43 protein-coding genes are annotated in these 51,396 nt (G+C 43.8%); 13 read left to right on the top strand and 30 right to left on the bottom strand.

Annotation, left to right across the window (positions count from 1 at the left end):
* Positions 1 to 463: 463 nt before the first annotated feature.
* Both ampE and ampD read right to left on the bottom strand, forming a co-directional pair.
* The gene (ampE, locus tag AB204_RS09260) at positions 464 to 1,351 is read right to left on the bottom strand and encodes a beta-lactamase regulator AmpE (RefSeq protein WP_047963097.1); all 888 of its coding nucleotides are present in this window, start codon (positions 1,349 to 1,351) and stop codon (positions 464 to 466) included.
* 5 nt (positions 1,352 to 1,356) lie between these two features.
* Positions 1,357 to 1,899, bottom strand: coding sequence for a 1,6-anhydro-N-acetylmuramyl-L-alanine amidase AmpD (ampD, locus tag AB204_RS09255; protein ID WP_047963096.1), 543 nt, complete (start codon positions 1,897 to 1,899; stop codon positions 1,357 to 1,359).
* A 318-nt stretch (positions 1,900 to 2,217) separates the two neighbouring features.
* Here ampD and ppdD point away from each other — a divergent pair, with 318 nt between their 5' ends.
* The 6 genes from ppdD to yacG all read left to right on the top strand — a co-directional run bounded on the left by ppdD (position 2,218) and on the right by yacG (position 7,338).
* Complete coding sequence (gene ppdD, locus AB204_RS09250) at positions 2,218 to 2,640, top strand: prepilin peptidase-dependent pilin (protein WP_047963095.1); 423 nt, start codon at positions 2,218 to 2,220, stop codon at positions 2,638 to 2,640.
* Positions 2,641 to 2,710: 70 nt separating this feature from the next.
* The gene (gene gspE, locus AB204_RS09245) at positions 2,711 to 4,273 is read left to right on the top strand and encodes a type II secretion system protein GspE (protein WP_047963094.1); all 1,563 of its coding nucleotides are present in this window, start codon (positions 2,711 to 2,713) and stop codon (positions 4,271 to 4,273) included.
* Entirely contained in the window at positions 4,270 to 5,469 is a 1,200-nt protein-coding gene (gene hofC / locus AB204_RS09240; RefSeq protein ID WP_047963093.1) for a protein transport protein HofC, read from the top strand. Before gspE ends, hofC begins: the two co-directional genes overlap by 4 nt.
* Positions 5,470 to 5,727: 258 nt before the next feature.
* The gene (gene coaE, locus AB204_RS09235) at positions 5,728 to 6,351 is read left to right on the top strand and encodes a dephospho-CoA kinase (protein ID WP_047963092.1); all 624 of its coding nucleotides are present in this window, start codon (positions 5,728 to 5,730) and stop codon (positions 6,349 to 6,351) included.
* Positions 6,344 to 7,102 (top strand): cell division protein ZapD, encoded by a 759-nt coding sequence (gene zapD / locus AB204_RS09230; RefSeq protein ID WP_047963091.1) that lies wholly within the window; start codon positions 6,344 to 6,346, stop codon positions 7,100 to 7,102. Before coaE ends, zapD begins: the two co-directional genes overlap by 8 nt.
* Positions 7,103 to 7,134: 32 nt before the next feature.
* On the top strand, positions 7,135 to 7,338 hold the full coding sequence (gene yacG / locus AB204_RS09225; protein WP_047963090.1) for a DNA gyrase inhibitor YacG: 204 nt from the start codon (positions 7,135 to 7,137) through the stop codon (positions 7,336 to 7,338).
* A gap of 211 nt (positions 7,339 to 7,549) precedes the next feature.
* Here yacG and mutT read toward each other — a convergent pair whose 3' ends face one another.
* On the bottom strand, positions 7,550 to 7,954 hold the full coding sequence (mutT, locus tag AB204_RS09220) for an 8-oxo-dGTP diphosphatase MutT (protein WP_047963089.1): 405 nt from the start codon (positions 7,952 to 7,954) through the stop codon (positions 7,550 to 7,552).
* Between the two features lie 240 nt (positions 7,955 to 8,194).
* On the opposite strand from mutT, the gene AB204_RS09215 reads away from it, so the two are divergent.
* A complete protein-coding gene (locus AB204_RS09215) occupies positions 8,195 to 9,802 on the top strand; it encodes an ATP-binding cassette domain-containing protein (RefSeq protein ID WP_047963088.1) in 1,608 nt (535 codons plus the stop codon).
* 92 nt (positions 9,803 to 9,894) lie between these two features.
* On the opposite strand, the gene secA is transcribed toward AB204_RS09215, so the two are convergent.
* Together secA and secM are read right to left on the bottom strand one after the other, a co-directional pair.
* Entirely contained in the window at positions 9,895 to 12,603 is a 2,709-nt protein-coding gene (gene secA / locus AB204_RS09210; RefSeq protein WP_047963087.1) for a preprotein translocase subunit SecA, read from the bottom strand.
* A gap of 93 nt (positions 12,604 to 12,696) precedes the next feature.
* Positions 12,697 to 13,251 carry a secA translation cis-regulator SecM gene (gene secM, locus AB204_RS09205; protein ID WP_047963086.1) on the bottom strand — a complete coding sequence of 185 codons (555 nt, stop codon included), beginning with the start codon at positions 13,249 to 13,251 and terminating at the stop codon, positions 12,697 to 12,699.
* 37 nt (positions 13,252 to 13,288) lie between these two features.
* On the opposite strand from secM, the gene AB204_RS09200 reads away from it, so the two are divergent.
* A complete protein-coding gene (locus tag AB204_RS09200) occupies positions 13,289 to 13,825 on the top strand; it encodes a DUF721 domain-containing protein (protein ID WP_047963085.1) in 537 nt (178 codons plus the stop codon).
* A 119-nt stretch (positions 13,826 to 13,944) separates the two neighbouring features.
* Here the strand turns inward: AB204_RS09200 and lpxC are convergent, their stop codons facing one another.
* From lpxC to leuO, 21 genes are all read right to left on the bottom strand, one after another.
* On the bottom strand, positions 13,945 to 14,862 hold the full coding sequence (gene lpxC / locus AB204_RS09195) for a UDP-3-O-acyl-N-acetylglucosamine deacetylase (RefSeq protein WP_047963084.1): 918 nt from the start codon (positions 14,860 to 14,862) through the stop codon (positions 13,945 to 13,947).
* 99 nt (positions 14,863 to 14,961) lie between these two features.
* Positions 14,962 to 16,125 carry a cell division protein FtsZ gene (ftsZ, locus tag AB204_RS09190; RefSeq protein ID WP_047963083.1) on the bottom strand — a complete coding sequence of 388 codons (1,164 nt, stop codon included), beginning with the start codon at positions 16,123 to 16,125 and terminating at the stop codon, positions 14,962 to 14,964.
* 66 nt (positions 16,126 to 16,191) lie between these two features.
* On the bottom strand, positions 16,192 to 17,448 hold the full coding sequence (gene ftsA / locus AB204_RS09185) for a cell division protein FtsA (protein WP_047963082.1): 1,257 nt from the start codon (positions 17,446 to 17,448) through the stop codon (positions 16,192 to 16,194).
* A 32-nt stretch (positions 17,449 to 17,480) separates the two neighbouring features.
* Positions 17,481 to 18,296 (bottom strand): cell division protein FtsQ, encoded by an 816-nt coding sequence (gene ftsQ, locus AB204_RS09180; protein WP_047963081.1) that lies wholly within the window; start codon positions 18,294 to 18,296, stop codon positions 17,481 to 17,483.
* A gap of 1 nt (position 18,297) precedes the next feature.
* On the bottom strand, positions 18,298 to 19,218 hold the full coding sequence (locus AB204_RS09175) for a D-alanine--D-alanine ligase (RefSeq protein WP_047963080.1): 921 nt from the start codon (positions 19,216 to 19,218) through the stop codon (positions 18,298 to 18,300).
* The gene (murC, locus tag AB204_RS09170; RefSeq protein WP_047963079.1) at positions 19,211 to 20,686 is read right to left on the bottom strand and encodes a UDP-N-acetylmuramate--L-alanine ligase; all 1,476 of its coding nucleotides are present in this window, start codon (positions 20,684 to 20,686) and stop codon (positions 19,211 to 19,213) included. Before murC ends, AB204_RS09175 begins: the two co-directional genes overlap by 8 nt.
* A 36-nt stretch (positions 20,687 to 20,722) precedes the next feature.
* Positions 20,723 to 21,808, bottom strand: coding sequence for an undecaprenyldiphospho-muramoylpentapeptide beta-N-acetylglucosaminyltransferase (murG, locus tag AB204_RS09165; RefSeq protein ID WP_047963078.1), 1,086 nt, complete (start codon positions 21,806 to 21,808; stop codon positions 20,723 to 20,725).
* A complete protein-coding gene (ftsW, locus tag AB204_RS09160) occupies positions 21,805 to 22,998 on the bottom strand; it encodes a cell division protein FtsW (protein ID WP_047963077.1) in 1,194 nt (397 codons plus the stop codon). Before ftsW ends, murG begins: the two co-directional genes overlap by 4 nt.
* Entirely contained in the window at positions 22,998 to 24,308 is a 1,311-nt protein-coding gene (gene murD / locus AB204_RS09155; protein WP_047963098.1) for a UDP-N-acetylmuramoyl-L-alanine--D-glutamate ligase, read from the bottom strand. Before murD ends, ftsW begins: the two co-directional genes overlap by 1 nt.
* Positions 24,309 to 24,325: 17 nt before the next feature.
* Entirely contained in the window at positions 24,326 to 25,408 is a 1,083-nt protein-coding gene (gene mraY / locus AB204_RS09150; protein WP_047963076.1) for a phospho-N-acetylmuramoyl-pentapeptide-transferase, read from the bottom strand.
* Positions 25,402 to 26,784 (bottom strand): UDP-N-acetylmuramoyl-tripeptide--D-alanyl-D-alanine ligase, encoded by a 1,383-nt coding sequence (gene murF / locus AB204_RS09145; RefSeq protein WP_047963075.1) that lies wholly within the window; start codon positions 26,782 to 26,784, stop codon positions 25,402 to 25,404. The genes mraY and murF overlap by 7 nt, the downstream gene beginning before the upstream one ends.
* Positions 26,781 to 28,268 carry a UDP-N-acetylmuramoyl-L-alanyl-D-glutamate--2,6-diaminopimelate ligase gene (murE, locus tag AB204_RS09140; RefSeq protein ID WP_047963074.1) on the bottom strand — a complete coding sequence of 496 codons (1,488 nt, stop codon included), beginning with the start codon at positions 28,266 to 28,268 and terminating at the stop codon, positions 26,781 to 26,783. The genes murF and murE overlap by 4 nt, the downstream gene beginning before the upstream one ends.
* A gap of 11 nt (positions 28,269 to 28,279) precedes the next feature.
* Entirely contained in the window at positions 28,280 to 30,037 is a 1,758-nt protein-coding gene (locus AB204_RS09135; RefSeq protein WP_047963073.1) for a peptidoglycan glycosyltransferase FtsI, read from the bottom strand.
* A 27-nt stretch (positions 30,038 to 30,064) separates the two neighbouring features.
* On the bottom strand, positions 30,065 to 30,385 hold the full coding sequence (gene ftsL / locus AB204_RS09130) for a cell division protein FtsL (RefSeq protein WP_084728554.1): 321 nt from the start codon (positions 30,383 to 30,385) through the stop codon (positions 30,065 to 30,067).
* Positions 30,382 to 31,326, bottom strand: coding sequence for a 16S rRNA (cytosine(1402)-N(4))-methyltransferase RsmH (rsmH, locus tag AB204_RS09125; RefSeq protein WP_047963071.1), 945 nt, complete (start codon positions 31,324 to 31,326; stop codon positions 30,382 to 30,384). The genes ftsL and rsmH overlap by 4 nt, the downstream gene beginning before the upstream one ends.
* 2 nt (positions 31,327 to 31,328) lie before the next feature.
* A complete protein-coding gene (mraZ, locus tag AB204_RS09120; protein ID WP_047963070.1) occupies positions 31,329 to 31,787 on the bottom strand; it encodes a division/cell wall cluster transcriptional repressor MraZ in 459 nt (152 codons plus the stop codon).
* Positions 31,788 to 32,434: 647 nt separating this feature from the next.
* A complete protein-coding gene (cra, locus tag AB204_RS09115) occupies positions 32,435 to 33,442 on the bottom strand; it encodes a catabolite repressor/activator (protein ID WP_047963069.1) in 1,008 nt (335 codons plus the stop codon).
* A gap of 88 nt (positions 33,443 to 33,530) precedes the next feature.
* Positions 33,531 to 34,022, bottom strand: a complete 492-nt coding sequence (gene ilvN, locus AB204_RS09110) for an acetolactate synthase small subunit (RefSeq protein ID WP_047963068.1) — start codon at positions 34,020 to 34,022, stop codon at positions 33,531 to 33,533.
* Positions 34,023 to 34,024: 2 nt separating this feature from the next.
* Positions 34,025 to 35,752, bottom strand: coding sequence for an acetolactate synthase 3 large subunit (gene ilvI / locus AB204_RS09105; RefSeq protein WP_047963067.1), 1,728 nt, complete (start codon positions 35,750 to 35,752; stop codon positions 34,025 to 34,027).
* Positions 35,753 to 35,995: 243 nt separating this feature from the next.
* Positions 35,996 to 37,825: an AMP-dependent synthetase/ligase gene (locus AB204_RS09100; protein ID WP_200898220.1), complete on the bottom strand. Its 1,830-nt coding sequence runs from the start codon at positions 37,823 to 37,825 to the stop codon at positions 35,996 to 35,998.
* A 250-nt stretch (positions 37,826 to 38,075) separates the two neighbouring features.
* Complete coding sequence (leuO, locus tag AB204_RS09095; RefSeq protein ID WP_047963065.1) at positions 38,076 to 39,023, bottom strand: transcriptional regulator LeuO; 948 nt, start codon at positions 39,021 to 39,023, stop codon at positions 38,076 to 38,078.
* A gap of 1,206 nt (positions 39,024 to 40,229) precedes the next feature.
* On the opposite strand from leuO, the gene leuA reads away from it, so the two are divergent.
* The 4 genes from leuA (at position 40,230) to mutH (ending at position 46,076) form a co-directional block, all read left to right on the top strand.
* The gene (leuA, locus tag AB204_RS09090; protein ID WP_047963064.1) at positions 40,230 to 41,834 is read left to right on the top strand and encodes a 2-isopropylmalate synthase; all 1,605 of its coding nucleotides are present in this window, start codon (positions 40,230 to 40,232) and stop codon (positions 41,832 to 41,834) included.
* Positions 41,835 to 41,836: 2 nt separating this feature from the next.
* A complete protein-coding gene (gene leuB / locus AB204_RS09085) occupies positions 41,837 to 42,976 on the top strand; it encodes a 3-isopropylmalate dehydrogenase (RefSeq protein WP_047963063.1) in 1,140 nt (379 codons plus the stop codon).
* A 170-nt stretch (positions 42,977 to 43,146) separates the two neighbouring features.
* Positions 43,147 to 44,808: an HTH-type transcriptional regulator SgrR gene (gene sgrR, locus AB204_RS09080; protein ID WP_047963062.1), complete on the top strand. Its 1,662-nt coding sequence runs from the start codon at positions 43,147 to 43,149 to the stop codon at positions 44,806 to 44,808.
* Between the two features lie 587 nt (positions 44,809 to 45,395).
* A complete protein-coding gene (gene mutH, locus AB204_RS09075) occupies positions 45,396 to 46,076 on the top strand; it encodes a DNA mismatch repair endonuclease MutH (RefSeq protein WP_152671521.1) in 681 nt (226 codons plus the stop codon).
* 313 nt (positions 46,077 to 46,389) lie between these two features.
* On the opposite strand, the gene AB204_RS09070 is transcribed toward mutH, so the two are convergent.
* The 4 genes from AB204_RS09070 to AB204_RS09055 form a co-directional block, all read right to left on the bottom strand.
* Entirely contained in the window at positions 46,390 to 46,788 is a 399-nt protein-coding gene (locus tag AB204_RS09070) for a hypothetical protein (RefSeq protein ID WP_047963060.1), read from the bottom strand.
* Positions 46,789 to 46,906: 118 nt separating this feature from the next.
* Complete coding sequence (gene def / locus AB204_RS09065; RefSeq protein ID WP_047963059.1) at positions 46,907 to 47,413, bottom strand: peptide deformylase; 507 nt, start codon at positions 47,411 to 47,413, stop codon at positions 46,907 to 46,909.
* A gap of 258 nt (positions 47,414 to 47,671) precedes the next feature.
* A complete protein-coding gene (locus AB204_RS09060) occupies positions 47,672 to 48,856 on the bottom strand; it encodes a trans-sulfuration enzyme family protein (RefSeq protein ID WP_047963058.1) in 1,185 nt (394 codons plus the stop codon).
* A 20-nt stretch (positions 48,857 to 48,876) separates the two neighbouring features.
* Positions 48,877 to 50,247, bottom strand: a complete 1,371-nt coding sequence (locus tag AB204_RS09055; protein ID WP_047963057.1) for a pyridoxal-phosphate dependent enzyme — start codon at positions 50,245 to 50,247, stop codon at positions 48,877 to 48,879.
* A 386-nt stretch (positions 50,248 to 50,633) separates the two neighbouring features.
* On the opposite strand from AB204_RS09055, the gene AB204_RS09050 reads away from it, so the two are divergent.
* The gene (locus tag AB204_RS09050; protein WP_047963056.1) at positions 50,634 to 51,101 is read left to right on the top strand and encodes a hypothetical protein; all 468 of its coding nucleotides are present in this window, start codon (positions 50,634 to 50,636) and stop codon (positions 51,099 to 51,101) included.
* Positions 51,102 to 51,396 lie beyond the last annotated feature (295 nt).

Here is a 51,396-nt window from a genome sequence, read left to right as displayed (position 1 = left end):
TTTTAAACGTAAGAAATAGTCAAACTGAAGCGTTATAGCATCAAAATAATTTGATAAAAATTCAATAAAAACGAATTAAAATTCAAGTTAAAAATAGTCAACGAACACTGGCTTACGTAAAAGTACATAAATCAATCAACATATCCAAAATAGAATGGATGACTTTAAAACCAATGAATCATTGGCCTACACTACATTTTTATCTACTACATTTTTATCTACTACATTTTTATCTACTACGCTTTTCCCTATAACATGTTTCCCTACAGCATTTCTTACGACAATATTTTGTACAACAACAGCCTTCACATAACTGTTGTAAGCTAGCGGAAATTATCAGTAAGTTATTAAGAAATATACCCAATAGATTTCAAGTTATAGCAATTTGGTAAGCAAACCTAACCAACGAATTAACAACTTGAAAAATAAAGGGTATATAGCTGTTCAATCAAATCATTTATGGTTAAATTAACGCGCCATAAATCGTTAACAATGCCACAATAATCACGATCGTGAACGTCGCTTTTTTAGCTAACGTGACAGCAGCAACTGGCGTTTCTACAGGGTTAAGGTGAGGTGCTTTACTGAGCGCAAATTGAGCCAGCTGGCTGACTACCTTATATTGCGATGTCCGAAAATCACTGAGCGATGCGATCCAAGCTGGTAAAGCTTTCTCGCCATGCCCCAACAAAGCATAAGCAATACCTGCCAAACGTGCCGGAAGCCAATCCAACCAGTGTAATATGCCATCAACCCCGGATTGCGCGCGCTGCACCGCCGTTGCATGTTGTGCTAACCATCTTTGGTAAGCTCTAAGGCAACCGTAACCCATCAAAATAGCAGGACCAAATTTTCCCCACACAATCAACCAAAAAATCGGTGCGAGATAATAACGGAAATTTATCCAGATTAAGGCATTCTGTATTTCACGCAATCGTTCATCCTTTGTGGTATCGGGCACGGTTGCAGTGTTAGATGATGTTGTATCTGGTGACGTTCCCTGAATCATCATCAAACGAGTAAGATGGATATTCTGTTGTTCGAGATCATCATGACGTACCGCCTGAAGATATCCACGATAGTCATGACGTAATCCCCCTGCGCCAATACATAACAAGCTGATGATAATACTCAATAAAATCGCTGGAATGCCAAAAGCAACAGAACTCGAAATATCAATAAGCTTCCAAGTTAATAAGGCAACCAGTAAGGTTATGACTAAACTGCCCCACAATGAATGTGATTTTATTCTGGCAAAAAGCGGGGATAAATAACGTTCTAACTGCCAATGGTCTCCCATTTTAAAAACACGTTCCCATGCCAGTATTAACAGTAGAATAAAGAGAGTCATCCAACTCACTCCTTCAATAGTTGTCGATAGTAATCCCAATAAAAATATGGCCCTGGATCAGTCTTTCTACCCGGAGCAATATCACTGTGTCCCACAATATTATTGTAGATATCAGGATATTGGCTGATAAGTAGCTCGGTGATTTCCGCCAGTTTAATATACTGAATTTCAGTAAATTCCTCGTAATCCGTGCCTTCCAATTCAATGCCTATCGAAAAATCATTGCATTTCTCACGGTCACAGTAGCAGGAAACACCTGCATGCCAAGCTCTTTTATTGAAAGGCACATATTGAACAACTTCCCCATCGCGTCGGATTAGGCAATGAGCAGAAACACGCAGGTGTTTGATCTCATCAAAAAAAGGATCATCATTTGGATTCAGTGTCCCCATAAATAATTGATCAATATAAGGGCCACCAAATTTTCCGGGAGGTAAGCTAATGTTATGAATAACCAGTAATGATGGAACTTCATCTTCTGGGCGCAGATCACAATGTGGAGAGATAACTTTTCTTGCAATATCAATCCACCCTTCATGCAGTTTCATTCTTTTACTTCTCCCTTAATAATTCACTATCACGCCATTCCAGCCAATTATTTTAATTCACAATTCATGTGACTACTTAAAGTGTAACAGCTTAACATGTCAACATCTTCAATTGACCAAGATCGATGACGTTTTTTATTTACGATCAAGTTCGAAAATTTTTTGCAAAAAAATGCAACACATTATTATTTTTTCAAACCAATTCCATAAATATAGCTAAAGCTATTTTATTTTCCTCTGTTTACTTCATGCTTACTCATATCTCATTTATCTGTAACCAAATTTGATAGCCTGCTCAAATAAGTATAAGGAAGAAAAATGAATCAACACGGATTTACATTAATAGAATTGATGGTTGTTATGGCAATTATATCTATCCTCGGCGCAATTGGTATTCCCAGTTATCAGGGATATATCCAGAAAGCAGCATTGACCGATATGCTGCAAGCTATTGTGCCTTATAAATCCGGCGTGGAGCTTTGTCGCTTTGAAACTGAAAATTATAGAGACTGCCATTCTGGTCAAGCGTCCATCCCATCAGGTCACAATAGTCGCTATGTCAGTACCATCACAGTAAAAGAGGGTGAAATAACGGTCGTAGGGCAACAAAATCTCAGCGGACTTAACGCCATTTTAAAACCAACTCAAGATGCAAAAACAGGTATCACACAATGGAATACTATTTGTGAGTCTAAAAATGAATCATTAAAACTAAAATGTCAGGAAACCTTAAAATTCTAAAAACACACTTTCAAATAACCATTTAAAAACAGGCGTGTTAAATAATTAACCTATCAAAGGAATATAATTAATGATAAATAAGGAAAATCTCTTAATGGAAAGAGAAGTGAAAGAATTATGTCAACGGCACCAATCCATTATGATAAAAAAAGATCCCCACACTATTACTATTGCCTGTAGTAAATCACCTAATGAGGATTTCGTCGCTGCATTGCGTTTTATTTCCGGCTTAATTGTTAATATAGACATCTGGCCAGAAGCAAAAATAGAATCACTGCTGATGCAGGAAAAACCCGTTATATCAGAAGAGCATCACTGTGCAGAAGATAATGAAGCGGAGTCTTATCGCATTGATAGTCTGGATAATCGCTATTCTAATCATCATATGGTGCAAACAAACAGCTTTCAGGATGAGAACATAGACACGCCTGTTATTCAATTAATCAATCAAACGATATTAACCTCAATCCAGAAAAGAGCTTCAGATATTCACTTTGAGCCTTCTCAACGTGGTTATCAAATACGCATCCGAGTTGATGGAATATTACATACCATGCATACTCCATCAGCTCAAATGAATACCAGCATTCCCGCTCGTTTAAAAATCATGGCAAAACTCAATATTGCTGAAAAACGCCAACCTCAGGATGGACAATTTGATTGGAGCGATAATACAAATAACGATAGTACAAATAACAATAGTACAAATAACTATGCAATACGCATATCAACACTACCAACCTTGCATGGGGAAAAAATAGTTCTGCGTATTTTAAATACCATACACCAGTTGTCCCTGGAACAACTGGGTATGCCTGAACCACAGTTACAATTGTTAAAACAGAAGATCCATTTACCACAAGGAATGATTTTGGTAACCGGCCCAACGGGGAGTGGAAAAACTGTCACACTCTATAGCTGCCTGCAATATTTAAACCAAGCCAAAAAGAATATCTGTAGTGTCGAAGATCCCGTTGAAATTCCATTGAACGGCATCAACCAAACACCTGTAAATAACAAGATTGGACTAGATTTTGCCAAAGTTCTCAGAGCATTATTACGCCAAGATCCCGATATCATCATGGTTGGTGAGATTCGTGATAATGAAACCGCCGAAATATCAATGAAAGCAGCGCAAACGGGACACTTGGTTTTATCAACACTGCATACCAACTCCACCATCGATACCTTATCCCGCCTGCAAAATTTGGGAATTTCTGGCTACACGACTGCGTCATGCGTGAAGTTGATTATTGCACAGCGACTGGTTCGTAAACTCTGCCCCCATTGCCGCCAGCAAGACATAACTCCCACCATCATACCTAACCTTATCAGTAAGGCAGAAACTCTCCCCTTATCTGAAAAGCAACTTGCCTCTATCAGAAAGTGGAATGCCGTTGGTTGTGACTACTGTTTTTCTGGTTATTACGGTAGGACAGCTATTTATGAATTTCTCGAAATAAAACCAGAACTCCAGCAAGCAATGATATCTGAACATACAAGTAATAACATTTTACATTTACTTGCCTCACAACAGGATTCAACTCTTTTTTCGGCAGGGTTGGAATTAGTGGAAAAAGGAATGACCACCCTTGAAGAGATTTATCAGATTACAGGCCATGAGGCAGTATGAAAATAGAATATATTTACCAATGGCAAGCGATTAACAATAACGGGAAAATCATCAAAGGAGAAAGCCTCGGTCACAGCAAAAAAAGCGTATTTCAACACTTAAGTTATCTCGATTTGCAGCCCTATTCGATTAAATGCAAAAAAGTCATTCATTACAGTGAAAAGGAAATAGCTTATCGCCTACATTTTATTCATCAGTTAAGCTCATTACTGGCTTCAGGCATTCCTCTACTTCGGGGATTAACTATCTTATTACAAGAGTGTAAACATGCACTTTGGCAATGTGTATTAACAGACATGATTCAGAAAATTAGCCAAGGTGAACCATTCTCCACAACACTGGAATATTATCCAAAATTATTTCCTCCCTTATTCAGCCAGATTATTGCTGTAGGAGAACAAACAGGCCAGCTTGAAAATTGCTGTCAATTAATCCTTCATCGGCTGGAACAGCAAGATACATTAAGGAAGAAAATTCAAAAGGCTTATCGTTACCCTTTGATTGTCGCTTGTGTGAGCATTCTCGTTATCATTCTGATGTTGGTTTTTGTCTTACCGGAATTCCGGCACGTTTATTCTTCATTTAATGCTACTTTGCCTTTGCTAACGCAGTGGGTTTTATCAAGTTCTGATTTTTTAATTCATCATGGAGTACTATTGCTAATGGTAATATTGATATCACTGATTAGTTATCTATGGTTACGCCATCACTTTCCCATCGTGCAAACAAAGGAAAAAATGTTCCTGCTGAAACTTCCCCTGTTTAAGCAACTCACGATTTACCAGCAAACCAATCAAGTATTCCATATTCTATTTATGACACAGAAAGCAGGGTTAACACTAACAACGGGGTTGGAATGCGCACTTAATGCCACTCATCACCCGGTTTTTATCACTGGCATAAAATACTTACATCGGCAAATCCAACAAGGGATTCCAATGAGCGATGCTTTAAAAAAAACAAAGTATTTTCCTTCTTTATGTCAACAGTTCGTCACTATAGGTGAAGAATCTGGGCAATTAGAGTTATTTTTATTTAATCTTGCACAATGGTATCAGGAAAAATCCATCAACCTTGCTGATAGTTTAGTTCAATTACTTGAACCTCTATTGATGCTGATAATGGCACTGATTGTTGGTTTATTATTACTGGCCATGTACCTGCCTATTTTCCAATTAGGCACAATATTATCTTAACAATATATTTACATATTGGATTTTTTTTCTCAGGAGCAAAAAGTAGAAGTATTGGCCAATGAATTTCAGGTTACAACGTGGTGTTAGAGAACGTATCCCAAGGGCCATAGTTAATATAGTGAATCATGTGGCTTGTAAAAAAGCGTATTTAACAATTCAACTTGGAAGGTGAGAGGGATATACGCGTTTGTTTATAGCTCATAAGCCTCCCTTGGGTTACAATTTAATTATGCTATCAGAAATATTTTAAGGGATAGAATGGCTTATATTGTTGCACTCACAGGTGGAATTGGTAGCGGTAAGACGACTATCTCTAATGTATTTTCATCCCTTGGTGTTCCTCTTGTTGATGCTGATATTATTGCCAGAGAAATCGTTGCTCCTGGCACTCCCGCATTACAGGCAATCACAGAACACTTTGGTCCCGACATATTATTAGCCGATAGTAGCCTCAACCGCGCACTGCTGCGCCAAAAAATTTTTGCGGCCCCGGAAGAAAAGCAGTGGATCAATGCGCTCTTGCATCCGCTGATACAAAAAGAAACACACAAACAACTGAACCAAGTTACTGCACCCTATGCTATTTGGGTAGTTCCCCTACTTATTGAAAATAATTTAACGCATTCAGCAGACCGTATTTTAATTGTTGATGTCCCCGAAGAAACACAGGTAACCCGAACTATGGCTCGTGATGGCGTGAGCCGTGAGCAGGTCGAGAAGATTCTGGCTGCACAAGCCAGCCGTCAGGCCAGACTGGAAAAGGCAGATGATGTCATCATTAACCACAACAACGAGCAAAATATTGCTTCCCGTGTGGCCGAACTACATCAACAGTATTTAAAACTAGCAAAATCAGTCAGACAGGAAAACCATAATGAGTGATGCAACCTCCGCTATTATTTTTGAACATCCACTCAATGAAAAAATGCGTTCATGGTTGAGGATTGAATCTTCACTGCAACAGTTGGAAAAACAACGCCATCTGGATTCTCAGGCGAGTAGCCTCGCGTTTTTCCGTACAATTGCCGAATTAATTGAGATTTTAGAACGTGGTGAAGTTCGCTCTGAATTATTGAAAGAACTCGATCGTCAGCAGGCAAAATTAAAACAGTGGCTCTGTGCTCCCAATGCTGATACTGCAATGATCCAAAATCTGGCAGGACAACTTAAGGGACGCAGTATTGCTTTGAATCAAGCCCCCAGACTGAGCCAATACATCAAAGAAGACCGCATTATCAGTATGGTACGCCAGCGTCTCAGTATCCCCGGAGGATGTTGTAGCTTTGATCTGCCGACATTGCATCTGTGGCTGCATTTACCCCAATCTGTCAGGGACGAATCCGTAAAAAACTGGTTAGATAGCCTTCGCCCATTACAACAAGCATTGGAAAGCATTTTAGGGCTCATACGCCATTCAGCAGCATTCACTCCTAAAAACAGTCATAATGGATTCTATCAGGGAAATGCTGATGAGGCAGACTTATTAAGATTAAAGCTAGACGTTGTGTTGGGCGAGTTAGTTTATCCACAAGTCTCTGGCTACAAGACACGTTTTGCCATCCGTTTCTTGCCTATGGATAGTGAACATGGCGCAGTGCCCGCCCATTTGTCATTTGAATTAGCCTGCTGTTAACATAGGATTCAAATTTAGCAGGAGAAAGTAAGATGTCTGAAGTATTGACTGTCGAATGCCCTACATGCGGCAACACGGTAATATGGGGGGAAATCAGCCCGTACCGCCCATTTTGCAGTAAACGTTGCCAACTAATCGATTTAGGCGAATGGGCTAGCGAAGAAAAGAAAATACCGAGCCAGAGCGACAGTTCAGAGAATGATAACTGGAGCGAAGATCCAAATCTGGATAAGTAATATCGCCTAACTTCGGTTATGACCGCTATTTCAGTTATGACCACGATTTCAGTTATGACCACTAATACAGCAGCGCCAGTGATATTTGGCGCTACTGTATAATGCCCGATTTCAAAGCCGGACGATCTAACAAATAACCAATTAATAAACTTCTAGCTAATAGAAGTTAATCAATGAAGAGTTAACCAATCAAAAGTTAACCAGTCAAAAGTTAATTCGAACCATCTTTCGTCAGTAAATCCACAATACTACGGTTTGCTGGGGGGAATTCATCAGCAATTAATTTTGATTGCAAAACCCAGCGAGAAGGTTGCCCTTCTTTACCAAATGGCTCATCTTTCCATTCATCGACCAGAAAAAAGTAGAGCGTGATTCTTCTGTCAGGGAAATCATGTGTGATGGTATCCATCATTTCACTATGAGTTGCCGTGATACCCACTTCTTCCTTTAACTCTCTAATTAACGCCTGCTCAGGCGTTTCTCCCTGTTCAAGTTTTCCTCCAGGAAACTCCCAAAATCCGCCCATATGTGAATCAGCACTGCGCTGCGTGATAAAAATCTCATCATTGCTATTTTTAATGATACCTGCTGCAATATGCAGATGTTTTTTTTCCATAATCGCTTTTCTTGCTGTTGATTATTTAACTTAGGTGATTATCCCTTGCAGACTACATTAAAATTAGCTTGAATCGCAAACTTGTATTTCATTCAATGTTTAGCCGATTTCCACCGATTTTTATTACCCATAATCTCACGACATAAAACCTATCATGTAAAAACAAATTGCAAACAGTGTAAGAAATTAGCCTACAAATAGATCCAAACGACTATTTTAAAGATTAAGGAAACACAGTTTATGCAAAATGATGTTCAATCATTAATCGAAGCAAGACACATCGCCTATCAGTTTTCCGGCGAAACAAAGCCTCTCTTTTCTGGCATTGATATGTTTTTGAATGCAGAGCAACATGCGTTAGTGGGGCGTAATGGCATTGGTAAATCCTGGCTGGCATCAATATTGGCAAAACAGACATCTCCCACAGAAGGTAATGTGAAACATTTCTGTGATGTGGGCTATTTGTCACAGGGATTAGCATCTTTTTCTGGTAACGCTGCCGATATGTTGGGATTGACCAATATAATGAATGCTAATGAGCGTGTTCTGGCAGGTGTTGGTGATGCCGCAGATTTTGATGTTATGGAAGGTCATTGGAATTGGCAATTTCAGACTGAATCTCTGCTTGCGGAAGGTGAACTCAATCCAAACATATTAAACCAGCCTTTTGCTTCCCTCAGCGGTGGTGAGCAAACACGGATCAGGCTATTAGCACTAAAAAGGCAAGGTGCTGGTTTTATGATTCTGGATGAGCCAAGTAACCACCTTGATCGGCAAGGGCGCCTTTGGTTGTCTCAATGGCTGGGAACTTTCAGCGGTGGTATTTTGCTGGTAACCCATGATACCCAACTTTTACAACATGTATCGATTGTTTATGAACTTGGTGGATTGGGGTTATCTCGTAGTATCGGTGGATGGGGAACTTGGCTGGAGAGTAAGGAGCAACTAAGGCTCGGTATTCAACGCGAAGTGGATCAAACTCAAAAAAATCTGAAACAAGTTTTGCGTGATAAGCAAAAAGACCGCGAAAAAACCAGTAAAAGGCAAAGCCAAGGCAAACAAAAACGAGAAAATGCCAACCAAGCCCAAATCCTCCTTGATCGTCAACTTGGACGCTCAGAAGCCACGCTGTCACGACAAGCAATACAACACAAAGAACGAATTCAAAGGAGTTCATCACTCGCTACAGACGCCAGAGCGAAACTGGAAATTATCGATCCATTATCAATTGTCGTTGCGACCCCACAAGCGGCTACTGCTCCGCTACTTTACTTACAAGATGTCATCTTACCTTTTGGTTCAGGATCTCCCATCAGCCTGACTATCAATAATGATGAACGTCTTGCTGTCGTTGGTAAAAATGGCAGTGGAAAATCAACCTTATTAAAAGTGATGGCAGGAGATTACTTGCCTAAACAGGGAACTTGCCGAATAACATCTTCGTATCGTTTAATGGATCAACATTTTTCGTTTCTCGATAAAACTCAATCTGCGCTGTATAACTTTCAACGACAGTCACCGGGTTGGACTGAAGATCGCTACCGTACTCGATTGGCACAATTACGTATTCGTGGTGAAGAAGCACTGAAGCCTGTCGGCTATCTGAGTGGAGGAGAACAACTTAAGGTCGCGCTGGCTTGCTTGTTCTGTGGGCCATATGCACCTGCCCTACTGTTATTAGATGAACCAGATAATCATCTGGATATTGAATCACGTGAATTACTTCAAAAAGCATTGCATGATTATACTGGAGCAATGGTACTTATTTCCCATGATGATAAATTCATTGAAAATGTAGGCAATATGCAAGAGTTGGTATTGAAGAGTGACGAAAAAGCTATGGTTTAATCATCAATATAATAAAACCCTCAACCCGATTGAGCGAGGGTTTGAGCTGTTTTGTGCTAATGGTTATGCACCATTAGCACAATTAGCTTTAATTATAAGCGACCGTGACAATGCTTATATTTTTTACCGGAACCACATGGGCATGGATCGTTGCGGCCAACTTTACGCTCTCCTGTTGCCATCTGAGCTTCAGCTTCTGACATCAATGCTCCCTGCTCGGTTTCATGGCTCAGGTGTTGCTGTCTTGCCAAACGTTCAGCTTCCTCACGACGCTGCTGCTCCAACGCTTCAACTTCTTCTGGCATTCTGACCTGAACTTTGCTCAATGTGCTGATCACTTCATATTTCAGTGATTCCAGCATATTGGAAAACATGGCAAAAGATTCACGCTTGTATTCTTGCTTTGGATCTTTCTGAGCATAACCGCGCAGGTGAATACCTTGGCGCAGGTAATCCATCGCTGCCAGATGTTCTTTCCACAATGTATCCAAAGTTTGCAGCATGATACCTTTCTCAAAATTACGCATCATTTCTGCACTGACAACTTCTTCTTTCTGTTTATAAACCTCAATCGCTTTCTCCAGAATGCGCTCACGTAGCGTCTCTTCATGCAATTCAGGTTCTTTATCCAGCCATTCTTTGATTGGCAGTTCCAGATCGAAATCGTTGACTAAACGCTCCTGCAATCCTTCAACATCCCACATTTCTTCCAGTGATTGTGGTGGAATATAAGCATCAATCGTGGTTTTGAAAACATCTTCACGAATGCTGGCAATAGTTTCACTAACATCACTCACATCAAGCAAGTCGTTACGTTGGGCATAAATCGCCCGACGCTGATCATTGGCAACATCATCATATTCCAGTAATTGCTTACGGATATCGAAGTTACGGCTCTCAACTTTACGTTGAGCGTTAGCAATTGCTTTAGTCACCCATGGGTGTTCAATTGCTTCCCCTGGCTGCATCCCGAGTTTACGCATCATGCCGGTAACGCGATCAGAAGCAAAAATACGCATCAAGGAGTCTTCCATTGACAGATAGAAACGCGAAGAACCTGCGTCTCCCTGACGACCCGCACGACCACGTAACTGGTTATCAATACGGCGGGATTCATGACGCTCTGTACCGACAATATGTAAACCACCCGCAGCTAATACCGCATCATGGCGCTCTTGCCACGCAGCTTTGATTTTTTCGATTTCTGCTTCAGTTGGATTTTCCAGTTTGGAAATTTCTGTCTGCCAGCTTCCGCCTAACATGATATCGGTACCACGCCCCGCCATGTTAGTCGCAATGGTCACCGTGCTGGCCTGACCTGCCTGAGCAATAATGTCAGCTTCCATTGCATGGAATTTTGCGTTCAAGACGTTATGAACAATACCGGCTTTAGTTAATGCGTTAGAAACAAGCTCTGATTTCTCAATCGAAATGGTTCCCACCAAAACTGGTTGACCACGGCTTGTACGTTCTTTGATATCTTCAATGATCGCCTCAATTTTTTCTGCTTCTGTCATGTAAACCAGATCAGGTAAATCTTGACGGATCATTGGACGGTTTGTTGGAATGACGATGGTATCTAATTTATAAATAGAGCTAAATTCAAAAGCTTCTGTATCGGCAGTACCCGTCATCCCTGCCAATTTATCATATATACGGAAATAGTTCTGGAATGTGATCGAAGCCAGTGTCTGGTTTTCATTCTGAATTTCAACATGTTCTTTGGCTTCCACCGCCTGATGAAGACCATCAGACCAACGACGACCTTGCATGGTACGCCCGGTATGTTCATCAACAATGATGACTTCACCATCTTTGACAATATAGTCTACATCACGGGTAAACAACGCATGGGCGCGCAGGGCAGCCGTCACATGGTGCATCAGCATAATGTTGGTCGGAGAATACAAGGACTCACCTTCCTCCATCAATTTGGCTTCCACCAATAATTCTTCAACCAGTACCAGACCACGTTCTGTCAAATTGACTTGGCGTGTTTTTTCATCAACAGAGAAATGCCCTTCACCTTGGAAGGTATCTGAATCCTCTTTTTCTTGACGGATCAGTTTCGGGATCAGCTTATCCACTTTGATATAAAGTTCAGAGCTATCCTCCGCAGGCCCAGAAATAATCAATGGGGTACGAGCTTCATCGATCAGAATGGAGTCCACCTCATCCACCAATGCATAGTGCAACTTACGTTGGACTCGCTCTTCTGGGCTGAACGCCATGTTGTCGCGCAAATAGTCGAAACCATACTCATTGTTGGTGCCGTAAGTAATGTCAGCGGCATAAGCTTCACGTTTTGCTGGCGCTGGCATACCAGGCAAGTTAATGCCCACTGTCAGGCCAAGAAATTCAAACAGAGGACGATTGTTTTCAGCGTCACGCTGTGCCAGATAATCGTTCACGGTGACAACATGGACACCTCGTCCGCTTAAGGCGTTAAGATAAGCCGGCAATGTTGCGGTCAGTGTCTTACCTTCACCAGTACGCATCTCTGCTATGCAGCGTTCATTCAATACCATCCCGCCCAGCAACTGAGCATCAAAGTGACGCATACCAAATACACGTTTACTGGCTTCACGCACAGTCGCAAAAGCTTCCGGCAGAATTTTATCCAGTGACTCTCCTTCTTTCAAACGAGCGCGAAATTGCTCTGTTTTCGCTTTCAGTTCTTCATCAGAGAGTTTTTCAAAATCCGGCTCCATACGGTTGATTACATCAACCACTTTGCGTAAGCGACGCAAAGTGCGATCATTACGGCTACCAAAAATTTTCGTTAGTAATTTAATCAGCATAATTAGTACATCTCAGATAAGGCTACTTCTTCTGTAACCAATCAATCATTTCCTAAAAACTGTCTTAATTAAAAGAAAAACAAGACAGAAACATTAAAGCAAAGATAATGGATTGGATATCGGCCCTGCTCTGATACCCTGAGTTTTGGCTACCCAGAGTGCTGGAGTATAGGTATCAGGATGCACAATTTTCGCCATTACAACATCTGAGATAGACTCATCAAATGGCATTGGTGCCTGAGTCAGCATGGCATGCAACGTATCCAGCATAAGTTGCTGCATGGAAGGAGAAGAAATCCGAGTACTTTCTTTTGCTGTTTCGTACCTGACCGGTTCCGTAATCGAAAAAGCAAAAGAAAGTTGACGGATGACATTACGAACAGCGTGTTGCTGCCAGTAATTTAAATAATTCGAGGGTTGACGCTGAGCACTTTTTAGTTGAAATAAATGTAATTGGAACAAATGCTCAAACGAGGAAAAGGCTTGATTTTGGTTTCCTTGGGTAGAGGAAGTGTTTGTATGGGAAAGACTTTCTGTCACTCCGGTAAAAACACTAGGAACACCAATTCCTGTAGCAACCATGCCCAGTAAAAGGTGAGACCAAAAATAACGCCTACCAAATTGTCGCCAAAGATTTAAAATACTCATTAACCCTTCATTAATAAATACTGGAACTGCCTTTATTATGCGAGATAGCCGCCCACAATCACTAGATACGCTATTTGAAGACGCGGCGACTGTCGGGAAAAGCCCACTTCAAGTTATTCAAAGACATGCCATCGCATTATTGAAACTCAACCGTGCCGTTCTCAGTTTGCTTCCTGCTCAATTACACCCATGGTGCAGGGTCGCCAATTATCGCAAACAAATTCTGGTACTGGAAGCAGGAAATGCCAGTTGGATGACTCGGCTTCGTTATGAAATCCCCGTTTTGCTATCTACTCTAAGGAGCGAAATTCTACCATCTTTATCCTCAATCGACATCAGGATTAATCCATCATTAATGGTTAAGTGTGATAATAATGCTCAAAGTCTTTCAGGATCATCAACAAAGGCATTCAATAATGATAATAAGGAATTACCAAAGCGCCAGCTCACTCATGAAAGCGCAAAAACATTAATGATGTTGGCTGAACATAGCCCTGAGAAATTGAAAAGAAGATTGGAACGATTGGCTGCGCTGGCCGGAGAGGGTACCAGTACAGCCAAGAAGAAGCGCTAACGCTGAATAAAAAACATCAGCGAAAGGAGCGTAATAGATAACATAACCCACTGGTGCATCATCGGAATGTTCTCAACACTCTTTACCAATACATATGCTAGCAATACACACGTTAGCCATTACGCCAACACCAAGGATGGAGCACGGAAAGCCAGTGGCATTTCAGCTTCATCTTCAAATGTGACAAACTCCCAAGCGCTTTCCTGTGCCAAGACTGTTTGCAGCAGCTTGTTGTTCAATGCATGGCCTGATTTGAACGCAGTAAAGGCGCCAATGATGTTGTAGCCACACATAAACAGATCGCCGATCGCATCCAGCATTTTATGGCGTACGAATTCATCTTCGAAGCGCAAACCATCTTCATTGAGTACGCGATAATCATCTACTACAATCGCACAATCGAAGCTGCCGCCAAGGCACAATCCTTTAGATTGCAGATACTCAATATCGCGCATGAACCCGAAAGTACGTGCACGACTGATCTGGCGAACAAATGAATCTGCTGAGAAATCCAGAGCATAACGCTGCGAGCCGGAATCAATCGCGGGGTGGTTAAAGTCAATGGTAAAATCGAGACTAAAACCGTGATAAGGCGATAATTCAGCCCATTTATCACCCTCTTCCACACGAACGCTCTCTTTCATGCGCACGAATTTTTTCGCTACATTCAGTTCTTCAATACCCGCATCCAATAGCAGGAAAACGAACGGGCTAGCGCTACCATCCATAATCGGGATTTCTGGCGCATCGACTTCAACAACAATGTTATCGATACCCAGCCCTGCCAACGCTGCATTCAAATGCTCAACGGTTGAAATCCGTACATTATGCTCATTCACCAGACAAGTGCAGAGCATGGTATCACGTACAGATTTGGCATCTGCCGGAAAATCTACCGGAGGATTCAGGTCAGTACGACGATAGATGACCCCGGTATTAGCCGGTGCTGGACGCATTGTCAGCGTGACTTTTTTGCCAGTGTGCAAACCGACGCCGGTCGCTTGAACAATACGTTTTAATGTCCTTTGTTTGATCATCGTTTATATCTCGCAATATTACTTATCCTGCCAATCACTATAAAGCATGATTGGCAGGATAGTTTAGCACAAAAAGCGGAGAAACCAATTTTTTAGCAATCAATCAGCCTGCTTGCGTAAAAATGCAGGAATGTCCAGATAATCAGGTTCCTTGCTCGTATGCGTACTCTGGTCATTAACGACTTTGGCTGCTGTTTTGTTCTCATCAGACAATGAAGGAATGCCACCAGGCATCTGCTGGTAACGGCGATCCATCGTGTTTGCCTGAGGCGCTTTGTTGTTGGTCACCAGCGTAATTTCCGGACGTTTATCCATCCCAATGCCGGTAGCCACGACAGTAACGCGCAACTCATCGTTCATATCTGGATCCAGTGACGTACCGATAACTACCGTTGCATTATCAGAAGCAAATGCACGGATTGTGTTACCCACCGTTTCAAATTCATCCAGTCGCAGGTCGAAGCCCGCTGTAATGTTAACCAGAACGCCGCGTGCACCAGAAAGATCAATATCTTCCAGCAATGGGCTGGAGATAGCCATTTCTGCTGCCTCTTCCGCTCGATCTTCACCTTGTGCAATACCAGATCCCATCATGGCGTAACCCATTTCAGACATCACGGTACGAACGTCAGCGAAGTCAACGTTCATCAATCCCGGGCGGGTAATCAGCTCGGCAATACCCTGTACCGCTCCTTTCAGAACGTCATTGGCTGCACCGAATGCATCCAATAGGGAAATACCGCGACCCAGAACTTTCAGTAACTTATCATTTGGAATGGTAATCAATGAATCCACATGTTTGGACAGTTCAGTGATCCCTTGTTCCGCGAAGGCCATACGTTTTTTGCCTTCAAAATTAAATGGCTTAGTGACAACAGCTACAGTCAGAATGCCGAGTTCTTTGGCAATTTCGGCCACAACAGGGGCTGCACCGGTTCCTGTACCACCACCCATGCCTGCGGCGATGAATACCATATCAGCACCTTCCAGTGCGGTACGCAGTGATTCGCGATCTTCTTCCGCAGCAGTACGGCCAACTTCAGGGTTTGCGCCAGCACCCAATCCTTTTGTAATGCCGTTGCCAATCTGGATAGTCTGACCAACAGCCGTCTTACGCAGCGCCTGAGCATCGGTGTTAATCGCAAAGAAGTCTACACCTTCAATACGCTCACGCACCATGTGCTCTACAGCATTACCGCCGCCGCCGCCGACGCCGATGACTTTAATCACCGCGTCGTTGGTTAATTCCAGTGGTTCAAACATAATTTCTCTCCGTTTTGTGCCTTTATATCAAGGCCGGCGACATTGTCGTAGCCTCTGTATAAAAAATCAAAATTCTTTTCTCAGCCAGTGACTGACTTTCTTAAACCAGCCGCTCACTGACGTTCTTTTATCGGCATCAGAGTCTCCCCCAAGGTGAGATTCTTTGCCATAATGCAGAAGCCCAACTGCTGTTGAGTAGCAAGGCTCCTGCACATAATCTGTCAACCCGGTGATGTTCAGGGGACGACCAATGCGCACTTGGGTATGGAATACCCGCTGGGCACAATCGGCAAGACCATCAATCTGGGCGCCTCCGCCTGTCAGGACAATCCCCGCTGCCAAGTGGTGTTTTACTCCCTGCTGACGCAATTGATCCTGCAATCGCAAAATTTCATCGTTTACTAAATTCAGCAGTTCGGTATAACGAGGCTCTATCACCTCAGCCAATGTCTGACGCTGCAAACTGCGAGGAGGACGACCTCCCACGCTCGGGACTTCTACACTCTCATCCTTGCTGACTATTGAGCCCAGTGCGCAGCCATGGCGAACCTTGATGGTTTCCGCATCACTTGGAGGAGTACCAAACGCATAGGCGATATCACTGGTCACCACATTGCCTGCGTAAGGAATAACCTTGGTATGACGCAACGCACCGCCAGTGTATACAGCGATATCCATCGTGCCGCCGCCAATATCAACGACACATACGCCCAATTCACGCTCATCTTCCGTTAGCACAGCATAACTTGCTGCCAGTCCGGCAAAAATAAGCTGGTCAACTTTCAGACCACAACGTTCAACAGCTTTTACGATATTCTTCGCCATGTCGTTATGGCAGGTAATCAAGTGGACTTTTGCCTGCATACGCACACCGGACAGCCCGACTGGATTTTTGATCCCTTCCTGATAGTCAATCGCATATTCCTGTGGGATCACATGCAAAATACGGTGTTCATCACGAACACGAACCGATTTGGCCGTATGGACAACGCTGTCCACATCATCCTGTGTAACTTCTTCATCTGAAATCGGCACCATGCCAATTTCGTTCTGGCAACTGATATGCTTGCCGGAAAGCGCCAGATAGACTGAAGAGATTTGGCAATCTGCCATAAGTTCAGCCTGATCAATGGCTCGCTGTACGCATTTAACGACCGACTCAAGATCGTTGACACCGCCTTTATCCATGCCGCGAGATGGGCAACTTCCTACTCCGATAATATTAACCATACCATCGGGCAGAATTTCACCAACCAGGGCAGATACCTTTGCTGTCCCGATTTCAAGGCCAACTACCAATTTTCTGTCCGTTGATTTGATCATCGTTATTCTGCCTGTTTCTGTATTATTACCAGTCACTGTTTGTTTTCTTGCCCGTTCATTGAAACCGGCGTATCGGTTAATATAGGAGCCCAACCTACCGCAGCACCGCTGTCATAACGTAAGTCAACATAATCCACGCGCTTTCCCGTGTTTTTCAGCAACACAGGATAAAGTTCAACAAAACGTTTCATTCGCTCCATTTTATCTCGATTTCCTAACTCCAATCGGATACCGTTATCCAATATCAACTGCCAGGAGTTACGCGCTGTCATGATCACCGTGCTCAATTTGATTTTATGTCCTTCAAGCAAGGCCGCCATTATTCGATATTCATCCAATACGTCTTTTTCTCTGCCTTCTGGTCCCTGTAGCATCGGGTATTGCCCGTTTGCACTGCGTTCCATTGGCAAGCTGAATACCCGGCCTTCTGCATCCAGCATTTGGGTGTCATTCCAGCGCGCATAAGGAACGTATTCTACCAGATGTATTTTCAGTTCATCAGGCCATTGTTTACGTACAGTGACCTGCCGAATCCATAGCAGTTGTTCAATCTTTTCTTGAATGACGTTGACATCCTGAGTCATAAATGTCTTGGGTGCCCCCAAAGACAAAATAGCCTGTCTGACATCATCATTCGTGGTGTAATGGCGTTCACCAGTCAACACCAGTTTTGAGAGCGGTAATCTGTTCGAATCCTTCATCCAGTCCAAGGTCATCCAGCCTCCCCATGTGATGATACCAATCACCATTAGGAAGAAAATAATCCCTACCAGATAATAACCATTACTGGGACGAGCTCCCTGAGCTTCACTCTCCCGCTCCCGGAAATTCCGGGCTGCCTGTGACATATCAATCAGCCAATTCCAAAATTCTCGCTACGAGTTGAGAAAAATTGAGTCCTGCCTGACGCGCAGCAATGGGCACCAGGCTATGGCTGGTCATGCCCGGGGAAGTATTCACTTCCAACAGGTAAAAGTTACCATTGCCATCGTCCATAATATCGACTCGTCCCCAACCACTACATCCCAGCGCCTTGTAAGCCCTTGATGCGATCTCTATCAGTTCCTGTTCTTTTTCCGCACTTAAACCGCTTGGGCAGAAGTATTGTGTTTCGTTGGAAATATATTTCGCATCGTAGTCATAAAACACATCCGGAGCTTGGATACGGATTGAAGGAAGCGCCTCATTCCCCAAAAAACCCACGGTATATTCAGGCCCAAATAACCATTTCTCAACCAACACATTAGTGTCGTACTGGAATGCCAATTCCAATGCGCCGCGCAATTCGGAATAGTCATTCACTTTAGTCATCCCTACACTGGAACCTTCCAGATTGGGTTTAATCATTAATGGCAAGCCTAATTCTTGAACATACTCTTTGAGTTGAAAATCATTAACTTGTTCAAATTTTTGAACATTAATTGCGACATAAGGAGAAACCGGCAGTTTTGCTCCTTGCCATAGATGTTTTGTGCGCAATTTGTCCATTGACAAGGCTGAGGCCATAACACCACTACCGGTATAAGGAAGTTGTAAAAATTCCAACAAACCTTGCAGAGTGCCATCTTCACCGCCACGACCATGTAGCGCGATAAAAACTTTACTGAATCCTTCTTCCTTGAGTTTAGTCACATCAAAGTCTTTTGTATCAACTGAGTGAGCGTCAATACCGGCTTCTTTCAGCCCTGCCACAACAGCTTGTCCTGACAGCAGTGATACCTCACGTTCAGCGGATGTTCCACCTAACAGAACGGCGACTTTATCAACCATGATGTTCTCCCTCATTAAAAGATGGCTGTAATTTTGTTTCAGCCAGATTGCGCGCTATTTTACCGATATTACCGGCACCCTGTACCAATACTAAGTCGTTGTTTTCTATTACTTGTGACAGCATGACTGAAATTTGCTCAGGCTCTGACACGAAAATCGGATCCAATTTTCCACGGCTACGGATAGTACGGCATAACGAACGGCTATCCGCTCCAGGAATAGGGGTTTCACCTGCTGCATATACATCCAGCATCAATAAAACATCTACCTGATTCAGAACATTGGCAAAATCATCATATAAATCACGCGTTCTTGAATAACGGTGCGGCTGGAATACCATCACTATACGTTTATCCGTCCAACCAGCCCGTGCAGCTTTAATCGTAGCGTCAACTTCAGTTGGATGATGACCATAATCATCTACCAACATCACACTGCCGTCTTTCCCATTGATATGCCTGAGGGAAAACTCACCCAGGAAATCAAATCGACGTCCGGTTCCCTGAAATTCTGCCAGTGACGCCAAAATAGCAGCATCATTGATGCCCTCTTCTGTCGCTACAGCCACAGCAGCCGTCGCATTCAACGCGTTGTGACGCCCCGGTGCATTTAACACCACATGCAGTTCTGGCAAATCATGCCGGCTAATAGTGAAGAATCCCTGTGCTCCCTTCTGCTCATAGTGAGTAATACGAACGTCCGCTTCCTCGCTAAAACCGTAGGTTGTGATATAACGCCCAATCCGGGGAATGAGTTCTTTCACAACAGGATCATCAATGCACATCACAGCCCGACCATAAAACGGCAGGTTATGCAGGAAATTAACGAACGTCTGTTTCAGATTTTCGAAGTCTCCCTGATAGGTATCCATATGGTCTGCTTCAATATTGGTGACCACTGCCATCATGGGTTGCAAGTGTAAAAATGACGCATCACTTTCATCAGCTTCCGCAATCAGGTAACGACTGCTACCTAAACGGGCATGTGTGCCTGCGGCCTTCACTAGCCCACCATTAACAAAGGTTGGATCGAGACCCGCTTGCGCATAAATACCGGCAATCATGGCTGTTGTAGTCGTTTTTCCATGCGTTCCTGCAATGGCAATGCCATGACGGTAACGCATAAGCTCTGCCAACATTTCTGCACGGCGAATCACTGGAATGCGCGCTTCACGAGCCGCAATAATTTCTGGGTTATCCGCAGGAATAGCTGTGGATGCAACCACTACGCTGGCATCCCGCACGTTTTCCGGGCGGTGATTAAAATAAATAGTTACGCCCAGTGCAATCAGTTGTTGTGTGACAGGATTGGGCGCCAGATCAGAACCACTTATCTGATAACCTTCATTAGCCAACACCTCGGCGATACCACCCATGCCAGCACCACCTATGCCGACAAAGTGGATATGCCTGACTTTTCTCATTTCAGGCACTGAAGTTCTTAATTTCGCCAATTGTTGTGTATTCACGTTTTAATCTTCACTCGTTATGTTTACTTCACCGTTCTATTTAGAACGGCCTGAATGATTTTCAACAGCATCGATCAACGCTGCTGACACCCGCTCGGTTGCGTTAATGATAGCCACTGAGCGCGCTTTTTCTGCCATTTCCAGTAATTGAGGGCGTTGCCACTGAGTTAACAATTCTGCCACCGCATCGACCGTAAACTCAGGCTGTTCGAGTATCTTTGCAGCCCCTACTTTCTCCAATGGCAAGGCATTCCAATATTGCTGGCGATCTTTATGCTGGAATGGAACAAAAATGGCAGGTAAGCCCGCAGCAGAGATTTCACTGACCGTCAATGCACCAGAACGACACACCACAACATCTGCCCATGCATAAGCCTGTGCCATATCATCAATAAATTCAGTCACTTTGAATTCAGACTTGACCAAATTTTCATATTTTTTCTGGGTTTCTTCCTGAGCGCCCTTACCCGCCTGATGCCATAATGTGACTTTATCGCCCAAGCGAGCGGCGACTTCTGGCATAGTCTGGTTCAGAATTCTTGCTCCCTGGCTACCACCAACAATCAGCACCCGGACAGGGCCTTCACGCCCAACCAAACGCTGTGCAGGCAGGGGCAATGCCAGTACATCTTCCCGTACAGGGTTGCCAACAACCGGCGCTTTAGGAAATGCTCCCGGAAATGCCTGTAAAACCGTTTTGGCAATTTTAGCCAACCAACGATTAGTCAACCCTGCGATACCATTTTGTTCATGCAGAACAACGGGAATGCCACATAACCATGCGGCTATTCCACCAGGGCCAGAGACATAGCCTCCCATCCCCAGTACAACGTCCGGCTGGTAACGACGCATAATCGCTTTTGCCTGCCGAATCGCTTTAAAAATTCTAATGGGGGCCGCCAGTAGTGCTTTGATTCCCTTGCCCCGCAATCCTGAAATTTGAATAAACTCGATATCAATTCCATGCTTTGGAACCAAATCAGCTTCCATACGATCAGCCGTTCCCAACCAGCGAATATCCCACCCTTGCTCTTTTAAATGGTGGGCAACAGCCAGTCCCGGAAACACATGACCGCCTGTACCACCTGCCATCACCATTAAACGCCGGTTTTTGCCACTCATTTGGGGCTCCTTACGAACGCCTGTGCTTTTGTCAGGCGCACTTCATAATCAATTCGCAATAACAAGACAATGGCTGTCGACATCACAATCAGACTCGAACCACCGTAACTCACCAGAGGTAATGTTAATCCTTTCGTTGGCAGCATACCCGCCGCTGCGCCAACGTTGATGAATGCCTGAAAGCTGAACCATACGCCGATTGCGCAAGCCAAAAAGCCTGAAAACCGTTGATTAAGCTGCAATGCCCTGCGACCAATCATCATTGCGCGGAAAGCGACGAAGAATACCATTGCCAACACTAAAACCACACCGAAATAACCTAATTCTTCGGCCAGAATGGAGAAAATAAAGTCAGTATGGGCTTCTGGCAGGTATTCCAATTTTTGGACTGAATTTCCCAGCCCTTGCCCGAAGAAACTTCCACGACCAAATGCCATTAGTGACTGAGTTAACTGATAACCACTACCGAACGGATCATCCCACGGGTTCAGAAAAGAAGTCACCCTGCGCATACGATAAGGTTCAGCAACAATCAGTACGCATACGGCAAATATTCCACAGCCAATGATGGCAAGGAACTGCCATAATTTTGCCCCTGCCAGAAACAGCAGTGCCAATGTTGTAACAAACAACACAATCACTGTGCCTAAATCCGGCTGTGCCAACAGCAAAATCGCCAATGCAACCATGACACCCATTGGCTTGCAGAACCCCCAGAAATTGTTTCTGACTTCCTCAACCTTTCTGACCAGATAACTGGAGAGGTAGCAAAAGAGCGATAATTTCGACAATTCGGCAGGTTGAATACGCAGCGGGCCAATCGCCACCCAGCGTGACGCACCATTGACCGAGCTACCGACAAACAGCACCACAACCAACATCATAATTGTGCACAACAACATGACATTGCTGTAACGCAGCCAGAAATCCATCGGAATGCGCAGCGTGACCAGAGATAAGGCAAAGCACAGTAACAAATAAATCGCATCACGTTGCGCGAAGATAAAAGGATCTTTAGCGAGACGCTGACCAACTGGCATTGAGGCTGATGTCACCATAATAAAGCCGATAACAGCCAGCCCCAATATCATCCAGACCAGGGTACGATCATACATGACGATATCTGTGGTATCTGCTTCCACATTTCCCGCCAACCAATTTTTAAATTTACCAAGGCCTGGAATGGTCATCAGCCTAACTCCTCTGCCAAACGGGCAAATTCATGACCACGATGTTCAAAACCATTGAACTGATCGAAACTCGCGCAAGCTGGCGACAGTAAAACCATATCGCCAACAACTAACTTAGATGCAATTTCTCTCATCGCCTGTTCCATCGTTTCTGTCAGTATTGAGATTTCAGGACGCAATTGCGCCAGTTGATCCCCATCACGACCAAAACAGTAAAGACGAATATTATTCCCTGAGATATAGGGTTTCAGCGGAGTAAAGTCTGCCGCTTTTCCATCGCCGCCCAATAAAAGATAAAGCGTACCTTCCAGGTTCAGCCCATTGAGTGCCGCTTGGGTACTGCCAACATTGGTTGCTTTAGAATCATTTACCCAGCGAACGCCATTTCTCATATGAATCACCTGAAAGCGATGCTCCAACCCAGAGTAAGTCCGCAATGCCTGAAGGCTCGCCGCACGAGGAATACCGACAGCATCCGCCAAAGCCAATGCTGCCAGCCCATTCGTGTAGTTATGTTGCCCAGCCAACTGCATTTCACGGGTTGACAACACAGGGGACTGCTTGACCACCAATTGTTGCTGTTCGCTGTCAAGTTGATAATCCCCGCAGTCCACACCAAAGCTGGTACAACGGCTATCTTTGCCTGCTTCTGGTAACGTCAAAACATCTTGTTCATTCACTACACAGACTTTTGCCTGATCGTAAATTTGCAATTTCGCCGCTCGATACTGTGACAACCCTTTTGGATAGCGCACCATATGGTCTTCGGTGACATTCAGCACAGTCGCAGCGGCGGCTTTCAGGCTGTAAGTCGTTTCAAGCTGGAAGCTGGAAAGCTCCAATACATACAACTGACAAGGCTTTTTCAGTAATTCCAGAGCAGGGATACCAATGTTTCCCCCTACCCCAATCTGCCATCCGGCTTCTTTTGCCATCTCTCCGACCAGAGTAGTCACTGTGCTTTTTCCGTTTGAGCCCGTAATGGCAACAATCGGTGCCATAGCTTCACGGCAAAACAGCTCAATGTCTCCAACAATTTCAACGCCAGCATCAGCCGCTGCCTGCAATTCAGGCGTTGCCAGCGCAATTCCCGGACTGGCAACGATCAAGTCAGCATCAAGCAGCCATTGTTTATTTAAACTGCCAGTGTGGCATTCAACATCATCAGGCAGCTTATCGCTGCCCGGTGGTACGATACGGGTATCCATTACACGCGGAGTCACACCCCGTGTGATAAAAAAGTCAACACAGGAAAGACCTGTCAGCCCTAACCCGACAATGACGACTTTTTTACCCCTGTATTCAGTCATGAATAACTTAGCCATGATTAACGTACCTTAAGGGTTGCCAGACCAATCAGCACTAACATCAGGGAAATAATCCAGAAACGCACGATAACGCGCGGCTCTGGCCAGCCTTTCAATTCATAATGATGGTGAATCGGTGCCATGCGGAAAATGCGCTGTCCACGCAGCTTGAATGATCCAACCTGCAAAATGACAGAGAGCGTTTCCACCACAAATACGCCCCCCATGATGACCAACAGGAACTCCTGGCGCAGCAATACCGCAATAGTGCCTAACGCACCACCCAAAGCCAGTGAACCCACATCTCCCATGAACACTTGCGCTGGGTAGGTGTTGAACCACAAGAAGCCCAACCCGGCTCCTACTATCGCGGTACAGACAATCACCAATTCACCCGCGTGACTTAAGTAAGGTATATGCAGATAGTTGGCAAAGTTCACGTTACCCGTTGCCCATGCCACCAAAGCGAAACCTGCTGCAACCAACACCGTTGGCATGATAGCCAGACCATCCAGCCCATCAGTCAGATTCACCGCATTACTGGTGCCTACTATCACGAAATAACTCAACAAAATGTAAAGCAATCCCAGTTGTGGCATCACTTCTTTGAAGAATGGCACTACCAACTGTGTTGCTGGCGTATCTTTGCCGATGCTGTACATGGCAAACGCCACACCCAAAGCTAAAACGGATTGCCAGAAATATTTCCAACGGGCAATTAACCCTTTGGTATCTTTGCGAACCACTTTGCGATAGTCGTCTACAAACCCAACAATGCCATAGCCCAGTAACACAACCAGTACACACCAGACATAAGGGTTATCCAAACGCGCCCACAACAAAACAGAGAGAGTGATGGAGAACAAAATCAGCAAACCGCCCATCGTTGGTGTCCCGCGTTTACTGAAGTGGGATTCCGGGCCATCATTACGCACTACCTGACCAATCTGTAGCTTTTGCAGATAAGCAATCAGGGTTGGCCCCATCCATAACGCAATGAATAATGCTGTCAGCAAGCCAACAATGGCTCTGAACGTCAGATAAGAAAAGACGTTAAAACCTGAGTGATATTTAACTAAATATTCGGCCAGCCAAACTAACATTGGAAGTTCTCCTTCAGTGAGTTCACTACCTCTTCCATTGCGGCACTGCGTGAACCTTTAATTAATATGGAAATCATTTCGTGTTGTTCCAGTAAAGAAAGCAGCGCTGCAACTAAATCAGCCTTGTTCGCGAAATGCTGCCCTCGACCACTCGCGTCACTAATATGGGTACTAAGAACCCCTACACTGAATACTTTATTTATATTTGAAGATGCTATGGCTTCTCCCACTTCACAGTGGCACTGAACCGCCTGTTCTCCCAGTTCTCCCATATCACCGACAACCATGACCCGATAATCAGGCATCTGAGATAACACATTCGCTGCTGCAATCATTGAGCCGGGATTAGCGTTATAGGTGTCATCCAACACTACTTTCCCCTCTGTAAGATGAATGGGGAATAAACGACCTGAAACTGCTTTTAATCCTGATAACCCGACACAAATATCTTCCAGAGATGCGCCAACAGAAATGGCAAGCGCACTGGCTGCCAGTGCATTGGCAATATTGTGTTTACCCGGCAATGGCAATGTCAGTTCAATCTTGCCGATTGGAGTATGAAGGCAAAAATGTGTTGCCAGTGGTTGTTCAGAAATATCCGTTGCGTAAAAGTCAGCCCCTGCCGTTGATGAAGCAGAGAAACGCCACACTGTCTGATGCTCACTAATACTGTACTGCCAGTTTTCCCAATCATGGCTATCCAGATTGATAATCGCCGTTCCGGTTGGAGCAAGTCCTTCAAAGATTTCACCTTTTGCCTTTGCAATCCCTTCCAAAGAACCAAATCCTTCCAGATGAGCAGAAAACAGATTATTCACCAGAGCACTTTCAGGACGCGTCATCTCAGTGGTATAGGCAATTTCGCCGGTATGGTTAGCACCCAGTTCAATCACGGCAAATTGGTGTTCATCGGTAAGCCTGAATAAAGTCAATGGCACACCAATGTCATTATTGAAGTTACCCGCCGTATAAAGGGTATTTCCACATTGTCGCAAGATCGCCGCGGTCATTTCCTTGACAGATGTTTTGCCCGACGAACCCGTCAAGGCTACGATCCGCGCTTTGCTTTGTTGACGAACCCAGCCCGCGAGTTTGCCCATCGCCAAGCGCGTGTCTTCGACAATTACCTGAGGGCAATCAATATCAAAGCGACGATTGACCAGCAAAGCTCCTACGCCGAGTGGAGCTACATCAGCAACGAAATCATGAGCGTCAAATTTTTCGCCTTTTAAGGCAATGAACAAACCACCGCGCACAATTTTGCGGCTATCGGTTTCCACAGCATGAATCTTGATATCGGCTGCCTGCTGTTCAGTAACCTGATATAGCATTCCACCTGTTATTTGTGCCAATTGCCGGAGTGTCAGTGGGATCATGCGATTACCCCCAACAAACGAGCAACGGTCAGGCGATCTGAATAATCCAAACGACGATTGCCGACCAATTGATAATCTTCGTGGCCTTTACCTGCCACAAGAACAACATCGTCTTCAACCGCTTGCATAATGGCGCTGGTGACAGCTTCAACACGACCATGAATCGCCATTGCCCGACCCGGATCGATAAATCCGTCCAGAATATCTGCCACAATAGCCTGTGGTTCTTCACTGCGAGGATTGTCATCCGTCACAACCACGCGATCAGCCCCCTGCTCTGCAACACCGCCCATCAGAGGACGTTTGCCTTTATCGCGATCACCACCACAACCAAAGACACACCAGAGTTGCCCCTTACAATGCAGACGAGCTGCCGACAGTGCTTTTTCCAAGGCATCTGGTGTATGGGCATAATCGACAACAACGGTAGGGCGGCCCGCTGCGGAAAAGACTTCCATACGCCCACAAACAGGTTCCAAACAAGACGCTGCTGCCAGCAATTTTTCCAACGGATATTCCAATGACAGCAAGGTCGCGAGCGCCAAGAGTAAGTTACTGACATTGAATGCGCCCATTAGAGGACTGTTGAGCGTTCCATTTCCCCAACTTGAAGTAAATGCAATAGAAGCGCCTTTGTCGTGATAATGGACTGCATTGGCCGATAACCAGCGCCCCTGCCAATTTTCCGGCAAGCGGCTTTCCATCGTAATAGCGACCGCATCTGGTAAGCGAGACAACCATTTCTGTCCCACATCATCATCTGCATTGATGATTTTGTGTTTCACATCATGGCTGCCGAACAGCATCCATTTGGCATCTTCGTAATTCTCCATATCACCATGGTAATCAAGGTGATCGCGGCTTAAATTAGTAAAAACGGCTGCCTGAAATGGCAACGCCGCCACTCTTCCCTGAATCAACCCATGTGAAGAAACTTCCATTGCAGCAAAAGTGGCTTTCTGATTAATAAGTTGCTGTAAATCAAGCTGAATATCAACGGCAGAACCCGTAGTGTTTTCGCTGGGCACAACCATGCCCAACAAACCATTTCCTACCGTCCCCATCACCGCACTGGTTTCTCCCAGCCCTTGGCTCCATTGTGCCAGCAATTGTGTTGTTGTCGTTTTTCCATTGGTTCCGGTAACACCGACCAATGTCAACTTATTACCGGGATGTCGGTAAAATTCACCAGCCAGTTTTGACAATTTATTATTCAAATCATCCAAATAAATAACCGGTACACCGTGCACCGTCTGTATCGTGCCGTTATCCGCTTTTCCCTTCGCTTCTGCAATCACCGCAGCAACGCCTTGAGCGATGGCTTGAGGAATATACTTTCGACCATCTGTTTGATGCCCTTGAATTGCAACAAACAGATCTCCGGCAGCCACTTTACGGCTGTCCAATGTCATTTCACGCAGCGGAAGCTCCGGTGTATCAACACCCCATGGAGCCAATAAATCGCGTAAATTACGATCTGCCACTTTAATCCTCTTTATTTATTAATCATAAATTCGTTTTTATCACCCACAGGTAATGCATCTGGCTCAACGTTCATCGTACGCAGAACACCACTCATGATGGCGCCGAAGATAGGCGCTGCAACCGCACCACCATAGTATTTACCTGCCTGTGGATCATTGATGATCACAACCAATGAAAACCGTGGATTATTCACAGGTGCAACCCCAGCGGTATAAGAAATATGCTTATCATTGAGGTACTTGCCATCCGGCCCGACTTTTCTTGCCGTACCCGTTTTAATCGCAATACGATAACCTTTTATTGCTGCCCGTACACCGCCGCCGCCTGGTAATGCAACGCTCTCCATCATGTGCACGACTGTTCGCATAATGTGCTCAGGAAATACCCGCGTGCCCGGTACAGGGGGATCAACTTTGGTAATTGACAGGGGGCGATAAATGCCCAAGCTGCCTATCGTTGCATAGACACGCGCTAACTGTAACGGCGTTACCATTAGCCCGTAGCCGAAAGAAAAGGTGGCCCTATCAAGATCTGACCACCGTTGTTTATTGGTTGGAAATAAGCCACTACTTTCTCCGACCAACCCCAAATTGGTCGGTTTTCCCATCCCAAAACGTGAGTAAACATTTACCACCTCTGAGGCAGGCATCGCTAACGCCAGCTTGGAAACACCAACGTTACTCGACTTCTGTAAGATCCCAGTGATAGTTAACTCAGAGCGTGGTGCCACGTCTCTGATTTCATGACCACGCGAACCATACGTTAATCGGTATGGTCTGGTATCTAACACCGTATTTTCTTTGACAATGCCACTATTCAGTGCACTCATCACCACCAGCGGCTTCACCGTGGAGCCAGGCTCAAAAATATCGGTGATGGCACGGTTACGCATCGCATCTTTCGGCGTTCCAGCCAAATTATTCGGGTTGTAAGACGGGCTATTGGCCATCGCCAATACTTCACCCGTATTCACATCGACCAGTACAGCCGTACCGGATTCAGCTTTGTTCAGTGAGACGGCTTTAGTCAGTTCCCGATACACCAAGGTCTGAAGACGCTCATCGATGCTAAGCATCAGATCATGGGCAGCCCGGCTATCCGTAGAAGCGACATCCTCAATGACACGGCCTGTGCGATCTTTACGCACAGTCCGACTTCCCGGCATACCTGTCAGCCAACTATCAAAGCTTTTCTCAACGCCTTCAATTCCCGTACCATCAATATTGGTCACGCCAATAATGTGTGCGGTCACCTGCCCCGCCGGATAATAACGACGGGACTCCTGACGCAAATAGATGCCCGGTAATTTCAACTTCTCGACATAATCACCGATGGAGGTATTTACTTGGCGGGCAAGGTAAACAAAGCGCCCATTGGGATACTCATTGATTTTGCCGGTTAGTTGCTCTATCGGAATGGATAGTGCATCAGCCAAAGCCTTCCAGCGGGTATCATCCGTGATACCGCCTTTTTCAAATACTTCTTTGGGATCGGCCCAAACAGCATCAACAGGCACACTAACAGCAAGAGGACGCCCGTTACGATCATTTATCATACCACGGGCGGTCGGGACAGCTTGGACGCGCAGGGAGCGCGAATCACCTTCTTTTACCAAACGGTCAGGATTGATTATCTGCAAATAGGCAACACGAATCAAAAGCCCGATTAAAGCGAACCCAATGCCTCCGCACAGCAAGGCAAAACGCCAGCTTACAAAACTTGCTTTATCTTCTTGCTTTTTCAACTTTAAAGAGCGTGCAGCTTTCATCGCCTACCTTTTAGTTGTCAACTGGACTCATTGAATTATCACAATGTTTTCTTTACTTGGATCAACGTGTTGCATCTGCAATTTTTCAGTTGCAATCCGTTCAACCCGGCTGTGATCACCCAGAGCATTCTCTTCAAGGAGCAGGTTACGCCATTCAATATCCTGAGCATCAAGCTGGATCACTTGGCGCTCTTTCTCCGCAGTCAATAAGCGGGTTTGATGGGTGACCGTCACAACACTGATGGCTGAAATCACAACCGCCACCAGCAAAATCAGTGGGATTTTGGCATTGCGGATCATATCCCCGCCAATAACCCCGACTAATCCATGACGCTCACCTGCCATTATTCACTCACCTTTTCAGCAAATCGCAAAACCGAGCTTCGCGCTCTTGGGTTTGTGGCCACTTCATCCTCTGAAGGCTTCATTTTGCCAATGGATTTCAGACTCCGTCCTCCCAACGCTTTTAGTTGCACTTCTGTGAGAGGTAAACCTGCTGGAACCTGTGGCCCCTGGCTGTGTTGCCGGATAAAGCTTTTCACTATGCGATCTTCCAACGAGTGGAAACTGATGACAGATAATCGCCCCTGTGGTGCAAGAACGCGCAATGCACCATCCAATGCACGTTCTATCTCTTCCAGTTCACTGTTAATGTAAATCCTGATAGCCTGAAAGCTGCGTGTTGCCGGATGTTTATGCCTTTCCTTCACTGGGCTTGCCTGAGCAATGAGTTCTGCCAGCTCTCGGGTACGCGTCATCGGTTGTTCCTGATTGCGTGCCACAATGGCTTTTGCGATACGTCTGGCAAAGCGCTCTTCACCAAATGTTTTCAGTACCCATGCGATGTCATCTGCCTCTGCTTTCATCAACCATTGTGCAGCAGACTGCCCCCGCGTAGGGTCCATCCGCATATCCAGTGGCCCGTCACGCATAAATGAAAAACCGCGTTCAGGATCATCCAACTGTGGGGATGAAACCCCTAAGTCCAGCAATACGCCATCAATTTTCCCAACCAGACCCGCTTCTTCTACATAGGTCGCCAATTCAGAAAACGGCCCATGAGTGATAGAAAAACGCGTGTCAGTAATCGCCTTTGACGCTTCAATGGCTTGTGGATCACGATCAATCGCCATTAAACGCCCATTAGGCCCTAGCTTTGACAAAATCAGGCGTGAATGCCCTCCACGCCCAAATGTTCCATCTATATAAATTCCATCTTCTTGAATATTCAATCCATTGACAGCTTCGTCCAGTAATACACTGGTATGTTTTAAATGACTGTTTGCCATGTTTATAGTGATAAATCCTGTAGCCTTGCTGATAAAGGTTCTTGTGTAGACTGTTCAGCCGCAATGTCATTCTGCACTTGCTGATACCAAACTTGCTCGTCCCACAATTCAAATTTATTAAATTGCCCAACCAGCATGACCTCTTTTGTTAGCCCTGCATGCTGACGCAGTGTATTAGCTAATAAAAGACGCCCTGCATTGTCCATTTGACATTCACTGGCGTGTCCCAATAACAAACGTTGAACGCGACGTTCGGCTGGATTCATGCTGGATAAGCGAGATAACTTTTCTTCGATGATTTCCCATTCGGGTAATGTATAAAGCAACAGGCACGGCTGATGGAGATCAATGGTACAAACCATTTGACCTGTTGATTCCTCATTCAGCGTTTCCCTATATCGGGCTGGTACAGTGAGCCGCCCTTTACTATCGAGATTAACCAGTGTTGCTCCACGAAACATACTCAGGTTACCCCTTGATGGCCCAAATCTCCACATTATCCCACAAATCACCACAATTAAGAGTTTACGGATGGTATGAAAACCTTGTCAAGCCAGAGCCCGTGCGCTTTAGCTAGATTTACAGAAAGATTTGGAAGAGAAAAAGCAGGATTTTTTAGATTTGGCTATATTAATAATAGATAACACTATGATAATTTTGAATAAATTAATAAAGCTGTAGAGAGTTTGTTTTGGCGTGAGGTTTAGAGCAAATACTTACCACTTAAATTAATTTATGCAACTCGCCTCTCATTGTTGCCTGATTGTTAATCAATGAAAACCTATCAATAATAAAAATATATTTAAGTTATTGTAGTATAAAAAATAATAACTTTATGAAATTCAATATTTCCTAAAGAAGTAAAAACAATTAAATATCAACCAAATAAAAAAAACCATTACAGGACAAAAATAAACCATATAAATTATATGGCTTAAGTGGCGAATTATTCACTCGAACATTTTAAATAACATGTTATCGTTTTTAGTTGTCATAAAATTATGTTTAGAGGAGTTTTAGTCAGAATAGTCTTAAAATTATGAAAAAAGTGTATTTTGATGATTTTTGTGGGGCAAACTGTACCCTCACTTTCAATGAGGGTACTCAATTAGGCTTTTCGACTCAGCTTACCGCGACGGCATAAATGACGACGCATTCGGGTTATTCCGGGAACGGGTCGCTGTTTTTCATCTAAACTCGCTAATACCAGCCCCAGAGCACATTCAGCGACATCGCGATGACGCTGTGCCACAGACAAAACAGGGCATTCAAGGAAATCGAGCAACTCATGATCACCAAATGTCGCAATCACTAACTGATCCGGTAGACGACCGCTCCGTTTGAGAATGGTATCCATAACGCCCTGAAGTAAGGCAAACGAAGTGGTATACAGAGCCTGAGGGACCGGGTTTGTTTCTAACCATGAAGCAAATACTTCAGCCGCAGCCTCACGCTCATAGCTATTTGCATACAGATAGTTCACTTCCCGTGGGTCATTCTCCCACGCTTCACGGAACCCTTGTTCACGCAAGAAACTTACCGATAATTCAGGCAATGCCCCTAAATAAAGAACAGATTCTGCCGGGAATTGGCGTAATTCCTGCGCCAACATTTTGGCGTCTTCAAGGTCATCACCAACAACACTGATAAAATGTTCACTATCCAGCGCACGGTCAAGGGCAATGATCGGCAGTGAGCGATTTGCCCAACGCTGGTAAAAAGGGTGTTCAGGAGGCAAAGCCGTGGAAACAATGATAGCATCAACTTGACGTTGCAAAAGATGCTCAACACAACGCATCTCATTATCAGGCTGATCTTCAGAACATGCGATCAATAGCTGGTATCCACGTTGTCGTGCCTGACGTTCAAGATAATTGGCAATACGGGTGTAACTCGTATTTTCCAAATCGGGTATGACTAAACCAATTGAACGGGTACGCCCGGCTCGTAAGCCAGCAGCAACAGCATTAGGATGGTAATTGTGTTCTCTGACCACTGCCATCACTTTTTCTACTGTTTTATCACTAACCCGATACTGCTTGGCTTTACCATTGATAACATAACTGGCCGTAGTACGTGAAACACCTGCTAAGCGGGCGATCTCATCCAGTTTCACATTAACCCCTCAGTAATATGATGAAAAAGCCCTACTTTACAATAGGGCTCAATGAATATCTGTATTTTACCCCGCAGATTACGATTTTTCATCGCATAATTTTATCTCCGCGAGAGACGCCAACAATGCCTGAGCGAACCACTTCCACGATCTCAGCCATATCTCTTACTGAATTAAGGAAAGCATCCAGTTTTTCGCTTGTCCCTGCTAATTGGACGGTATAAAGCGTTGATGTCACATCAACGATCTGCCCACGAAAAATATCCGCGCTACGCTTGATCTCTTCCCGCCCATCCCCGCTGGCTTGTAATTTTACCAACATAATTTCACGCTCAACATGAGGCCCTGCTGTCAAGTCATTAACTCGCAGCACATCCACCAATTTGTGCAGTTGCTTCTCGATTTGTTCCAGTACCTTGGCATCACCTTTGGTCTGAATGGTCATGCGTGACAATGTTGGATCTTCAGTCGGCGCTACTGTCAGGCTCTCGATGTTATAACCCCGTTGAGAAAATAGACCCACCACGCGGGATAATGCTCCCGATTCGTTTTCAAGTAATACAGACAAAATCCGGCGCATGATCAGGTCCTCTCTGTTTTGCTTAACCACATTTCATCCATTGCTCCACCACGGATCTGCATTGGATAAACATGTTCAGTTTCATCAACGGTAACATCCACGAAAACCAGACGTTGATTTTCAGTGACTTCATGCAGAGCCTGAGCCAGTTTCGTTTCCAGTTCATCGTAAGTTTGGATGGAAATGCCAATGTGACCATAAGCCTCTGCCAGTTTGACGAAATCAGGCAGGGATTCCATATAGGATTGAGAGTGACGACCTGCGTATATCATGTCCTGCCACTGTTTTACCATTCCCAGAAAGCGGTTGTTCAAGTTCAGAACCAGCACAGGCAAACCATATTGCAGGGCGGTGGACAATTCCTGAATATTCATCTGAATACTGCCGTCCCCTGTCACACACACGACTGTTGCATCAGGTTTTGCCAACTTCACGCCAAGGGCAGCAGGCAGGCCAAATCCCATTGTCCCTAAGCCACCTGAATTGATCCAGTGTCTCGGCTTATCAAATGGGTAATGCAGGGCAGCAAACATCTGATGTTGACCAACATCGGATGCCAGATACGCTTTCCCTTCAGTGAGACGATAAAGGGCTTTAATTACTGCCTGTGGTTTAATTTTCGCGGCGGTGCGATCGTAATCAAGGCATTTGCGGCTACGCCACTGTTCTATAGAAAGCCACCAATCTTTCAGGGCATCAGGGTCTTGGGTATCTTCAGTGGAATTTAACATCTCCAGCATCTGCCTGAGCACCTGTTTCGCATCCCCAACAATAGGGATATCTGCCGTCACCGTTTTCGAAATGGAAGTAGGGTCGATATCAATATGCAGTATCGTTGCTTCCGGACAATATTTTTCCAAATTATTGGTTGTACGATCATCAAAGCGCACCCCTATCGCAAAAATCACATCGGAATTGTGCATTGCTTTATTGGCTTCGAAAGTACCGTGCATTCCCAACATGCCCAAACTTTGCCGATGGGTAGCAGGAAACGCCCCCAACCCCATGAGCGAACTCACAACCGGAATGTGAAAACGTTCAGCAAGCGTCAATAGCTCCGCGGAACATTCTGAATTAATGGCTCCCCCACCAACATAAATCACAGGCTTTTTCGCACTCAGCAGGGTTTTCAATACACGCTTGATCTGCCCCTTGTGTCCCTGAATGGTAGGGTTGTAAGAACGCATCCTGATTGTTTCAGGATACACATACTGAAATTTCAAGGCAGGATTGACGGTATCTTTGGGGAAATCGATAACAACAGGCCCGGGCCGGCCACTTGCTGCTAAATAAAAAGCTTTTTTAATCGTACTTGGAATGTCTTCCGCTTTTTTCACCAGAAAGCTATGTTTCACTATGGGACGGGAAATCCCCACCATATCGCATTCCTGAAAAGCATCATTGCCTATCAGGGAACTGGCGACCTGACCTGACAGAATGACCATAGGAATTGAATCCATGTATGCCGTTGCAATTCCTGTGATGGCATTCGTTGCTCCTGGCCCGGATGTCACCAAAACAACCCCGACTTTCCCCGTAGAACGGGTATATCCATCAGCCATATGAACAGCACCCTGTTCATGGCGAACCAGAATATGTTCAATGCCCCCAACCGTATGCAGGGCATCGTAAATATCCAATACGGCCCCGCCCGGATAACCGAACACATGTTCAACGCCCTGATCGATTAACGATCTCACGACCATTTCGGCTCCTGACAACATCTCCATCGAGTTTGCCTCCAGGCTCTGTTTGCAAGTTATCTGTTTGCAAGTTATTAATAATTGGAACTTCATAAGGCTACTGAAAAATAGCCTTATTTATCCCATTTGTTATTTATATAAAGTGAATCATTACCCGGCGCTATTTTATAGCGTCAAGTTAACTAACATAACGTCAGACACAAGTGTTAGCAAACATCAATTCACATATTAAAAACATTTTTTTAATAAGAGCCCGGCTTTTTCCTGCCATCAATCCTGATACATGGATTCAATTTCACTCTGATAACGCTGTGAAATAACCTTGCGGCGCAATTTCAATGTCGGTGTTAATTCTCCTTTTTCCATGGAGAAAGCTTCAGGCAAAAGAATAAACCGTTTGACCTGATGAAATTTGACAATATTTTTCTGCATATCTTTCAAACGCTGTTCAAACAACTCAATAATTTGATGATTTCGCAGTAATTCAAGACGATCGCGATAATGAAGGTTGATAGATTTTGCATATTCTTCAATTGCTTCATAACTGGGAACAATCAGGGCGGAAACAAACTGGCGGGCATCAGCAATAACCGCAATATGTTCAATAAAGCGATCCTGACCCAACATACCTTCAATCATTTGCGGGGCGATATATTTTCCTGTTGATGTTTTCATCAAATCTTTCAGGCGCTCGGTGATAAACAAATTACCATTATCATCCAATCCACCCGCATCGCCGGTCTTCAGCCAACCATCTTCAGTAAAAGCACGCACAGTTTCCTCTGGACGGTTAAAATACCCCTTCATCACAATAGGCCCGCGCACTTGGATCTCGCTCTCTGTACTGATACGAACTTCAACACCGGGTAATGGCGTACCAATTGAGCCCAAAAGATAATTCTTTTCTTCCCAGCAAGATACCGTTGCACAGGTTTCTGTCATACCGTAGCCATATTTGATATTGAGGCCAATGGACAGAAAGAAACGGGTGATGACATCATCAAGGCGTGCCCCCGCCACTGGCAGGAAACGTACTCTCCCTCCCAACAGATTACGGAGCTTGCTCAACACCAGCTTGTCAGCCAATTGATAGCTGCAACGCGTGAATGGACAACCTTTTTTGTTCTGTTGCTGACGCATCCAGTGGTTTTCGCCACGCTTTAATGCCCAATTAAAAATCATTCTACGCAAAATAGGAGCCTGAGAAACTTTCCCCAAAATTGCGCCATGTACTTTTTCATAAAAACGGGGAACAGAACACATAACCGTTGGACGCACATCAACCATTGCCTCACGTACAAAATTTGTATCCGTCAAATAGACATTCAGGGCTCCGGTATGCATGACATAATAGCTCCATGCCCGTTCGAAAATATGGGACAACGGTAAAAAACAGAGGGACACATCCTGTTTCATCAAGGTCAGTCTTTGGTCATGCAAATAAAGCTGAGAAGCAATATTGCGATAATCCAACATGACTCCCTTTGGTTCCCCCGTTGTGCCAGAGGTATAGATTAGGGTGAAAAGATCATCCAAATCCTGATCAGCAATACGGCTATCAAGTTCTGGCTGATATTGTGCGTGGTCATTATCAATGAAAGCTGATAAATATAGTGCTTGTGGGCATCCCTTTAAATCCACAGACTCATCCATCACAATAAGATGAGAAAGTTCGGGGCACAATTCAATCAATGGCATTGCAATATCATATTGCTCCTGTCCACCCACAAACAGTATTTTCGCGCCTGCATCATTGAGAATAAATGCCGCTTGCTCACAGGTACTGGTTGCATAAAGCGGTACTGTCACAGCCCTAAGCTGAAGAATAGCCAAATCAGCCAATGACCATGCCATACAGTTTTGTGCAAAAATGCCGACTTTTCCCTGCACTTCCACTCCCAATGACAGCAACGCTCTTGCCACGGATTTCGTTGTACACTCGACTTCACGCCAACTCATTTCGAGCTGCTCTGATGACGACCATTGTCGAAATGCAATTTTTTCCGGAGATTCATTGGCTTGTTGCTGTAATCGGTTAACCAAGTGATAGGAATGCAGAAAGTCTGTTATCACAATATATTCCTGTATAAATATTTTCATTCTGCGTACTCAGCAAGCATGCTGCCTACTTTTCAGCTTACAGATGTTAGCTATTTCAACGCAGTCTACCTATTCCCAGTAAAAGGGGGAAGTGTATTTTAAATATCTTCTCCCTCTGAAGGCGAAAATACTTGCAGGATTTGTCGAATAACTACAGATAAACAGAGATAAATATCGTAAGAAGAGCCAAAATACTCAGAGCCCTATACCAGTCATCATTACCAGAACAGGGCTCTTCATACCTTTTATTTTATTCCCGTTCGCCAAGATGACTCAGCAATGATTTCATCCACTGGTGGCCTTTATCTCGATCTGTTGAGCCATGCCATATCAAATAGCAAGGGCGGGAAATTCGACCATCAGGCAAAGGTACGGAACAGATATTTAGCTGTTCAGAGTAATGCTCTACCATCCATTTTGGTACGATAGCGACTAAATAAGTCTGGGATACAATATTAAGAACACTATTTAGATCTGTTCCCTGATAAGAAACAGAACGCAATAATTCTTTGTTCTCATAGTAAGGTTTGCTGAATGAATCTGCATTCTCCAATGCAACAATAGCATGTCTTTCTTCCTGCAATTGCTGCTGGGTAATTCGTTTTCCAATTCTGGGATGGTGATTGGAAACTGCCAGAACCAATTCATCATTAAACAAAGGATAATTATGAAAATCAGGGGATTCTAATTGGGTATAACTGATTACGAATTCTATTTCCTGATATTTTAACTGCTTTTCAATATCATTACTAATTTGTGTTTTAATGACAACTTCGATATTCGAAGAATGTTTTTTTATTTGCCCGACAATTTGAGCAGCCAGACGAATATCAAGCGGGCTACAAATAGAGAGGTTAAATACCCTTGTACTATTATCAGGATCAAACCCCACTCCGGGCAATTCATTATGAACTATTTGAAGTGCCTGTCTGAGTGGCCCGAAGAGCTGTTTTGCCCTGGCCGTTGGCTGAATACCCCGCCCATAACGAACAAATAATTCATCATCAAACATGGTCTTCAAACGCGCTACTGCATTGCTGACAGCCGGTTGTGACATTCCCAATGCCTGAGCTGCGCGTGTGATATTCTGCATTTGCATTACAGCATCAAAAACAGTAAGCAAATTGAGATCTACACTGCGCAATTGGACATCGCATGATTCTTTTTTTCCTGTAGTTACTGAGTTGTATTTAGTCATTATTTCACTCCACTAAACTTATAGCAGTGATCTCATTACATATTGGAATACTGACGATTTCTGAATGCAACATTTTGACATCCAAAACCGCCTTACCAATTAATAAGATCAATTACCCCAATTTGTTGAAAAGTAAATTGAGATTCGTCCTTGTACAAAAAGTAAAAAGCACAACCAATGCATTCTTATCTACGTAGCCGTAATATTTTTATAAGCATGAATATCAATGCGTTATATATGAATAGAAATAACCCAACTTACACTAACGACTTACGTTCAAAACGAGCAGCCAATAATGACAGAATAAAGAGCAGAAACAATTCATAATAAAATGACTGTATTCCAACTAGTTATCAGAACTCTCTATTAATATTTTCTATCAGAAAAAATCCAAAGTATTAATCAGAAATTAGTTCTTCTAATATATCGAGACACAATTTATTAATATTCTATATGGTTATGATTTATTAATCTAAAAACACTGTACCTAAAAACACTGTACTTAGAAATACTATACCTAGAAATACCATGGTTAAAATCCATCTTATCTTTGTTCCCTCAAATCCATCAGTGCATATCCGCATTCATACCGTCATATTTAAACGATCATATTAAAAATCACGTAAAAACGACGGGTTAAAATAACAGACTATACCCAATGGATTTCAAGTTGCATCGCGGCGGCAAGGGAACGAATCCCCGGGAGCATAGATAACTATGTGACCGGAGTGAGTAAGCGCAGCCAACAAAGAGGCAACTTGAAAGACGAAGGGTATACACATTTATCATCCATCAGTGCCGGATTTTACTCTATATATAGATATGAAAAATAGATAAAAACATCGCTAAAAATGTAAAAAATAGTCACCAAATCCAAAGCGCGTTCAATAAACAACCAACAATGAGCATATTTAACTCTGAATTTATATTTATCACGCTTGACATTGTTTTTCAGATAACGTATCTATAAATAAACTGACCGTTAAAACCCAATTAACAAATTTATAAAGGTTAACTTACATGATTCTCTCTATTCGCCTACTAAGCCTACTACTCATCGCCTTCAATGTGCGCGGTATGCTGGTGGGTGCAAGTAAAAGTTAAGTTAACCTCACCAGAAAAAAAACCCGCGCATGGCGCGGGTTTTTTTTTACCTGGACGACGTACAAGAATAAAACATCATTGCCTATTTGACAGGAGCACAACATGAGCCAGCAAGTTATTATCTTCGATACCACACTGCGTGATGGAGAACAGGCATTACAAGCCAGCCTGAGCGTGAAAGAAAAACTGCAAATCGCTTACGCACTGGAAAGGCTGGGAGTCGATATCATTGAGGCCGGTTTTCCAGTTTCTTCCCCCGGGGATTTTGAATCAGTTCAAACTATCGCTCGTGAAATCAAAAATAGCCGTATCTGTGCCTTATCCCGCTGCGTTGATAATGATATTGATGTTGCTGCCGAAGCCCTGAAAGTCGCAGAAGCTTTCCGCTTGCACATGGTCCTGGCTACCTCCAATCTGCATGTCGAACACAAATTGAAAAGAACTTTTGATGATGTTGTCGAAATGGCTGTCCGCTCAATAAAACGAGCGCGCAAGTACACTGATGATATTGAGTTCTCCTGTGAAGATGCCGGCCGTACAGATATCGACAATTTGTGCCGGATTGTCGAGCAGGCAATCAAAGCTGGCGCCACCACTGTCAACATCCCCGACACCGTTGGTTACACAACTCCGTATCAATTCGGCGGTATTATCAGCACATTATTTGATCGTGTACCCAATATTGATAAGGCAATTATTTCTGTCCATTGCCATGACGATTTGGGCATGTCTGTGGCTAATTCAATTACCGCTGTTCAGGCCGGTGCGCGGCAGATAGAAGGCACCATTAACGGATTGGGAGAACGCGCCGGAAACTGTTCACTGGAAGAAGTGATCATGACAATCAAAACACGCCAGAAAATGTTGGGGGTTCACACTAATATCAACCATAAGGAAATCTACCGTACCAGCCAATTAGTTAGCCAAATCTGCAATACGCCGATCCCCGCGCATAAAGCCGTTGTTGGCAGTAATGCCTTTGCTCACTCATCCGGCATTCACCAAGACGGCATCCTGAAGAACCGCGAAACTTACGAAATCATGACGCCAGAGTCCATTGGCCTGAAAGATATCCAGTTAAACCTGACTTCACGCTCTGGTCGTGCCGCAGTGAAACACCGCATGACCGAAATGGGTTATCAGGAACATGACTATGATCTGGATGCCTTGTATCAAGCGTTCTTGAAATTGGCAGACAAAAAAGGACAAGTGTTTGATTACGATTTGGAAGCATTGGTATTCATCAACCAGCAGCAGCAAGAACATGAACATTACCGTCTGGATTATTTCAGCATCCAGTCCGGCACTAATGTAGTTCCTACTGCCACCGTGCGTCTGGCCTGTGGGGATGAAATCAAATCTGAAGCTTCTACCGGTAACGGTACCGTTGATGCTATTTATCAGGCCATCAGCCGAATTACAGGTTATCCACTTAAATTAATCTCCTATCAATTATCCGGTAAAGGACAGGGGGAAGATGCCCTCGGTCAGGTTGATATTATTGTGGAATGCGTTGGCCGTCGTTTTCACGGAATGGGATTGGAAACCGATATCATTGAATCTTCCGCCAGAGCCATGATCCACGTGCTGAATAGCATCTGGCAGGCAGGACAAGTCGAAAAGGAAAAACAACGTATATCCCAAAATCATACGCAAAATTACAGCCAGAACAGTTCTCAGGATAACAACACAAAGGAAACTGCATAATCATGTCTTCAAGCCAATCTATTTCAGGCCATGCCATTTCCGGCAAGCAAGGGGTTACCCAGTACCACATTGCTGTTTTGCCCGGTGACGGCATTGGTCCCGAAGTAATGAAACAAGCCTATAAAGTGTTGGATGCGATCCGTAACCGCTTCAATATTCGTATTACAACCAGTGAATATGATGTAGGAGGGATAGCCATTGATCGCCATGGTTGCCCTTTGCCTAAGGAAACCATTGCAGGTTGCGAAAAAGCGGATGCGATCTTGTTTGGTTCCGTCGGAGGCCCTAAATGGGAGCATTTGCCTCCCACCGAGCAGCCAGAACGTGGCGCATTATTGCCTTTACGAAAACATTTCAAATTATTCAGCAACTTAAGACCAGCCCGTTTATATTCGGCGTTAGAATCATTTTGTCCACTCCGCCATGATATTGCTGCAAAAGGCTTTGATATATTATGTGTCCGTGAACTGACTGGCGGCATCTATTTCGGTCTTCCAAAAGGGCGTGAAGGCGAAGGAAAATATGAACGTGCTTTTGATACTGAGATCTATCACCGTTTCGAGATAGAACGGATCGCCCGCATTGCTTTTGAATCTGCCCGCAAGCGCCGCCATAAAGTCACATCGATTGATAAGGCAAATGTTTTGCAAAGTTCCGTATTATGGCGTGAAGTTGTCAGTGAAATCGCCAAAGATTATCCTGACGTTGAAATCAGCCATATGTACATTGATAACGCCACCATGCAGTTGATCAAAGATCCTGCTCAGTTTGACGTCCTACTGTGCTCCAATATTTTTGGCGATATTTTATCCGATGAATGTGCCATGATCACTGGCTCAATGGGAATGCTGCCTTCTGCCAGCCTGAATGAAAAAGGTTTTGGTTTATATGAACCTGCGGGCGGTTCGGCTCCTGATATTGCAGGCAAAAACATTGCCAATCCGATTGCGCAAATATTATCCGCAGCCCTGTTACTGCGTTATAGCCTTGGGCACAATGAAGCAGCAGATGTCATTGAACAAGCTATCAATCATGCTTTGGAACAAGATTATCGTACCGCAGACTTAGCCGGTAATGGCAAAACAATCAGTACCGATGAAATGGGTGATATCATCGTACGTTATATCACCGAGGGCGTGTAATGAAAAGAGCCAGTAAGATAACTTACTGGCTGGTAAAAATACCATTACTCAAAAAAAATCGGGAGTCAGTGAGAGAAGCTCTCTCTCCTGAACTACTTTAATTCCTGTTCATTATCGGCTTAATATAGGGAAAGAAAAATTGATGAAAAAATCAGTGGAGCTCCCCTTTTATGCCGACCCCTCGCTTACAGCAACAATTCATCCGTTTATGGCAACATTATCAAGGCAAAAAGACTGAAACCACCTTACAATCACTGGCGGATATCCTTCATTGCTCACGTCGTCATATCCGTTCCTTGTTGAATAAAATGCAGCAAGAGGGCTGGTTACAATGGCATGCAGAAGCAGGACGAGGAAAACGTTCTGAACTTCATTTCCTCCGCAGCGGATTGGAACTTCAGCAACAACGTGCAGAACAGTTGCTTGAACAGGAAAATATTGAGCAACTCGTTCATATGATGGGAGATAAAGATGCCGTGCGCCAAATGGTATTATCACAGCTTGAGCGCAACTTCCGGCAAGGAAAAAGCACATTACGCATTATTTATTATCGTCCATTCCCCAATTTACTGCCGAGAACACCACTTAGGCGTTCAGAAGTTCACCTTATCCGCCAGATATTCAATGGACTGCTTCGTATAAATGAGGAAAAAGAGGAAGTCGAGGGTGATTTAGCCCATCACTGGCAAAAAATTGCCGATAATCATTGGCGTTTTTACCTCCGCCCTGCCATCTATTTTCATCATGGCCGCGAGCTGCAAATGAGCGATATCATTAGCTCACTGGAACATCTAAAAACACTGCCACTTTTTTCCCACATCAAAGAAGTGACTTCCAATATCCCGCATGTTGTGGATATCTTGCTTCACGAGGCTGACATCCGGTTTGATTTTTTGATGGGAAGCCCCCATGCCATGATCTTGCCGCAGGAATGGCAAACCCTGCCCAATTTTGCTCGCCATCCTATCGGTACAGGCCCTTATCAGGTTGTTACAAATGATGCGCGAAAACTCAAAATCAAGGCATTTGATCACTATTTTGGTTTCAGGGCATTGCTGGATGAAGTTAATATCTGGATACACCCTGAATTGACGGAAAAGCTGGTTTGCACCACGCTGCATTTGGAAAGCGACGGTAGCAGTAATAACTCACTGGATAGCAGAATGGAAGAAGGCTGCTATTTTTTACTTAGCGATCACCGCTCTGCCAAATCTTCACGACAGGATGTACGAGACTGGTTATGTAGCTTACTCACTCCCATCAATTTGCTGGCTCATTGTGCTCCTTTTTATCAGCGTCATTGGTCGCCCGCTTACGGGTTATTATTGCGTTGGCACCATAGTAAGCTGGTGTCGCCTCGTCCAAAGCCGGAAGATATTACGAAACTGACCATAACACTGTACCACCAACACCACGAATACCATACGATAAGCCAAATCCTGCGGGTTATTTTGGCTAAGTATGGCGTGGAACTCGAAATCAAGATTGTCGATTACGATACATGGTTCAACGGCGATACTGAAAGCGATATCTGGCTGGCTACGGTCAATTTTTATAAGCCGCTGGAGTTTTCGCTGTTTGCCACGCTCTATGAAATGCCATTGTTGAAAAAGTGCCTTGGCAATGATTTAACAAAAGAAGCATCATTATGGAGAAAAAACGGTTTATCTGTCGAAGAGTGGTGTGAAAACACGATTGATCAACATTGGCTGCATCCTCTATTCCATCATTGGCTCGAATTACAGGGCCAACGCAGCATGAGAGGGGTAAAAATGAATACCTTTGGCTGGTTTGATTTTAAATCAGCGTGGTTTACGCCCCCAGAAGGATAACTCACAGGAAAAGCTAAAGTTATAAACATTTATTGTCTGGCAAGAACCATTTTATTCACTTTTTCTGTGGATATGTATGTGAAAAAGTGAGGGGTAAAGCGGGTATACTTTTATTGTATGTTTTCTAACGCTCAATAAGCGTTAATAAATACCCATTATTTTTCATTATGTTAATACATTTTATGGCCCTTTTTACAAGGTATATCACACATTAAAGTTTTTAGACTTGCTCACACTGAGCAAATATCAACCAATGGTGAATTTATCCACAGGATATGCCTTTTAGTTAAACAAAAATCGCCTATTTTCGTAGAAAACACCATTCATTAGCGCTGTAAATCAAACCAGTGATCTCACTTTTTGTCACTTATCCCATAAATCTGTGGATAACATGGTGTAAGATCCTGTTTATTATCACTGGGAATAGGTGAACAATCATAACAAGCCTATTTTTAATGCAGAGAACATAAATTAAAAGATCTTCTATATCATGCTATTATCAGAACAATCATCGTAATGATAAGTTATCAATGATCGCCAATAATCAAAAAGAGCGTTTTTTAACCAGAAAAAATATACTTTATAACATGTACTTTACACCTCCGACATCACCTGAAAACGAACAACAATTATTCGATCGTGCCCGTTCCCTGGCAGGTTTCTCTATGGGTGAACTTGCTGCACAGGCCAAACTCCCTATCCCTCCTGATTTAAAGCGTGACAAAGGTTGGGTCGGTATGTTGCTTGAATATTACTTAGGTGCAAGTGCAGGCAGTAAACCTGAACAGGATTTTGAACATATCGGTATCGAACTAAAAACGATCCCTGTGGACAGCAAAGGCTTCCCGTTGGAAACAACCTTTGTCTGCGTTGCGCCTTTAACAGGTAACAGTGGTATTACATGGGAAAACTGTCATGTCAGACGTAAATTATCCCGTGTTCTGTGGATACCTGTTGAGGGGGAAAGAAGCATTCCACTTTCAGAACGCCGCGTGGGTTCTCCGTTACTTTGGAGTCCGAATGCCATTGAAGAAGAGTTACTGCAACACGACTGGGAGGAGCTCATGGATCTCATTGTATTGGGTAAAGTTGAGAGCATTACTGCCCGCCATGGTGAAGTACTACAATTGCGTCCCAAAGCAGCTAATAGCCGGGCACTGACAGAAGCAATAGGAGAATATGGTCAGCCCATCATGACACTCCCTAGGGGTTTTTATTTAAAGAAAAATTTTACGGCACCATTATTGGCTCGCCATTTTTTCTTGTAATACCGAAGAAACGCGCAATATTAAATTGTGATACATTTATCTACACCATCATCAGGTCATCAGGATCTTGTTCACTAATATATATTAACGCATACCAATAAATACACAGCCACATAAATTAGATATAAACAGAATATATTTAACCAAAACCCTATAAAATATACATTCTCAAAATCAACATAAAAAAAAAATCAGAAGATACCAACCAGAAACCAGACAGCCAAATCGTTTCATCTCACGGTACATAACAAATAAATCATGCAATTATTTGGTGGCCTTTTGACCGGCCACCGCAGGAAAGCCTCTGAATTCTCTATTTTGCTTTCAGTTTAAAATCAAACCTGGTGCGATCCACTCTATCTACATTTAAGCTTAATTGAGATTCTGAAGAAACCTTTACTGTAGCAATATCAACAACTTCTGATAGTGGATGATAATTAAGATAAATAGTGCCAACCAGTGGGTAACTGCTATTGTCCGTATCTTTGATGTAAATGGCACATACGACCTTGTTGCTGCTGGCAGTTGATGGAATATTAACATATTCAATTTCACCACCAACTTTAACTGAGGGCACCCGGGCATTTCTAATGCCCTCTGCATCCAGTATCATCAAATAAGTACCCTTTTTAGCATCCGTTGTATCTATCAGACTAAGTTCAATGGAAAAATTAGGTTGTTGATAATATGCAATATCACCTTTTTCGGTCACAATTATTCCCCTGCCTATATTATTAACATCAAATCATTTAAATTCTATCCGATATACCTTCCATCATTTCAGTCCACATCTTTTAAATTACCTTTTTGTTAGCTGCAATCTGGAATTGTTAGCTTTTCCTGCTATTGAGATATTTTTTTACTTTTTTCAGTGCCATTTGTCTCTTCAAGGGGGATAAATAATCGGTGAAAAGAATGCCATGTAAGTGATCGATTTCATGCTGCATAACAATCGATAGAAAATCTTCGCTCTCTACTGTAACCGATTGACCATGCCGATCGAATGCTTCTACCTTCACTCTTTCAAACCGTTCGACATCCGCGTAATATCCCGGTATCGACAGACAGCCTTCCTGATTCAACACTCGACGCTCTTTTTCAACAATCCTGGGGTTGATCAAAACCAACGGTTGATCACGGTTTGGCGAAAGATCAATGATCAAAACAGCTTCTTTCCGACCAACCTGTGGCGCTGCCAAACCAATACCATTATCGGTGTTGTACATTGTCTCCAACATGTCATCAATTAACGTCTGAACTTTGTCAAAATCAGTAACATCGACACATTTTTGTCTTAGCCTTTCATCTGGGATTGTCAGTATATCTAGAATTGCCATAATTGATTATCCTCTTTCAAGCTGAAGTTTTGCATGCCGCTTGTCAGCTATTGAGTATATATTCCTGATTGAGATTAAATATATCTTATTCTCAATGAGATATCAGTAATTATCAAGATTGATATTTTCTCACACAAATGAAATGCTACTTTTAAGAAATTTCTCTATAAATTAAGACGATAAAATCAAATAAAAAAAATGCCAAACGAAAAGATATCGTTTGGCATAATGTTTTTTATTATATTATTTTATCGTCTGTTAAAGACTCGCATTTTCAAACGCCTGAGATAAATCCGCAATCAAATCATCAGCATTCTCAATGCCCACTGAAATGCGGATCAACTGTGGCGTAATACCTGCTGCCAGACGTTTTTCCAATGGAATAGATGCATGAGTCATAGTGAATGGCTGACCAATAAGGCTTTCCACACCACCCAGACTTTCCGCCAATGTGAATAATTGTAATTCCTTAATGACCTGACGCGTATAATCTTCACTCCCTTTCAGTACAATGGAAATCATACCGCCAAAGCCACGCATCTGACGTTTTGCCAGTTCATGCTGAGGATGGGAAATCAGGCCCGGATAATACACTTTTTCAACTTGCGGCTGCTGTTCCAACCAATGAGCAATCTTCTCTGCACTGGCAATATGGCGTTCCATACGCAACGCCAATGTCCGAATACCACGCAGGACAAGGAAACTGCTGAATGGGTCAAGAATGCCACCAATGGAATTTTGCAGGAAAGCCATCTGCTCCGCCAATTCAGCGTTGTTCCCCACCACAGCAAGGCCAGCGACAACATCAGAATGACCATTAAGGTATTTAGTTGCCGAGTGAACGACGATATCAAACCCTAAATCAAGCGGACGCTGAATATAAGGAGAAGCGAAAGTATTGTCCGCAACACTGATAATATTGTGGCGCTGGGCAATCTGTGCAATAGCGGCCAAATCAACCAATTTCAGCAATGGATTGGTCGGCGTTTCCACCCAAATCATTTTAGTATCGGGCTGAATCGCAGCTTCCAGAGCCGCAGTATCCCCTGCTTCAACGTAAGTGACCTGTAAACCCGCCGTCCGGCGACGCACTTTCTCCAGCAGTCGATAAGTTCCGCCATAAAGATCATCCACCGCAATAATATGGCTATCTTTATCCAGCAATTCCAGAATGGTCGAACTAGCGGCCAGACCAGAACCAAAAGCATAACCACGAGTGCCATTCTCCAACTCAGCAATTGCATTTTCCAACGCATGACGTGTCGGGTTCCCACTGCGGGAATACTCATATCCCGTATGCTCGCCGGGTGCTGGTTGAGCATAAGTCGAGGTGGCATAGATTGCTGGCATTACTGCTCCTGTATGATCAGGAACATAGCCTGCATGAACGCTTTTTGTATCAAATTTAATCTTATTAAACTTAGTCTTATTAAACTTAGTCATTAATTTATTCCTGAAAGAATTCAATTGAGTTGTTGACGCCATGCATTCAGCACATCAGTACGAGTGACAAGGCCGAGGAATTGATTGTTATCATCAACAATCAACGCCACATGACCGGCATCAAAAGTAGCAATTAACTGCTCCAATGGTGCTTTTTTATGAAGTGTTTGAATCTGGCTGGTCATTGCTTGAGTCACAGGCAGAGAGAAATTGTGGAAATTGGCCTGAATCGTATGCATGAGATCCCATTCATCAATAATACCAACGACCTGTTCGTTTTCGATTACAGGTAACTGTGAGATGTCATAAAGGCGCATACGGCTATAAGCAATTTGCAAAGTATCTTGCGGTGAAACTGAAACCGTCGCACCATCCCGATAACGATAGGTGATGTAATCACTTAAGTTATTTTCTTTTGGCTGTGATCGTAGGCCCTGCTCCAATAACCAGTAATCATTAAACATTTTAGACAAATATTTATTACCGCTGTCACAAGCAAGCGTGACCACGCGTTTCGGCGTTGTCTGAGCACGGCAATAGCGCAGTGCCGCAGCCAGCAATGTCCCCGAAGAGGAGCCGGCCAAAATGCCTTCTGTCAGTAATAAATCTCGCGCACTGGAAAATGCCTCTGCATCAGTAATGCTATAGGCATGATTAACCTTAGAAAAATCGCCAAGAGGTGGGACAAAATCCTCCCCAATGCCTTCCACAAACCAACTACCGGCTTCGTCATAATGACCATGTTCAACATAATCGACAAGAATAGAGCCTTTAGGATCGGCAAGGACAAATTCAGTCTGAGGAGAGACTTCCTTAAAATACTGACTCAGGCCACCCAGCGTACCGCCAGAACCGACACCAACGACTACAGCATCTACATTTTGTTCCATCTGCTGCCAGATTTCAGGGCCGGTCGTTGCAACATGAGCGAGTGAATTCGCAGGATTATTGAATTGATCGATATAATAAGCTCCGCTGATTTCTTTCGATAGGCGCAGCGCGTAATCCTGATAATACTCCGGATGCCCTTTTCCCACATCAGAGCGAGTCAGGCGCACATCCGTTCCCAGAGCACGCAGGTGATAAATTTTTTCCCTGCTCATTTTATCAGGCACGACTAAAATCAACTTATAACCTTTCATCGCAGCGACTAATGCCAGACCGATACCCGTATTCCCCGCCGTAGCCTCGATGATAGTGCCTCCCGGCTTCAATAACCCCTGCTTTTCGGCCTGCTCAATCATTGAAAGCGCAACACGATCTTTAATCGAACCACCTGGATTTTGGTTTTCCAACTTAATAAACAACTGGCATGGGCCTGTATCCAGATGTGTAAGTTCGAGTAACGGCGTATTCCCTATAAGTTCAAGAACCGAACGTGGTGCTGCCATATTAGCCTCTTGATAATCGGTAAAATTTGCGAATAAAAACTTTTAGAGTGGGGAAGAATAACGCCGCATAGCAATTAATTTGAAAGAATAAATACAAACTACATATAACAAAAGGTAATTAACTAATTCTATATTGATAGGTAAAAACCTTAAGAGTTATAGATCAAGCACTTATATTTAAAAATGGGATTTACGCTAACGAATTCGGTCTACTTGATATTAGATCCCCGCACAAGTAAGAGATGGCATTTTAGAAAAAACCATTATCAATACAAAACATGTTAAATCAATGCGCCGGGTTATTGAATGCTTGATTTTTTTGCCAACCACTGCAATACCTATTTTATGTCAGGAAATGTGAGAACCTTATAAATAGGAGCATGAAGATGAAATGGCGTAGTTATACGTACAGTGCAATGTTATTAGCGGGCAGTTTGTTCACCCCTGCACTATGGGCAAAAGGAGAAGCGCACCTGTTGTTTCATATGGGCTTGGGCGCAAATGGTAAGTTTTTTGTAGGCGGCACACTGCAAAATAAAGGCGACCAACCTGTGGCAGGTGGTTATCTGGCGGTTTTGCCGCTTAATGCTAAATGTGAACCGGGTGCACTGGCAGTACATTCATTTCAGTCATTGGCACCGGGAGAGAAAAAAGAGTTTCGTGTCCCAATGGATACCCCACTAAGCAGTTATCGTTTAATTGGTTTTGGTGCTTATGATGATATGGGCTTTTCCCTTCCCGCCGTAGATGAAACAGCAAAAATCATTCAAGAGCGTGAACCCGATGAGCGTAAAGCGTGTCAGTCAGCTCGGAAATCCACACCAGTAAATAAAGCAGAAACTCAAAAGCCATAATATTAAATCAAGGATGGTTTAGTTTTAATAAACCATCCTTTTTGTAACCTATTATTTCTGTAATTTAAAAATTTATTGGATAAGCTCTTTGTCTGTATTTACCCGTCTATTTACCCGTTACCCGTAATAATGCAAATCCATCCCAACCTTTGTCCCCTACAGTCTGTAGGGCGGTTACAGTGACATCGGATCGGTTAATCATACTATGAGACCATAAAAAATCTATGGTCGCCTATATGAACGCATCCCGTTTGCAAGACAAAAATCATGTTGACATCGACGGTAGGTTGCAGCT

Origin of the sequence: Xenorhabdus khoisanae, from assembly GCF_001037465.1 — a bacterium.
Lineage (GTDB): Bacteria > Pseudomonadota > Gammaproteobacteria > Enterobacterales > Enterobacteriaceae > Xenorhabdus > Xenorhabdus khoisanae.
Note: the sequence above shows the minus strand (reverse complement) of the source record. Positions and strands in the feature narration are given on the sequence as shown.

Coding starts and splice junctions, on each gene's coding strand:
- ampE (WP_047963097.1), bottom strand. CDS start 1,351: ATGACTCTCTTTATTCTACTGTTAATACTGGCATGGGAACGTGTTTTT.
- ampD (WP_047963096.1), bottom strand. CDS start 1,899: ATGAAACTGCATGAAGGGTGGATTGATATTGCAAGAAAAGTTATCTCT.
- ppdD (WP_047963095.1), top strand. CDS start 2,218: ATGAATCAACACGGATTTACATTAATAGAATTGATGGTTGTTATGGCA.
- gspE (WP_047963094.1), top strand. CDS start 2,711: ATGATAAATAAGGAAAATCTCTTAATGGAAAGAGAAGTGAAAGAATTA.
- hofC (WP_047963093.1), top strand. CDS start 4,270: ATGAAAATAGAATATATTTACCAATGGCAAGCGATTAACAATAACGGG.
- coaE (WP_047963092.1), top strand. CDS start 5,728: ATGGCTTATATTGTTGCACTCACAGGTGGAATTGGTAGCGGTAAGACG.
- zapD (WP_047963091.1), top strand. CDS start 6,344: ATGAGTGATGCAACCTCCGCTATTATTTTTGAACATCCACTCAATGAA.
- yacG (WP_047963090.1), top strand. CDS start 7,135: ATGTCTGAAGTATTGACTGTCGAATGCCCTACATGCGGCAACACGGTA.
- mutT (WP_047963089.1), bottom strand. CDS start 7,954: ATGGAAAAAAAACATCTGCATATTGCAGCAGGTATCATTAAAAATAGC.
- AB204_RS09215 (WP_047963088.1), top strand. CDS start 8,195: ATGCAAAATGATGTTCAATCATTAATCGAAGCAAGACACATCGCCTAT.
- secA (WP_047963087.1), bottom strand. CDS start 12,603: ATGCTGATTAAATTACTAACGAAAATTTTTGGTAGCCGTAATGATCGC.
- secM (WP_047963086.1), bottom strand. CDS start 13,251: ATGAGTATTTTAAATCTTTGGCGACAATTTGGTAGGCGTTATTTTTGG.
- AB204_RS09200 (WP_047963085.1), top strand. CDS start 13,289: ATGCGAGATAGCCGCCCACAATCACTAGATACGCTATTTGAAGACGCG.
- lpxC (WP_047963084.1), bottom strand. CDS start 14,862: ATGATCAAACAAAGGACATTAAAACGTATTGTTCAAGCGACCGGCGTC.
- ftsZ (WP_047963083.1), bottom strand. CDS start 16,125: ATGTTTGAACCACTGGAATTAACCAACGACGCGGTGATTAAAGTCATC.
- ftsA (WP_047963082.1), bottom strand. CDS start 17,448: ATGATCAAATCAACGGACAGAAAATTGGTAGTTGGCCTTGAAATCGGG.
- ftsQ (WP_047963081.1), bottom strand. CDS start 18,296: ATGTCACAGGCAGCCCGGAATTTCCGGGAGCGGGAGAGTGAAGCTCAG.
- AB204_RS09175 (WP_047963080.1), bottom strand. CDS start 19,218: ATGGTTGATAAAGTCGCCGTTCTGTTAGGTGGAACATCCGCTGAACGT.
- murG (WP_047963078.1), bottom strand. CDS start 21,808: ATGAGTGGCAAAAACCGGCGTTTAATGGTGATGGCAGGTGGTACAGGC.
- ftsW (WP_047963077.1), bottom strand. CDS start 22,998: ATGACCATTCCAGGCCTTGGTAAATTTAAAAATTGGTTGGCGGGAAAT.
- murD (WP_047963098.1), bottom strand. CDS start 24,308: ATGACTGAATACAGGGGTAAAAAAGTCGTCATTGTCGGGTTAGGGCTG.
- mraY (WP_047963076.1), bottom strand. CDS start 25,408: ATGTTAGTTTGGCTGGCCGAATATTTAGTTAAATATCACTCAGGTTTT.
- murF (WP_047963075.1), bottom strand. CDS start 26,784: ATGATCCCACTGACACTCCGGCAATTGGCACAAATAACAGGTGGAATG.
- AB204_RS09135 (WP_047963073.1), bottom strand. CDS start 30,037: ATGAAAGCTGCACGCTCTTTAAAGTTGAAAAAGCAAGAAGATAAAGCA.
- rsmH (WP_047963071.1), bottom strand. CDS start 31,326: ATGGCAAACAGTCATTTAAAACATACCAGTGTATTACTGGACGAAGCT.
- mraZ (WP_047963070.1), bottom strand. CDS start 31,787: ATGTTTCGTGGAGCAACACTGGTTAATCTCGATAGTAAAGGGCGGCTC.
- ilvN (WP_047963068.1), bottom strand. CDS start 34,022: ATGCGCCGGATTTTGTCTGTATTACTTGAAAACGAATCGGGAGCATTA.
- ilvI (WP_047963067.1), bottom strand. CDS start 35,752: ATGGAGATGTTGTCAGGAGCCGAAATGGTCGTGAGATCGTTAATCGAT.
- AB204_RS09100 (WP_200898220.1), bottom strand. CDS start 37,825: ATGAAAATATTTATACAGGAATATATTGTGATAACAGACTTTCTGCAT.
- leuO (WP_047963065.1), bottom strand. CDS start 39,023: ATGACTAAATACAACTCAGTAACTACAGGAAAAAAAGAATCATGCGAT.
- leuA (WP_047963064.1), top strand. CDS start 40,230: ATGAGCCAGCAAGTTATTATCTTCGATACCACACTGCGTGATGGAGAA.
- leuB (WP_047963063.1), top strand. CDS start 41,837: ATGTCTTCAAGCCAATCTATTTCAGGCCATGCCATTTCCGGCAAGCAA.
- sgrR (WP_047963062.1), top strand. CDS start 43,147: ATGCCGACCCCTCGCTTACAGCAACAATTCATCCGTTTATGGCAACAT.
- mutH (WP_152671521.1), top strand. CDS start 45,396: ATGTACTTTACACCTCCGACATCACCTGAAAACGAACAACAATTATTC.
- def (WP_047963059.1), bottom strand. CDS start 47,413: ATGGCAATTCTAGATATACTGACAATCCCAGATGAAAGGCTAAGACAA.
- AB204_RS09060 (WP_047963058.1), bottom strand. CDS start 48,856: ATGACTAAGTTTAATAAGACTAAGTTTAATAAGATTAAATTTGATACA.
- AB204_RS09055 (WP_047963057.1), bottom strand. CDS start 50,247: ATGGCAGCACCACGTTCGGTTCTTGAACTTATAGGGAATACGCCGTTA.
- AB204_RS09050 (WP_047963056.1), top strand. CDS start 50,634: ATGAAATGGCGTAGTTATACGTACAGTGCAATGTTATTAGCGGGCAGT.